The sequence below is a fragment of the Pseudomonas sp. GW821-FHT01A09 genome, from assembly GCF_058986725.1.
In genome coordinates this window covers 1-57671 of sequence record NZ_JBYSWB010000003.1, presented here as the reverse complement: position 1 = coordinate 57671, position 57671 = coordinate 1, and the positions used below count along the sequence as shown (strand labels likewise).

The following is a 57671-nucleotide window of genomic DNA, read 5'->3' as shown; positions in this document are numbered from 1 at the left end:
GCGATACCGCGTTTGCCAAGGCCCGGACCTTCTGGGCCAATCGACTGCTGTAGCAAGGGGGCTTGTCCGATAGGCAGTCAGTCATCCGAGGCAAGCTCCTCGCTGCAGGTTTTCATGGAAGATACCGATCATGACCGGGCACCTTTTGCGCCGTTCCATCGAACCATTACCTTTAGACTGATCTCCAACACACACACGCTATGTTGAAGGGAGACGGTCATGGGCCTGCTGATCGAAGGGCGCTGGCACGACCAGTGGTACGAAAGCAGCAAGGACGGCGCTTTTCAGCGCGAAGCCGCGCAACGGCGCAATTGGGTAACCCGCGATGGGCGTCCAGGCCCCTCCGGCGAGGGCGGCTTTGCGGCCGAAGCCGGGCGCTATCACCTGTATGTCTCCCTGGCCTGCCCCTGGGCTCACCGGACGCTGATCATGCGGAGCCTCAAAGGCTTGGATTCGCTGATCGACGTTTCAGTGGTCAGCTGGTTGATGGGGGAGAACGGCTGGACCTTCGATACCGATAAAGGCTCCACGGGCGATGCTCTGGACAGCCTGACGTTCATGTATCAGCGCTACACCTCGGAAACCCCGAACTACACCGGCCGCGTGACCGTGCCGGTGCTGTGGGACAAGCAGCTCAAGCGCATCGTCAGCAACGAATCGGCGGAGATCATCCGCATGTTCAACAGCGCGTTCGATGACATCACAGGCAATCGCCTGGACTTCTATCCCGAGCCACATCGACCGACCATCGATGCCCTTAACGAGCGTATCTACCCTGCTGTCAACAACGGCGTCTATCGCGCCGGCTTCGCGACCTCCCAAGGAGCTTATGAAAAAGCGTTCGATGAGCTGTTCGCCGAGCTGGATCAGCTCGAAGCGTTACTGAGTGACAAGCGCTATCTGATCGGCGAATACCTGACGGAAGCGGACATCCGCCTGTTCACCACGATGATTCGCTTCGACGCCGTGTACTTCGGGCATTTCAAATGCAATCTGCGCCGGATTGCCGATTATCCGAACCTGTCTAACTGGCTGCGGGAGATGTATCAATGGCCTGGGGTTGCGCAGACGGTGGAGATCTACCATATCCAACATCATTACTACGCCAGTCACAAGACGATTAATCCGACCGGGATCGTACCGAAAGGGCCGAAACAGGACTTCACACTGGAACATGACCGTGAACGGCTGGCAGGCCGCGGGATATGGCACAAGTCTGGGGAATGAGGCAACAGGGGCGACAACGCCCCGCTACCTGAACCAAGCCGATCAAACGCTGGCCTGAGCCCCTTCAAACCACTTCAGCTTGTCCCGCAGGGTCACCACCTCACCCACGATCACCAGCGTCGGCGCATGAACTTCATGCTCCGCCACCAGCCGCGGCAAGTCCGCCAAGGTGCCGGTAAACACGCGCTGGTTGACCGTAGTGCCCTGTTGGATCAAGGCCGCCGGGGTATCCGCGCTGCGCCCATGCTTGATCATCTGCTCGCAGATGATCGGCAACCCGATCAGGCCCATGTAGAACACGACCGTCTGCGCCGGCGCTACCAGATCCTGCCAGGGCAGGTCGCTGGTGTTGTTCTTCAAGTGGCCGGTCACGAAGCGCACCGACTGCGCGTAATCGCGATGGGTCAGCGGAATCCCGGCATAGGCCGAGCAACCACTTGCCGCCGTGATCCCCGGCACCACCTGAAAAGGAATGCCATTGGCGGCCAGCTCTTCGATCTCTTCACCACCCCGACCAAAGATGAACGGATCGCCGCCCTTCAAACGCAACACTCGTTTGCCTTGCTTGGCCAGATCGACCAATTGCTTGTTGATCTGCTCCTGAGGCAAGGCATGATCGGCGCGGCGCTTGCCCACATAGACCCGCTCGGCATCCCGGCGGCACAGCTCGAGGATCGCCGGAGCGACCAGCCGATCGTAAAGCACCACATCGGCCTGCTGCATCAGGCGCAGCGCCTTGAAGGTCAGCAGGTCCGGATCACCCGGCCCTGCGCCCACCAGGTACACCTCGCCGGGCGCGTGGGGCGGCGCACCGTTGACCTTGGCCTCCAGCAGCCGTGCAGCCTCGGCGCCCTGTCCGGCCAGTTGACGATCGGCGATCGGGCCCTGAAAGACCTCCTCCCAGAACGCCCGACGCTGAGTCACGTCCGGATACAACTGCTTGACCCGATGGCGAAAGCGCGCGGCCAGGCCGGCCAACTCGCCATAGGTGGAAGGGAGCCAGGTTTCCAGCTTGGCGCGGATCAAACGCGCCAGCACCGGCGCATCGCCGCCGCTGGACACCGCGACCACCAGCGGCGAACGATCGACGATGGCAGGGAAGATCACACTGCACAGCGCCGGCGCGTCGACCACATTGACCGGCACGCAACGGCGTTTGGCATCGGCCGAAACCTGGGCGTTGAGCGCCTGATCGTCGGTAGCGGCGATGATCAGCTGGCAACCTTCAAGGTCCGTCTCGGCGTAACCGCGCAGCCGCACTTCCCCGCCACTGCCATCGACCAAGGCCTGCAGCTGGCTTTCGACCGCGGGTGCAACTACACGGATCAGCGCCCCGGCATCCACCAGCAGACGCGATTTGCGCAAGGCGATTTCGCCGCCGCCGACCACCAGTACATGGCTGCCCTGCAGCTTGTGAAACAGCGGCAGAAACTCCATTTAGCCGATGACCTCAAGGCCTGCCATGTAAGGCTTGAGCACTTGTGGAATTCGGATGGTACCGTCGGCCTGCTGGTAGTTTTCCAGCACCGCGACCAGCGTGCGGCCTACTGCCAGACCCGAACCGTTAAGGGTATGCACCAGTTCCGGCTTGCCGGTTTCCGGGTTGCGCCAGCGCGCCTGCATGCGCCGCGCCTGGAAATCACCGGTATTGGAGCACGAGGAGATCTCGCGGTATTTGTCCTGGCTCGGCACCCAGACTTCGAGATCATAGGTTTTCACCGCACTGAAACCCATGTCGCCGGTGCACAGCGCCAGCACGCGGTACGGCAGTTCCAGCGCCTGCAGGATACGCTCGGCGTTGGCGGTCAGGCTTTCCAGGGCCTCCATGGATTTCGACGGCTCGACCACCTGGACCATCTCGACCTTGTCGAACTGGTGCTGGCGGATCAGGCCGCGAGTGTCACGGCCCGAGGCGCCGGCTTCGCTGCGAAAGCACGGTGTGTGCGCCACGAGCTTGAGCGGCAGCTGGCTGGCGTCGAGAATCTCGCCGGCCACGATGTTGGTCAGCGACACTTCAGCGGTCGGGATCAGGTACAGATCGGCTTCGCCTTCGCGGCTGATCTTGAACAGGTCTTCTTCGAATTTCGGCAACTGACCGGTGCCCTGCAGCGCTGGCGCCTGCACCAGATACGGGGTGTAAGCCTCTTCGTAGCCGTGCTCGGCAACGTGCAGGTTGATCATGAACTGCGCCAGCGCGCGGTGCAGACGGGCGATCGGGCCGCGCAGCAGAGCGAAACGGGCGCCGGACAGCTTGGCGGCGGTCTCGAAATCCAGCCAGCCGAACTTCTCGCCCAAGGCGACGTGATCCTGGATCGGGAAGTCGAACGCGGTCGGCGAACCCCAGCGACGCACCTCGACGTTGCCGTCCTCGTCCGCGCCCACCGGGACGGACTCGTGCGGCAAGTTGGGCAGGCCCAGCAGGATGTCATCCAGCTCGACCTGCAGGCCATCGAGTTCGAGCTTGGCGCTGGTCAGCTCGCTGCCCATGCGCTCGACGTCGGCCATCAAGGGCGCGATGTCTTCACCGCGGGCCTTGGCCTGGCCGATGGACTTGGAACGGGCATTACGCTCGGCCTGCAATTGTTCGGTGCGGGTCTGCACCACCTTGCGCTGGTTTTCCAGGGCTTCGAGGCGGGCCACATCGAGGGTGTAGCCACGGGAAGCCAGGCGGTCCGCTACGTCCTGAAGTTGGCTACGTAACAGTTTGGAATCGAGCATGTCGTTCTCTCGTTTATCAGTATTGGTTCAGATTTTGGTCAGGGCCAGGCCAGCCCAGGTGGCGAACAGGCCGCCGAATACGCTGATGCCGCAGTAGCCGATGGCGGTCAGGGCCTGACCGCTCTCGAGCAGGCGCACGGTGTCCAGGGAAAACGACGAAAACGTGGTCAGACCGCCGATGAAGCCGACGATCAAGCCCGAGCGCACTTCCACCGGAATCTCCGGACGAATCAGGAACAGCCCGTACAGGTAGCCGATCAACAGGCATCCGACGATATTGACCGCCAGCGTACCGGCATAGAAGTAACGCGGCCAGTGAGCACTGACAACCGTGCCGGTGGCGAAGCGCAACAGTGTGCCAACGATACCGCCAAAAGTAACCGCAATGATCGTTGGAATCACTCTTTTCTTCGCCTCCGGGGGCTGTTCTGGTCAAGTTGCGCCAGGTGGCGCAGTTTTTCGCCGATCTTGAGCTCCAGACCGCGTGGCACGGGCTGGTAGTAGGGCCGCGGTTCCAGGGCTTCGGGAAAGTAGTCTTCGCCGGCCGCATAGGCATCGGGTTCGTCATGGGCGTAGCGGTATTCCTCACCGTAACCCAGTTGTTTCATCAGCTTGGTCGGCGCGTTGCGCAGATGCAGCGGCACTTCCAGCGAGCCGAACTCGGCGGCCTCGCGCATGGCGGTCTTGAAGCCCATGTACACCGCGTTGCTCTTCGGTGCGCTGGCCAGGTAGATGATCGCCTGGGCCACCGCCAGTTCGCCCTCGGGACTGCCGAGGCGCTCCTGCACATCCCAGGCCGCCAGGCACAGCGGCAAGGCGCGCGGATCGGCGTTGCCGATGTCTTCGCTGGCCATGCGCACCACACGGCGGGCGATGTACAACGGGTCGCAGCCGCCGTCGATCATCCGTGCGAACCAGTACAGTGCGCCGTCGGGGTTGGAGCCGCGCACGGATTTGTGCAGCGCCGAGATCTGGTCGTAGAAGGCCTCGCCGCCCTTGTCGAAGCGCCGCCGCGTATCGCCCAGCAGGCTTTGCAGCAGCTCGACGCCGATCTCGCTGTCGTCGTCGGCCAGGTCCGAAGCGTTTTCAAGCAGATTGAGCAGACGCCGGCCGTCCCCGTCGGCCGCTGCCATGAGGATGCGAAAGGCTTCATCGCCCAGGGTGAAATGATGCTTGCCCAGGCCGCGCTCCTCGGTGAGGGCACGATCGACCAGCTTGCGCATGGCCGCTTCGTCGAGACTCTTGAGCACATACACCCGCGCCCGCGAGAGCAAGGCGTTATTGAGTTCGAACGAAGGGTTCTCGGTAGTGGCGCCGATAAAGATCAGCGTGCCGTCCTCGACGTAAGGCAGGAAGGCGTCCTGTTGCGACTTGTTGAACCGATGCACCTCGTCGACGAACAGAATGGTGCGCTTGCCGTACTGGCCAGCCTGCTGCTTCGCCACCTCGACGGCCTGGCGAATTTCCTTGACCCCCGCCAGCACCGCCGAAACCGTTTCGAAGTGCGCATCCGAGACCTTGGCCAGCAGCCGCGCCAGCGTGGTCTTGCCCACCCCGGGCGGGCCCCAGAAGATCATCGAATGCAGCGCGCCCTGCTCCAGCGCCTCGCGCAGGGGCTTGCCCCGCGCCAGCACGTGTTCCTGCCCGACGTATTCGTCGAGGTTACTGGCGCGCAAGCGTGCGGCCAGCGGCTGGGCGATGGGATCGCTACGAAACAGGTCCATGGTCGAACCCTTTACTCCTGGATGACGTCGGCACCCTTGGGAGCGACGAAGGTGAATTTGCTCGCATCCACCTGCTCGTTGGCCTTGACCCCGGTGAAGAGGATGTTGGTGCGCTGGCCGACGCTGTCGATCAGTTGCATGTCGTTGATCAGGCCGCTGCGAAACGACAGGCGCAGCGAGTCGAACAGCGTGTCCTTGGTCTTCGGCTTGAGGGTGAAGTCAATGATGTTGCCGGCCTCTTTGGAGGTGATATCGAAACTCTGGTTGATCTTCGAGATGTCGCCGGAGAGCAGCAAGGCTGGCGTCTGGGTCAGGCGTTGATCGAGGGTCTTGATGGTGACCTGCTGCAGGTCAGGGTCCCACAACGAGACTTTCTTGCCATCCGAGACCATCAGTTGCTCGTTGGGCGCATCGGTGTGCCAGTAGAACAGACCGGGGCGCTTCAGGATCATCTCGCCGGCGGTTTCCTGCAGCTGCGTACCACCGCCATCGAGCGTCAGCTGCGAAAAGTGCGCTTGCAAGGTCTGGGACGTTTCGAGCAATTTCGTCAGGCTCGCCACCGACTTGTCATCGGCGTGGGCCGGCAAGGTGGACAGAGCCAGTGCAGATACCAACAGCATGCGAATCAGGCGCATGGGAATCCTCGTTAGACATGACGCTAAAAAATCAAAGCCGGCGCGCCCTTCGACATGCCGGCGACTACGCTATCAATCGCGCATCGGCCCCGGCGCGATCACTTCGCGCGAGCCGTTGGTGTTCATCGGCGTGACCACCCCGGCGTTTTCCATGGTTTCAATCATGCGCGCGGCACGGTTGTAACCGATCTTGAGCTTGCGCTGCACCGCAGAGATGGACGCACGGCGACTCTCGAGCACGAAGTTAACGGCTTCGTCGTACAGGGCGTCGTTCTCTTCGTCGCCATCGCCACCGCCGCTGCTGCCACCGTCGAAGCCGCTGCCAGGCTCTTCGACGCCGGCGAGAATATCCTCGTTGTAGTCCGGGACGCCGCGCAGCTTCCACGCTTCGACCACACGGTGCACCTCTTCGTCGGAGACGAACGCGCCGTGGACACGAATCGGCAGGCTGGTGCCAGGTGGCATGTAGAGCATGTCACCGTGGCCCAGCAGTTGCTCGGCGCCGCCTTGGTCGATGATGGTCCGCGAGTCGATCTTGCTCGACACCTGGAACGCCATACGGGTCGGAATGTTGGCCTTGATCAGACCGGTGATGACGTCCACCGACGGCCGCTGGGTCGCCAGAATAAGGTGGATACCGGCCGCCCGGGCCTTCTGCGCGATACGGGCGATGAGCTCTTCGACTTTCTTGCCGACGATCATCATCATGTCGGCGAATTCGTCGACCACCACCACGATGGTCGGCAGGGTCTTGAGCAGCGGCGCCACGTCGTCCATGCTTTCGCGCTTGTAGAACGGATCGGACAGCGGCGCGCCCTCCTCCTCGGCATCCTTGACCTTGCGGTTGAAGCCGGCAAGGTTACGCACGCCCATGTTGGCCATCAGCTTGTAGCGCCGCTCCATCTCGGCGACGCTCCAGCGCAAGGCGTTGGCGGCGTCCTTCATGTCGGTGACCACTGGGCACAGCAGGTGCGGAATGCCTTCGTAGATCGACAGCTCGAGCATCTTCGGGTCGATCATGATCAGCTTGGCGTCTTCCGGGCCAGACTTGAACAGAATCGACAGGATCATGGCGTTGACCCCCACCGACTTACCGGAACCCGTGGTACCGGCGACCAGCAGGTGCGGCATCTTGGCCAGGTCAGTGATCACCGGCTTGCCACCGATGTCGTGCCCCAGGGCCATGGTGACCGGCGACTTGGCTTCGTCATATTGCGGCGATGACAGCACTTCGGAGAACCGCACGATCTGCCGGTCTTCGTTGGGGATCTCGATACCGACGGTGGTCTTGCCGGGGATCACTTCGACCACACGCACGCTCATCACCGCCAGCGAACGCGCCAGGTCCTTGGCCAGGTTGGCGATACGGCTGACCTTGACGCCCGCAGCCGGCTGGATTTCATAACGGGTGATCACTGGCCCCGGATGGATCGAATCCACAGTGACCTCGACCCCGAATTCCTTGAGCTTGAGCTCCAGCAACTGGCCGACGCCCGCCAGCGACTCAGCGGAATAGTTGACCTTCTTCTTTTCGGCCGGATCGAGGATGGAAATCGGCGGCAGGGTCCCGGCCACGGCGCTGTCGACGAACAACGGCACCTGTTTTTCCTTCTGCACGCGCTTGCTTTGCTCCGGCGGCCGATTCATGGCTTCGGACGGCATGATCACCGGTGCGCTGTGGTTGTTTTCGCTCAAGGGACGAATCGGCACGGCCGGACGCACGGTACGCTCGGTGACGATCGGCTCCTCGACGGCGACCGGCGCGGACTTGAAGCGCGATGGCTTGGGCTCGGCAACCGGCCGCGGCTCCATGCGCGGCTCGGCAGCGCGTGGCACGACGCCGGGCGCAGGTGCATCGACCTCGCGCAGCTTGGCTACGAGTTGCTTGCGCTCGCTGCGCGCGGCCCACCAACGGCTGGTGGCGCCGGTGAACAGTTCGAACAGGTCGAGAGTGATCTTGCCGGTAACGTCCATCACCTTGAACCACGACAGGTCGGTGAATACCGTCAGGCCGAACAGGAACAGGGCGATGAACAACAGCGTGCTGCCCTGGATGTTCAGGGCGTTGCGGGCCAGGTCGCCGAGGCTTTCGCCCAGCGCGCCACCGGCGGAACCCGCCAGGCTCGGCGCCGTATGAAAATGGATATGCGCCAAGGCCGCGCCGGACAGCACCAGGAACACCAGGCCGATCAGCCGCCAGGAGAACAGCCAGCCGCTCCACTGCCACGGCTGGTGGCGCTCGCGGAATATCTGCCAGGTCTTGACCGCCAGCAGCAAGGGGAAAATGTAGGCAAAGTAGCCCAGCACCATGAACAGGATGTCGGCGGCGTAGGCGCCAGCGCGGCCGGCGGCATTGGCCACCTGCGAGACATTGCTGGTGTGGGTCCAGCCCGGATCGTCCTTATCGTAGGTCAGCAAGGCCATCCACAGGTACAGGCACAAGGCGCCCATGGCGATCAGTGCGCCCTCTTTGAGCCGGTAGTGAATCTGCTGGCGCCAGAGGGGAACGGGATTGGGAGTAGCGGTGGATTTCTTCAAAACGCGTCTTTTCCTGCGCGATGGGCGCGCCCAACGATAGATGACTTGACGAAACCGGCTGAGCCAGCCGGTCGAAAAAGGTGACGCCTGCTCAGTGTACTGCCTGCAAAGGCCATATTGTACGGGTTTGACGCCCTGTTGCCACGCCGATGGAGAGCGGGCGACGATCATCGGCGATGACTGTGCCGACGAATCCAATTTGACCATGCATTCCGTTGTGTGACAAAGGCTTATGTCGGGGTTTCATGAAACAGCCTCAAACCAGATCCGTCCTGCAAACCCGTCGGAAAATATCTACACGACAAATCGCGCAGCCGTAGGACCATGCAAGGCCCCGGGAAGTTCTCGACGTGCACCGACCTTGCTAAGATACTGAGCACGACACTGGGTCCACTCATCGGTGCAGCGACTCGGCACCGCCCTCCCCTCTTCACGTTGTAGACGGCATGCTGACCTGGCTCAAACGCGACGAATTGACCTTTCCGCCCCTGGACAAAGCCCTGCGCGATCCCAATGGCCTGCTGGCGGCCGGTGGCGACCTGAGCGCCGATCGGCTGATCCAGGCCTACCGCCATGGCTGCTTTCCCTGGTATCAGGATGGCCAGCCGATTCTGTGGTGGTCGCCCGACCCGCGCACAGTACTGTTCCCGACCGAGCTGCATGTGTCCCGCAGCCTGCGCAAGCTGATCCGCCAGGGTCGCTACCAGGTCACCTTCGATCAGGATTTCGCCGGGGTCATTCAGGCCTGTGCCGGGCCGCGCGCCTATGCCGATGGCACCTGGATCACCGACAACATGCAGGCCGCTTATCTTGAACTGCACCGTCGCGGCTTCGCCCACTCGGTGGAAGTCTGGGACCAGGGCCGCCTGGTCGGCGGCCTGTATGGTCTTGCCATGGGCCAGCTGTTTTTTGGCGAGTCGATGTTCAGCCGCGCCGACAACGCCTCCAAGGTCGGCTTTGCCAGCCTTGTGGAACGCCTGCAGGCTGGAGGCGTGGTGCTGATCGACTGCCAGATGCCGACCGAGCACCTGATCAGCCTCGGCGCCCGCTCCATCGGGCGTAACGAGTTCGCAGGCTTTCTGACTCGCCATCTGGACCTGCCCGGCACAACCGATTGGCATTCTTGAGGCCAGCTTTGCTAGGCGAGTTGTTCGACGCTGGCTTACACTTGTAAAAAGGTTTTACTCCGAGGGTTGATCATGACCGAGCTGGCGCGCTTGAAGTTCTATGCCACTCAGCCCCATTCCTGCAGCTACCTGCCCGACGAGCAGGCGACCACGCTGTTCCTCGACCCTAGCCAGCCGATGGACGTTCAGGTGTACGCCGACCTTTCGGAGATGGGTTTCCGGCGCAGCGGCGATCACCTGTACCGCCCCCACTGCCAACGCTGCAGCGCCTGCGTACCGGCGCGCATTCCTGCGACCGGCTTCCTGGCCAACCGCCAGCAAAAACGCATTCTCAAGCGCAATGCCGACATCGAAGTGTTCTGCACCACACCGCGCTATACCGAAGAATACTTCGACCTCTACCAGCGCTACATCGAACAACGCCACGCCGATGGCGACATGTACCCGCCCAGCCGTGATCAGTTCTCCACCTTCCTGGTGCGTGACCTGCCCTTCTCGCGCTTTTACGAATTTCGCCTCGAAGGCCGCCTGCTGGCCATTGCCGTGACCGACCTGCTGCCCAACGGGCTGTCGGCGGTCTACACCTTCTACGACCCCGATGAAGAGCGGCGCAGCCTGGGGCGCTACGCCATCCTCTGGCAGATCGGCGAGGCATTGCGCCTGGAACTGGACGCCGTGTACTTGGGTTACTGGATCAAGAACTGCAAAAAGATGAACTACAAGACCCAATATCGCCCCATCGAATTGCTGATCAACCAGCGCTGGGTCACGCTTAACTAGCTATTCAAAAGAAGCCCCTTTGCTTGCCAACCCTTTTTCGGGCACAATGCACGCCGCTTTTGCCTGGCGCAGTTGCACCGGGCCATTAACTGGACACCGAGGGCTTTACTGCATGTCGAAAGAAGACAGCTTCGAAATGGAAGGCACTGTCGTCGACACCCTGCCCAACACCATGTTTCGCGTGGAGTTGGAAAATGGGCACGTCGTAACTGCGCACATCTCCGGAAAGATGCGCAAGAACTACATCCGAATCCTCACTGGCGACAAGGTTCGCGTCGAACTGACGCCCTATGACCTGAGCAAGGGGCGTATCACTTACCGCGCTCGCTAAGTGACCCCGATGAAAACGCCCGGCTGATGCCGGGCGTTTTTGTGTGGGCGCTGCATTTACCTCTGTAGCGAGGGGTGCTTGCCTCCGATAACCGTGTCAACGCCTCCTTAGCCGCTGAAACACCGCCATCGGGGGCAAGCCCCCTCGCTACAAAGTCACGCTAGCTCGGCAGTAGTCTCGTACTCGAACGTAATTTCGCCATCCTTCACGTCGATATGCACCACCCCGCCGTGATCGGCCAATTCGCCGAATAGGATTTCCTCGGCCAGCGGACGCTTGATCTTGTCCTGGATCAAGCGCGCCATCGGCCGCGCCCCCATCTGCACGTCGTAACCACCGGAGGCCAACCAGCCTCTGGCGGCTTCCGTCACCTCCAGCAGGACACGTTTGTCTTCCAGTTGTGCCTGCAGCTCTGTAAGGAACTTGTCCACCACGCTCTTGATGACTTCGTGGCTGAGGCGACCAAACTGGATGATGGTGTCCAGACGGTTGCGGAACTCCGGCGTGAAGCTCTTCTTGATGACTTCCATGGCGTCGGACGAGTGGTCCTGATGGGTAAACCCGATCGAGGCACGTGCTGCGGTTTCGGCACCGGCGTTGGTGGTCATGATCAGAATCACGTTGCGGAAATCCGCCTTGCGGCCGTTGTTGTCGGTCAGCGTGCCGTGGTCCATCACCTGCAACAGCAGATTGAAGACTTCCGGATGCGCCTTTTCGATTTCATCCAACAGCAACACGCAGTGCGGTTGCTTGGTGATCGCTTCGGTGAGCAGACCGCCCTGATCGAAGCCGACATAGCCCGGAGGCGCACCGATCAGGCGCGACACGGTATGACGCTCCATGTACTCGGACATGTCGAACCGTACCAGTTCGATCCCCATCGCCTTGGCCAACTGCCGAGCGGCTTCGGTCTTGCCCACACCGGTAGGACCGGCGAAGAGGAAGGAACCGACGGGCTTGTCAGGCGACTTGAGGCCGGCACGGGACAGCTTGATCGCAGTCGACAGCGAGTCGATCGCCGCGTCCTGACCAAACACCGTGAGCTTGAGATCCCGCTCCAGGTTGCGCAGCAGCTCCTTATCGGAACTGGTGACGTGCTTCGGAGGAATACGCGCGATTTTCGCCACGATGTCTTCCACTTGCGGCACCTCGATGCGCTTGACCCGATTCTCGACCGGTTGCAGGCGCTGGAATGCACCCGCTTCGTCGATGACGTCGATCGCCTTGTCGGGCATATGCCGGTCATTGATATAGCGCGATGCCAGCTCAGCGGCCGCGCGCAGCGCTTCATCGCTGTACTCGATGCTATGGTGCTGCTCGAAACGCCCTTTCAGGCCGCGCAGGATGCCGATGGTGTCTTCCACCGACGGTTCGCTGACATCGACTTTCTGGAAGCGCCGAGCCAGAGCCCGGTCCTTCTCGAAAATACCGCGGAATTCCTGGAAGGTGGTCGAGCCGATGCAGCGAATATCACCGGACGACAGCAGCGGCTTGAGCAGATTGGACGCATCCATGACCCCGCCCGACGCCGCACCGGCACCGATGATGGTGTGGATCTCGTCGATGAACAGGATCGCCTGCGGGCGCTTTTTCAGCTCGCCGAGCAGCGCCTTGAAGCGCTTCTCGAAATCGCCGCGGTACTTGGTACCCGCCAGTAATGCGCCCAGATCCAGGGAATAGACCACGCTGTTGGCGAGAAGATCAGGGACCTGGTTGTCGACGATACGCTTGGCCAGCCCTTCGGCGATGGCAGTCTTGCCGACACCAGCCTCACCCACCAGCAGCGGATTGTTCTTGCGCCGACGAGCGAGAATCTGCGCGACGCGCTCGACTTCATTCTCCCGCCCGACCAACGGATCGATACGACCCTGGCGAGCAAGTTCGTTGAGGTTGCTGGCATAGGCGTCCAGCGGGTTGCTGGACGCAGAAGACTCACCACCCTCTTCGTCTTGCATCTCTTGCTCCGAATCACTGTTGTCGCCGTGCCCCGGAACCTTGGAGATACCATGGGCAATGTAGTTGACCACATCGATACGGGCCACGCTTTGCTGCTTGAGCAGAAAGACGGCCTGGCTTTCCTGTTCGCTGAAAATCGCTACCAGCACATTGGCGCCGGTGACTTCACGCTTGCCCGAGCTCTGCACGTGGAACACCGCGCGCTGCAGCACCCGCTGGAAGCCCAGGGTCGGCTGCGTTTCGCGATCTTCATCGTGGACGGGAATAAGAGGAGTTGTGGAATCGATGAACTCCTGCAGATCATGCTTGAGTTTGTCGAGGTTCGCGCCACAGGCGCGCAATACAGTGGAGGCTGCCTCGTTATCCAACAACGCCAGCAGGAGATGCTCGACGGTCATGAACTCATGACGCTTCGAGCGCGCCTCCTTGAAGGCTAGATTGAGGGTGACTTCGAGCTCGCGGTTTAACATAGCTTCACCTCATACCCAAGTGGTCGGCGATTAACCGTCCTTCTCGATTTCACAGAGTAGCGGATGCTGGCTTTCCCTGGCGTACTGATTCACCTGCATTGCCTTGGTTTCGGCGATGTCGCGGGTGAAAAGACCACAGACGGCACGTCCCTCTGTATGGACGGCCAGCATGACCTTGGTTGCCAACTCACGATTCAGGTTGAAAAACACCTCTAGCACTTCGACCACGAAATCCATCGGAGTGTAATCATCATTGAACAAAACCACCTTGTACATCGGTGGGGCCTGCAGTGCAGGCTTGGATTCCTGTACAGCCACGCCCGAAGCGTCGTCCTCCTGCGTGGACGGGCGGTCCTGATTGAAGGTTAGTCGAATCTGGTTGACTGAATGCATGGAATGAAGGTTCATCATCGTTGTGCGAATAGGGTTGTGGGGTTGACGTTGTGTCCGATCTGATACTCGGCTGTCGCATGACCTTGACTATCGGCAAAACGGTGTTACAACCAATAGAACCCACATTGGGGAATAAAGGTCCGCACAGTCAATTAAAATTTTTCGGCGGTGCGGTGTACGGGGATGATACTCCAGACCTGGGGTCCTTTGCAGAGGGATATGAGCATGGCAAGTGGTAAAGTCAAGTGGTTCAACAATGCCAAGGGCTATGGCTTCATCAATGAAGACGGCAAAACGGAAGACCTCTTCGCTCATTATTCAGCCATCGAGATGGATGGCTACAAGACACTGAAGGCAGGGCAGCCGGTTAAATTCGAGATCATTCAGGGGCCTAAAGGCTTGCACGCGGTGAAAATCACCAACGTGACTCAAGACGTAGCCGCACCTGTGGTCTCCCTGGAGCACTCTGCCGTTTCCGCTTGATCCGTCGGCATTCCGGACCAACGGTCGACCGCTCGTCGGCAGCTCAATTGTATCGATTGAGCTGCCGACGAGCTTTCGTTCGCCCGCATTTAAATGCTGGCGGCGTCACGACAACATCGCAAGAGCTTAGACGAAAGGACTGTAAGCAAGCTTCGCATTTCTGCCACTGACCAGTGGTATAATGCCGCAGTGACCAGCGAGTCACTGAGGTCGCGGGCCTGGCAACGCTGCTTTGAAAGCAGCTCCAAAGGCCCCACCAGGCCGGACTGTCAAATACAGCTCGACCGCTTGACGCTCAACTGATGCAAAAAACATCAACGCGATGAATCCTCGACTTTCGGCTCATTGTTGCCCGTGGACCGAAAGCGCCTACCCTGCGCATCTCGAGGTTCTGTGCATGCTCAGCAAAGAAGAGAGTTAATCCGAATATGCCCACCCGTTCGAAGATCATCTACACCTTCACCGACGAAGCTCCCGCACTCGCCACCTACTCCCTGCTGCCGATCATCGAGGCTTACACTGCGTTCGCTGACATCGAAGTCGAGACCCGCGACATTTCCCTGGCCGGCCGCATCCTCGCCAGCTTCCCGGAAAAGCTGACCGCCGAGCAGCGCGTGGGCGACCATCTCGCCGAACTGGGCGAACTGGCCAACACCCCCGAAGCCAACATCATCAAGCTGCCGAACATCAGCGCTTCGGTGCCCCAGCTCAAGGGCGCGATCAAGGAACTGCAAGACCAGGGCTTCGACATCCCCGACTACCCCGAGGTGCCGACTACCGACGCCGACAAGGACGCCAAAGCCCGTTACGACAAGATAAAGGGCAGCGCCGTGAACCCGGTACTGCGCGAAGGCAACTCCGATCGTCGTGCGCCGCTGTCGGTCAAGAACTACGCGCGCAAGCACCCGCACAAGATGGGCGCCTGGAGCAGCGATTCGAAATCCCACGTGGCTCACATGAGCAGCGGTGACTTCTACGGCAGCGAGCAATCGGTGCTGATCAAGGACGCTGGCAGCGTCAAGATCGAACTGGTCGCCCAAGACGGCTCGACCACCGTGCTGAAGGAAAAGACCGCAGTCAAGGCCGGCGAGATCATCGACAGCTCGACCATCAGCAAAAAGGCGCTGCGCGCTTTCGTTGCCGCCGAGATCGAAGATGCCAAGAAGCTGGGCGTGCTGCTGTCGGTCCACCTGAAAGCGACCATGATGAAGGTCTCCGACCCGATTCTGTTCGGCCAGGTCGTAGCCGAATACTACAAGGACGCCCTCGCCAAGCACGAAGCCGTGCTCAAGCAGATCGGCTTCAACCTGAACAACGGCATCGGCGACCTGTACTCGCGCATCAAGGCGCTGCCGCAAGCCCAACAGGACGAAATCGAAGCCGACATCAAGGCCGTCTACGCCACGCGTCCGCCGCTGGCGATGGTCAACTCCGACAAAGGCATCACCAACCTGCACGTGCCCAGCGACGTTATCGTCGACGCCTCGATGCCGGCCATGATCCGTGACTCGGGCAAGATGTGGAACGCCGAAGGCCAGTTGCAGGACACCAAGGCGCTGATCCCGGACCGTTGCTACGCCACCATCTATCAAGCGGTCATAGAAGACTGCAAGAAGCACGGCGCCTTCGACCCTACCACCATGGGTACGGTCCCGAACGTCGGCCTGATGGCGCAAAAAGCCGAAGAATACGGTTCGCACGACAAGACCTTCCAGATCGAAACCACCGGCACCGTGCGCGTGACCGACACCAGCGGCGCTGTGCTGATGGAGCAGAAGGTCGAAGCAGGCGACATCTGGCGCATGTGCCAGGTCAAGGACGCGCCGATCCAGGATTGGGTCAAGCTGGCCGTCAACCGCGCTCGTGCCTCCAACACCCCGGCGGTGTTCTGGCTCGACCCGGCTCGCGCCCATGACGCTCAGGTCATCAAGAAAGTCGAAACCTACCTCAAGGACCACGACACCTCCGGCCTGGACATCCGTATCCTGGCTCCGGTCGATGCCATGGCCTTGTCGCTGGAGCGCATCCGCGCTGGCAAGGACACCATCTCGGTGACCGGCAACGTGCTGCGCGACTACCTGACCGACCTGTTCCCGATCATGGAACTGGGCACCTCGGCCAAGATGCTGTCGATCGTGCCGCTGATGAACGGTGGCGGCCTGTTCGAAACCGGCGCTGGCGGCTCGGCGCCCAAGCACGTTCAGCAACTGGTCGAAGAGAACTTCCTGCGCTGGGATTCCCTGGGTGAGTTCCTCGCCCTGGCAGCGTCCCTGGAGCACTTGGGGACTACCTACAACAACAGCAAGGCGCTGGTGTTGGCCAAGACGCTGGATCAGGCCACCGGCAAGTTCCTCGACAACAACAAGTCGCCATCGCGCAAGGTCGGCAACATCGACAACCGCGGCAGCCACTTCTATCTGGCGTTGTACTGGGCTGAAGCCCTGGCGGCCCAGACCGACGACGCCGAGTTGCAAAAGCAGTTCAGCGCCGTGGCCAAGACCTTGTCCGACAACGAGGCGAAAATCGTCACCGAGTTGAACAGCGTGCAGGGCAAGCCAGTGGATATCCAAGGCTACTACCGCACCAACCCAGAGCTGACTCGCCAGGCCATGCGCCCGAGCGCCACGCTCAACGCCGCGATCGATTCGCTGGCGTCGTAATGCTTTAGGCAATATCCAGAACCCCGGCCACCGTGCCGGGGTTTTGTGTTTTGGCTGTCGGCCTATTCGCGGGCAAGCCCTGCTCCCACAGGCATACACTTGTGGGAGCAGGGCTTGCCCGCGGATAGGCCGGTCGCGCCAGCTCGAATCCCCCATGACACTACACCTTTGGCCATGCCGCCCCCACCCTGCTAGAATCGCCCCCTTTTCGCAGACACACAGCTCATACCTATGCGCGACTCAGCCCCAGCAACCCAGCGCGTGATCGTCGGCATGTCCGGCGGCGTGGACTCTTCCGTTTCTGCCGTTCTGCTCATGGAGCAGGGCTATCAGGTCGAAGGCCTGTTCATGAAGAACTGGGAAGAAGACGATGGCACCGAATACTGCACCGCCCGCGAAGACCTCGCCGACGCGCAGGCCGTGTGCGACCGCATCGGCATCAAGCTGCACACCGCCAACTTCGCCGCCGAGTACTGGGACCATGTCTTCGAACACTTCCTGGAAGAGTACAAGGCCGGTCGCACGCCCAATCCGGACATCCTCTGCAACCGGGAAATCAAGTTCAAGGCGTTCCTCGACTACGCCCTGACGCTGGGCGCCGATCTGATCGCCACCGGCCACTATGTGCGCCGCCGCGATCTCGATGGTCGCACCGAGCTGCTCAAGGGCCTGGACCCGAACAAGGACCAGAGCTACTTCCTGCACGCCGTCGGCGGCGAGCAGATTGCCCGCACTCTGTTCCCGGTCGGCGAGCTGGAAAAGCCTGAAGTACGTGCCATCGCCGAGAAACACGGGCTGGCCACCGCGAAGAAAAAGGACTCCACCGGTATCTGCTTTATCGGCGAGCGGCGCTTTACCGACTTCCTCAAGCAGTACCTGCCTGCGCAACCGGGCGAGATCAAGACCACCCGTGGCGAAGTGATCGGCCGCCATGCCGGCCTGATGTATCACACCATCGGCCAGCGTCAGGGCCTGGGCATCGGCGGCTTGAAGGATGCCGGCGACGACCCGTGGTACGTGCTGGTCAAGGACCTGGAACACAACGAACTGATCGTCGGCCAGGGCAACGAACACCCGTGGCTGTTCTCCCGCGCGTTGCTGGCGTCGGAAATCTTCTGGGTCAACCCGATCGATCTGGCCCAACCGCGCCGCCTGACCGCCAAGGTCCGCTATCGCCAGGGTGACCAGGCGTGCACCCTGGAACGGACCAGTAGCGGTTATCGCGCGGTGTTCGATGAGCCACAGCGCGCCGTCACCCCAGGCCAGTCAGTGGTGTTCTACGACGGCGAGGTATGCCTGGGCGGTGGTGTCATCGAAGTGGCTGAGCCATGGTATGCTAGGGAAGGTGATGCCCAGGAAGCCCGCTCATGACCCAGGCCCAGGAACAACTCACGGCCCTGGGCGCCGTGTTCCAGGCGGCGGTGCTGGTCGATCGCATCGCCAAGACCGGCCAGGTGGCAGAAGGCGACCTGCGCTGCATGCTCGGTAGCCTGATGGTGGTCGATCCCAAGGACACCCTCGACGTCTTTGGCGGCAACGACCTGTACTTGCGCGACGGCTATCGGGCCTTGGCCAGTGCCCTGGAGCGCGACCCCAACAGCCTGCAGCGCGAACCACTGCGCTACGCCCTGTCGATGCTCGGCCTGGAGCGCCAACTGGGCAAGCGCGAGGACATGCTGGCCGTCATCGGCAAACGCCTACCGCAGATCCAGAATCAGGTGGAGCATTTCGGCCTGGTCCACGAGAACGTCATCGCCGCCAGTGGCGCGCTGTATCAGGACACCCTCAGCACGCTGCGCCAGCGCATTCAGGTACAGGGCGACATGCGCCACCTGCAACAGCCGAGCAACGCCTCGAAGATCCGCGCCCTGCTGCTGGCCGGCATCCGCTGCGCACGCCTGTGGCGACAGCTCGGCGGCCATCGCTGGCAACTGGTGATCAGCCGGCGCAAGCTGTTGCGCGAGCTGTACCCGATGCTGCGCGGCTAAAACACATCGTTACCCCGTGTAGCGAGGGGGCTTGCCCCCGACGTCTTGTCAGCCACATCGATGTGACTGGAAGGTCTATCGGGGGCAAGCCCCCTCGCTACAGGGAATGTACCCTTAGTCGCGCGGGCGGCACGGCACTGCCGCCTCATATGGTTTTTTCATGTATAATTCGCGCCCCATTTCGTGCCCGACTGTCCGAGAACGCCCCATGCTGCTTTCATCGCTCACTGCGGTTTCCCCTGTAGACGGCCGCTACGCTGGCAAGACTCAAGCACTGCGCCCAATTTTCAGCGAATACGGCCTGATCCGTTTTCGCGCCCTGGTCGAAGTCCGCTGGCTCCAGCGCCTCGCCGCTCACCCGCAAATCGCTGAAGTGCCGGCGTTCTCCGCCGAAGCCAACGCCCTGCTCGACGCTCTGGCCAGCGACTTCGCCCTCGAACACGCCGAGCGCGTGAAAGAGATCGAGCGCACCACCAACCACGACGTCAAGGCCATCGAGTACCTGCTCAAGGAGCAAGCGGCCAAGCTGCCGGAATTGGCCAAGGTCAGCGAGTTCATTCACTTCGCCTGCACCAGCGAGGACATCAACAACCTGTCCCACGCCCTGATGCTGCGCGAAGGCCGCGACACCGTGATGCTGCCGCTGATGCGCCAGATCGCCGAGTCGATCCGCGAGCTCGCGCATCGCTTCGCCGACGTGCCGATGCTGTCGCGCACCCACGGTCAGCCCGCTTCGCCGACCACGCTGGGCAAAGAGCTGGCCAACGTCGTCTACCGCCTCGAGCGGCAGATCGCGCAAGTGGCCGCCGTGCCGCTGCTCGGCAAGATCAACGGTGCCGTAGGCAACTACAACGCCCACCTGTCGGCCTATCCTGCCATCGACTGGGAAGCCAACGCCCGCGCCTTCATCGAAGACGAACTGGGCCTGGGCTTCAACCCGTACACCACGCAGATCGAACCGCACGACTACATCGCCGAGCTGTTCGACGCCATCGCCCGCTTCAATACCATCCTGATCGACTTCGATCGCGATATCTGGGGCTACATCTCCCTGGGCTACTTCAAGCAGCGCACCATCGCAGGCGAAATCGGCTCCTCGACCATGCCGCACAAGGTCAACCCGATCGACTTCGAAAACTCCGAAGGCAACCTCGGCATCGCCAACGCCCTGTTCCAGCACCTGGCCAGCAAACTGCCGGTTTCCCGCTGGCAGCGCGATCTGACCGACTCCACCGTGCTGCGCAACCTCGGTGTCGGCTTCGCCCACAGCGTGATTGCCTATGAAGCCAGCCTCAAGGGCATCAGCAAGCTGGAAATCAACGAAGTCAAGATCGCCGCCGATCTGGACGCCTGCTGGGAAGTCCTGGCCGAGCCGATCCAGACCGTCATGCGTCGCTTCGACATCGAGAACCCGTACGAGAAGCTCAAAGAACTGACCCGCGGCAAGGGCATCGGCCCAGAAGCACTGCAAACCTTCATCGACGGGCTCGACATGCCCGCCGACGCCAAGGCCGAGCTGAAAAAGCTCACCCCGGCCAACTACATCGGCAACGCTGCCGCCCAGGCCAAGCGCGTCTGACACGCCAGCCCCTGGTTGACACGCCCGGCAGTGCCGGGCGTTTTTATTGGCGCCACAAAAAAGCTTATTTTCAATAGGTTACACATGAAATCGGATATTCCACTGCAACTCCTGGGCGGCCTCACGGCACAAGAATTCCTGCGTGACTACTGGCAGAAAAAACCCCTGCTGATCCGCCAGGCCTTTACCGACTTCGAGAACCCCATCAGCCCCGATGAACTTGCCGGCCTGAGCCTGGAAGAAGAAGTCGAGTCGCGCATCGTCCTCGAAAACGGTGAGCGCCCCTGGGAAATGCGTCGCGGACCGTTCGCCGAAGACACCTATGGCGATCTCCCGGAAACCGAATGGACCTTGCTGGTGCAGGCAGTCGATCAATTCGTACCGGAAGTCGCCGCACTGCTGGAGCCATTTCGCTTCCTGCCAAGCTGGCGCATCGATGATGTGATGATCAGCTACGCCACTCCCGGCGGTGGCGTCGGACCGCATTTCGACAACTACGACGTGTTCCTGCTACAGGGCCACGGCAAGCGCAATTGGAAAATCGGCCAGATGTGCAACGCCGACAGCCCGCTCATCGAACACAGCGACCTGCGCATCCTCGCTGACTTCGAACAAGCCGAAGAATGGGTACTGGAGCCGGGCGACATGCTGTATCTGCCGCCGCGTATCGCCCACTGTGGCGTTGCCGTGGATGAGTGCATGACCTACTCCGTCGGCTTCCGGGCACCGAGCGCGGCTGAAGTCCTGACGCACTTCACCGACTTCCTCAGCCAGTTCCTGCCGGACGAAGATCGCTACAGCGATGCCGACGCCAAGCCGGTGAGCGACCCGCACCAGATTCAGCACGACGCCCTCGATCGCTTGAAAGGCCTGCTGGCCGAGCACATGAGCGACGAGCGCCTGCTGCTGACCTGGTTCGGCCAGTTCATGACCGAGCCGCGCTACCCCGAACTGGTAGCGGGCACGGAAGTCGAAGAGGAAGACCTGCTGGGTGGCCTGGAAGACGGCGCCATACTGATCCGCAACCCGAGCGCGCGCCTGGCCTGGTCGGAAGTCGACGACGACCTGCTGCTGTTTGCCAGCGGTCAGAGCCGACTGCTCCCGGGTCACTTGCGCGATCTGCTGAAAATGATCTGTGCAGCGGATGCTTTGCACATCGACAACCTCGGCCCATGGCTGCAGGACGAAAACGGTCGCCTGCTGCTCTGCGAGCTGATCAAACAAGGAAGTCTGGGATTCGCCGATGAATAAAATCGAAGTAAGAGTCGCCGATTGGCACAGAGACAACGCCGATCTTCGGCGCATTCGCGAGGCGGTTTTCATCGCCGAACAAGCGGTCACTCCCGAGCTGGAATGGGACAATGACGACGCCGACGCGGTGCACTTTCTGGCCGAGGAAGGCGATTTCGCCATCGGTACCGCACGTCTGCTGCCCGACGGCCACATTGGCCGCGTCTCGGTGCTCAAGGATTGGCGCGGGATGAAAGTCGGCGACGCCTTGATGCGCGCCGCCATCGACGAAGCCGAACGTCGGGGGCTCAAGCAGCAAGCCCTCAGCGCTCAGGTGCATGCCACGGCGTTCTACGAGCGCTTGGGCTTCAAGGTGGTCAGCGAGGAATTCCTCGAAGCGGGTATTCCGCACGTGGACATGCTCCGGGCCAGCCAATAGCCCGACCTGTAGCGAGGGGGCTTGCCCCCGATGGATTCTCCAGCCCCATCGGTGTGACTGGAAGCCCGTCGGGGGCAAGCCCCCTCCACAAGTGCACGCCGCTAGTCTCTGGAATGCGCCATAATCACTATCCCCTTCGCGGAGATATCGGACATGTCGCTTCGTCCCTTGCTGTCCTGCCTGTTGCTTACCCTCAGCGCCTCGGCCATGGCCGATACTCAGGTGCTGCAGCTCAATAACCGTACCAGCGATGAATTGCTGCCAGTGGCCCGTAACTTCCTTGGCCAGGATGGCAAGGTCAGCGCCTATGGCAATCAACTCATCGTCAATGCTGCCCCCGACAAGATCGATGCGCTGCGCGGCCTGCTGGGCCAGCTCGATGTCGCCGCCAAGCGCCTGCTGATCAGCGTCGATACCTCCGACAGCAACAATGCCGGGGGCAATGGCTACAGCGTCAATGGGCAAGGTCATGGCCGGGTGATCAACTACAGCACCGCCAACCGCACCGGCGGCGTGCAGCAGGTGCAAGCCAGCGAGGGTGTGCCGGCGCTGATCCAGACGGGCGAAAGCGTGCCCCTCACCACCACCCAGCCTGACGCATACGGCCGGCCGCAGATGCAGACCCAATACCGCAATGTCACCCAGGGCTTCTACGTGACCGCCAGTGTTACCGGGGACATCGTGCACCTGAGCATTAGCACCAACAATGACCGCGTGAGCGAGCGCAGCCCTGATGTAGTGAAAATCCAGAGCACCGACACACAGGTCAGCGGTCGCCTCGGCGAATGGATCACTTTAGGCGGCACCAATGAGCAAAGCCAACTCAACCAGCAGGGCTATACCCGCAATTACGCCACCCAAGGCCGAAATGACACGACATTGCGGGTCAAGGTCGATTCCCTCGACTGACCCGGTGGTCATTTCACGGTCAAAAGGTCGCCACTCACTCGCCTTAAAATGACCGGCCAGTCGCATAAAGCGAAAATGTAGTGCCTTTAAAAAATCACTACAAATTGCTTGACGGGCAAAAAATCCAAAGACATGATGGCCTCGCTCTCGCTGTTCCGGCCCCGTCAAGGGCTTCGTCTTCGCGTCGCAGGCCACCCGATTCGGGTGCGGCCAGACGTGGCCAGGTGGTCAAGGCACGGCATCGAGCATGGATTTTTCACCCAGACCTATGCGACGAGGTTTCCCCCATGGCACAGACACGCGAACAACAAATAGCGGCTATCGAGAAAGACTGGGCGCAAAACCCACGCTGGAAAGGCGTGACCCGCACCTACAACGCTGCTGACGTCGTCCGCCTTCGCGGCTCCATCCAGCCAGAGCACACCCTGGCCCGACTGGGCGCCGACAAACTGTGGAACCTGGTGACCCAGGGCGCCAAGCCGTCCTTCCGCCCCGACAAAGACTTCGTCAACTGCATGGGTGCCCTCACCGGCGGCCAGGCGGTACAGCAAGTGAAGGCCGGGATTCAGGCCATCTACCTGTCGGGCTGGCAGGTAGCAGCGGACAACAACTCGGCCGAGTCCATGTACCCCGACCAGTCGCTGTATCCGGTGGACTCGGTACCGACCGTGGTCAAGCGCATCAACAACTCGTTCCGCCGTGCCGACCAGATCCAGTGGAAAGCCGGCAAGAACCCCGGCGATGACGGCTATATCGACTACTTCGCGCCAATCGTCGCCGATGCTGAAGCGGGCTTCGGGGGCGTTCTCAACGCCTACGAACTGATGAAGAGCATGATCGAAGCCGGCGCTGCGGGCGTGCACTTCGAAGACCAGCTGGCATCGGTGAAAAAATGCGGGCACATGGGTGGCAAGGTGCTGGTGCCGACCCAGGAAGCCGTGCAAAAGCTGATCGCCGCGCGCCTGGCCGCCGATGTCGCCGGGGTGCCGACCATCATCCTCGCGCGTACCGATGCCAACGCCGCCGACCTGCTGACGTCGGATTGCGACCCCTATGATCAGCCGTTCGTGACCGGGCAACGTACGCCCGAAGGCTTCTACAAAGTACGCGCCGGCCTCGATCAGGCCATTGCTCGCGGCCTGGCCTATGCGCCCTACGCCGATCTGATCTGGTGCGAGACCGCCAAACCGGACCTGGCCGAAGCCCGCCGTTTCGCTGAAGCGATCAAGAAGGAATACCCGGACCAGTTGCTGTCGTACAACTGCTCGCCGTCGTTCAACTGGAAGAAGAACCTCGACGACGCCACCATCGCCAAATTCCAGCGCGAGCTGTCGGCCATGGGCTACAAGCATCAGTTCATTACCCTGGCCGGCATCCACAACATGTGGCACAGCATGTTCAACCTGGCTCATGACTACGCCCGCAACGACATGACGGCCTACGTGAAACTGCAGGAACAGGAGTTCGCCGACGCCGCCAAGGGCTACACCTTCGTGGCGCACCAGCAGGAGGTGGGGACAGGCTACTTCGACGACATGACCACGGTGATCCAAGGGGGTGTGTCTTCGGTGACGGCGCTGACCGGCTCGACCGAAGAAGAACAGTTCCACTAAACAATACCGAGTAGCAACGAAAACCGCCCCCACGCAGGGCGGTTTTCCGTTTCGCCAATGGCGTGATCACTCCTTCACAGGTACAGAATCTCCAGGGTCGAAGACCCGTCCAGCGATACGGGTTCACTGACGTCCAGCTCACCGATGGGCGCAATGAACGGGGCAACGGATATCGTAGCGCTCAGGTGCTGCAGATCCTCCGGCCCGCTGACAGCCCCCTGGCTTGTGCTGAAACCCAGCCAGGCTTGGGTGGACAAGTCGACACCCAGCGCCTGCGCCGCGCTCCAGCTTGCACCTGCAGACCAACTGCGCGTGGCATAGACCGCCGGCCAGCCATTGATCCGCGCCTCTTCAAGCCGTAGCGCATAACGACCGATCCGCCTGCCGCGAGCGAGGCCCAGACCGAAACTACCCTCGGTGCCGAGGGTAGCCGTGCCGGCGCGGTTATCCAGCACGCGCAAGGCGATCATTGCCGGCCGATCACAGGTCACCGTGAGTTCGACCGTCTGAGCAGGCAGGGCGGTTTCCAGCGACCGGCTCAATTCACTGGCTGATCGCCTGCCGAAGTCCACCCGCCCGTTACCACTGAGCACCGGCTCGCAGGAAACCGGCAGAAGGGTCGAGCTCAGGCTGAGTTCCCGACGCACGTCAGCTTCAGGCACGTCGAGCATGGCCACGGCATGCAAAAGCGTCTCGTCGCGCACCCGCAGCGCTTCGCGAGGAGCCGTCGCGGTGATATCCAACTGTGCCTGCAAGGCCTTGCCCTGCACAGCCCGTCCCTCGCGCATGGGCACCAGGCCACGGCCAGGTCGCCAGTCGGCATCGGCTTTCGCGCGCCCGACGGCCTGCGCCTCAGGTCCCTCCTCGCCCAGGTCCACCGGCGCTCCATCCAGCAGCACATCGCGCAGCCGCACTTGATAGACCCCGTTATCACCTAGCCTGAAACTTTCGCTGTCCGCCGCGGGCGCACGTAGATGCAAGGTCAAGGTCCGCGGGCTGGTGCAGTTCAGGCCAAGACGCAGGCTGCGCTCGCCCAAGGTAACTTGTGCATCCTGCATCCCCAGCGCATAGCGTTGCAAAACGCCGAAATCGACGCGGGTGTCATTGAGCGTAAGGGCACATTCGGCCCATACCGAAGACGACCCGAACAGGGCAGCAGCCACTGATCCGAGAACTCTCCGGGAAATCGGGTGAGCGGTACGTTGCATAGCGGTAGTGAACTCAGGAAGCACGGCACACGGCCGATGCGGTTTCGTAATAAGCCTCGACATCCGGCTGCTCGGGCAATTCGAAATGCAATTCGCAGCGAGCCAGCCCTGGCCCGCTGATCCACAGCCGACCAAGGTTGATCGCATTCGCCAGGAACACCGTGCCCTGTGCGTCCACTATCCCTACCGGAGCGTCCTGTGCATCCACCACCGCTGCGCCGGCGGGCAGTCGAACGCCCGTGGCGTCGCTGACCTGCAGCAGGATTCGGCGGGTGACCAGCACATTGAAGCCGATGCGTTCAACGGCGCCGCGCCCCGCTGTGACCTGGCGCACGCCGTCGCCGATATCGACGTTGCGCGGCAGAGAGCCCGGCGCCACTTCGACATTGCTGCGCGCATAGGCGTTGAGGCGTGGCACCACCGCTGCGCCCGAACCATTGGTCCAGACCGGGCCGCTGCTGGTATCGAGCTTGACCCCCGGCACCGCCCCGACGGTGACCAGGGCGAAGGTATCGCCGAGCGGGTATGCGGAAGTCATGACGCCTTCACCGGACACCACCAGGGCGCCCCGCAACGCTGCGCTGATACTGTGCTCTCGGTCGCCGTCGCCGGCGTAGCCGAGGTCGACCTGCGCGTAACGCGGCAACATCGACACGCCTGTGGAAAACCCGTCGCGGCCACTGGTGAGATTGCGCTCAGCCCCCAGCCGATAGCTGAAAGTATCACTGGGCGCGGCGGTTACACTGGTAGATAGCCGTCGGCGCTGATTGCTGTCGCTATAGCTGGTACGCAGGCGGGTAGCGCCACCCAAGGGCATACTGACCGTGGCGTACAACGCCGTGCCGGTGGTCGCGACCCGGTCGTCTTGCGCGCCGCCTCGGCGTCCGAGGTCTCGCTCGGCGGTCACCGATAGCGTGGCGCCCTTGTAGGTTTTCGCCCATGACGCGCTGGCCCGACTGCTGGTGCTGCCATCGAAGGAGGTTGATTGCGCGTAGCTGGTATTCCAGCTGCCGATCGCTTCGTGGGCCCAGCCCAAACCTGCGCTCCACTGGTTCCGGGGCGACGAGAGAGCGTCCTGGTCCGAGGATCGGAACCGGGTATCGAGGAACTCGCGATAACCCTGCGTCTGCTGCGTCACCGCCCCACTCAGGAACCAGCGGCGGCCGAGACTTTGACTCAGCGAAAGTCGGGACTGCAGGCCCCTGACCCCTTCGCCCGCAGCGTTGGTTGCCACCAGGTCGGCGCGAGCCTGCGCTCCGGTGCCGAGCCGGTACCCCACGCCAGCCCCCGCCGAGAAGTACTCAGCCGATGCCAAGGTCCCAACACTGACGCTCGCGTCCCGCCCCACACGCCCCTTCCAGCCGGCATTGGCGACCGTCGGCGAGCTGCCGTCAGTGACATTTCGCACCTGGCCAACGCCGACCGCGTACCCACTGCTGAAGTCATCCATGCCTGCCTGCGTCGCCGACACAGTGAACTGGCGACGCGAACCATCGGCTTCGATCACTGTGACTTCCAGCGCCGCGCGTTGATTGACGCGTGGCACATCACGCAGCACAAAGGTGCCACCTGGGACGATGGTGGTGTAAATCAGGCTGCTCATCTGCCGAACCTCGACACGCGCCGGTCCCAAAGCGATACCTTCGACCTGCGCGCTGCCACCCTGCTGGGCCAAGGCTTGCTCATTGAGCAACTGCAGCCCCATTACCTGAGCGCCTCCCAGGACCGGATTGGTCAGCTGAATCTGCCCTACCTGCACTATCGCGCCCAATCCTGCGAAGGTACGCTGCGCATAGGCATTGACGTGCTGGAAGCGCCCCACGCCATCGGCGGCGCTATAGAGCTGATGGCTGCGTACGATCCAGTCCCCGGCATTGAAACCCATTTCGGTCTTGACTGACGTATTGCGGCTCAGCCCGCCCGCGAAGCGGTTGGCCATGCTCAGCCACTCATAGTTGAGCAGCCCTGCCGTGCCGCCGCTGCTGAAACCGCTGAGATCGCGCGCGACTTCGCTGAGTGCGTCCGCGGGCACCACCAACTCGACCTCCCCGATATCGGGCCGCAGCTGCACCTGAGTCAATGCGTGACGCTTGATGAAGGCCGAACAGTCACCTGGGGCATCGCTGTCCGACATTCGCAAACCCGCCGCTGCCCGGAATCCAGGGTCATAGCAAAGCTCACCCTGGGGGTCGAAGCGCACGATGGCAACGCCCCGAGCCTGGCCGTTTACCGTCAACCGGACCTTGTGCTCGCCGGGGGTGAAACGGGGAGCCGCACTGAAATATTCGGCGAGGCGTGGATCGATACCCCGCTGGCGCAGCAGTTCGATATCGAAGCCACTGCCGTCCGACTCAGCCCTGAGCTCGCTCCAGGCAAGGCTGACGGCGACGGCAAAACCGGCCTTGAAGGCGGCTCGGCGGACCAGTCCGGCCAATGGCACTGCACGCATATCGTGACGGCGGGACGTCGCTGTGCTCATTAATTCAAGGGCGACTCGTAGGCGTCCACTGCATAGCCATAAACCGTCGCCGGGTACAGGCGAATGCGCTGAGCGCCGGATGCGGCCGCCGGCAGATCAATGCTCAGATGCTCACGCGCCAGCAGATAAGTGCGCGGTAGCTGGGCGCCGACTCCCATGGGCAGCAGCGTCAACTGCTGTGAAAGGCGGACCACGTAATCGGTATCATTGCGCACCGTCAGCTTGCCGTCGCTCTGACTCCACTGCAGCCCCTTCCAAGGCTCGCGATTGGCCGCCAGGCCCTTCGGGTGAATGATGACCGGTAGATTCTGCCGTACCCCTACGCCGATGCGCGCAACGCCTTTTTGGGCAGGGTCGCTCTGGGCGATCCCTTCGAAGGTGACGCGCTTGAGACGCTGCGTCCGCAATGGCCCGCCATCGGTGCGCAGAATGAAGCGTACCAGTTGGGATTTGCCCGCTTCGACCCGAGAAACAGGCGGAGTGATCAATAAAAGCGGTTGGTCGTCCTCCGGGATATTTTCCAGATTTACATGCAGCAAGGCTGGCCGGGCATCCGTGTTGGTCACTTTTATGGTGGCTTCGGCCTCGGCTTCGTTGACGATGACCACCGACGTCTCCGGAACCATGCCTGCCGCTACAGCCACGCTGGGCGCAAGCCCCACCGAAGCAAGCAACGCAACCCAGGCCAGACGCGGAAAGGTGTCGAGAGGGGAAGATAATTTCATACTGATGATCTCGGCCCATCGGGCGCGTCGAAGCCCCATCCACAGCGCTGTACGCAAGCGCGGATGACCATGAATGGGTTGTTGATCCAAATGACGTGCGCCGAACTTCGGCGCACGTGAAATCAGCCGCGATACAGGAGGCTGATATCGAAGGGGCGAATAGTAGCGAGCAAGATCAGACGCCCATATAAGGCAAGCTCTGAAAAACCCGCTCCACCTTAAAGATAAGTAAGCTCGAACGTTGCACTGCCATCCAGCTGAATATCATCGTTGAAGGTCAGGCCCTGATCATGGGCAATACCGGGCAACAGTGATGTCGTGAATTCAAGATGGCTGATCTTTCGCGGCGCCAGTGGCAACTGATTCTCGGTGGCAGCGGAAATCAGACGATTATGGGTAAACTTGAAAAAAGCCTCCTTGGACCAGCCAAACAAGGCATTGGAATAAATGGGCGTGACGATTTGTCCGACATCGGTCATTCCCCAAAAAGCGGCTTCATAGCCGCCGATCTTTTTGCCATCCGCCGAAAACCCTAGTCCGTAAACAACACTTTCATCGAAACCTAGGCTCGGCACTGCGCTAGCCTTGCGCCCATCGACCAGCTTCAACCCCACCGCTGCTGGCGAGCCGCAGGCTACGGTGACCAGAAAATCCTTGCGATCCAGAAAGGTAGGCTGGTCTTTGTTCAAGCCGCCTGACGCCAGGATGCCGAAACTCAGCGATCCGTCTGCCAGCCCTAGTGTTACATCGCAGGAAGACGGCGTCAGGTAACCACTGACGCCCAGCGTTGCGTCCGACGCCGCCTGAGCGCCGCCGCAGAGCAGGCCGAGCGACAAACCGGCCACGATACTTTTCGAAAACTTCATTACAGATACCTTGTTGAATGTGCAGGATGGACGGGACGACTCGTCCGTTTTCATAGTCTGGAGCCGATGGAATCTGTATCGCGTTACAGGTAAGACACTTCAAGCGTGGCCGACCCAGCGAAGCTGATTTCATCGTTAGAATTTATGTTCGGTGCAATGAAAGTACGCACTTCAAGCACACCGGCAAAATGCTCGATAGCCTTTATCGACAGGGTGCCTGGCTCGGCAAAAGCGACGTAGGACACCCCTTTGGCAATGGACGGCCCAATGACCGCGCCACCCTCCTGCGAGCTTGACCCAACTGCTGACCAACTGGCCTTGTCGGTGGACCTCACCGCAGTGATCGGGCGACGGTCGGCCTTCAGGCTGGCGGCATCGAAACGCATGCTGAAATAACCAATGCTTGCGCCGGAGTCGGATCGACCCAGGCCGAACGAGGTCGACGAGGGGTCAGACGCCGTGCCAATGGCATTGTCGACAGCGCTCAATGCGAACCTGACCGGGGCGTCGCAGTTGATCCGAATATCGACCTTCTGTTGCTCGAGTTCATTGCTCCCATGGCCGGAAGCCAGGCCGGCCAGCGTGACCCTGCCCAGCGTCAAGGTGCTTTCGGACAGCGCGATAGCACAGGCCGCGGGAGCGATGGAGCCATTGACGGAGAGATCTACTGCCAGCGCCGCCGATGTGCAGAGCAACGCTTCCAGACTGACGCCTATTACCGCCATGCGAATCGATTTGGCGAAAGGCATGATTACAGGTAGTTCAGTTCGATCGTCGCCGAGCCTGCGAAACTGACATCGCTGCTGAGGGTCAGCTCATCCGCAGGCGCGATAAAAGTGCGTACTTCCAGGGTCCCATCGAACAGGGCCAGGTTCTTGACGGCGGTAGCACCGGAGTCGGTGAACGCAAGGTAGTTCGAGCCATGGGCAATCGCCGGACCGGCTACGGTGCTGCCGGCGCCGGGGGTAGTCAGCGCTGGGGTCCAACTGACTTTATCGGTAGAAGCCAAGCCTATCACCGGTTGCGCATTGCCCATCAGCCGGGTGGCGTCGAAACGCATATTGAAGTAGCCGATTTTTTCATTGGCCGGCGTCTTGCCCAGACCGAATGAAGTATCAGTCAAGTCATATGCACTGCCCGTCGCGTTATCGACCGCGCTCAAGGCAAACTTTGCAGCCGATTCGCAGATCACCTGCACGGCGACATTCTGTTTGGCGAGTTCGGTGGTTTGTCCGGCAGGGCTGAGTTGCGAAGTGGAGATCCGACCCAACTCCAGATTGGCCTTGGAAAGTGTGATATCACATGCCGTAGGAGTGATAGTCCCGGTAATGGAAAAATCTGCGGTCGTGGCTGCCGATGCAGAACTTGCGAACGCACCCAGGCCCATACCCAGCACGATTGCCGCTGGCAGTTTTTGCAAAAACATGTTTACACCCCATCCAATGAACGTGCTTGCAATACAAGACGTGTGAAGCCCAATACGGGCGATCCGGCAGCCACTACGGACGGCAGCTGCGCCGGGGGCAAGATAGGGCAAGGCACTACACTGTTATATAAGAAGAGTCTTAAAGCTCTGCCCATGAGCGAAAAGTGCAACTTTGTTTGTCATCAAGGGAGCGGCGACAGTAAGAGCGCCCGCATGCAAACGATTCTCGTTCAACCATGGGCTCGTCCAGTGCGTTGATCTGTGGCAATACCAGGCGGCCGAGATTGAGATAAAAAGCGCCACCCAGGTAATCCGAGGCGATTGGTCATAATGAGAGTAATTATCATTACTATCCCGAGACTATTGCAGCGAATGAAAAACACATTCGACAAAACCTTCTACAATCCCCTGTAGCCAGTGCTTTGCGACCGATTGAGGATGGCTATGTGCGTAATGCTACGAATTAATTTGCCATACTAAATTTACTTGCAGTCGGTTTACCCATAAAATCAGCGCGATAGCAGAAGTGCGACATATCGTCACTGCGACACTACATTCAAGCACAGGGGTCTGCCGCCCCTGTTAAGGATCCAGAGCATGCCCGATTCGACAGGACTCATTGCCCACAACTGGGGCTTTGCCATCTTCCTTCTGGGCGTCGCCGGCCTGTGCGCTTTCATGCTCGGGCTCTCGAGTCTGCTGGGCAGCAAGGCCTGGGGCCGCAGCAAGAACGAACCGTTCGAGTCCGGCATGCTCCCCACCGGCAGCGCGCGCCTGCGCCTGTCGGCAAAATTCTATCTGGTCGCGATGCTCTTCGTGATCTTCGATATCGAAGCTCTCTTTCTGTTTGCCTGGTCTGTGTCCGTCCGCGAAAGCGGCTGGACCGGATTCGCCGAAGCTTTCATTTTCATAGCAATTCTGTTGGCAGGTCTTGTCTACCTTTGGCGCGTGGGAGCCCTTGACTGGGCGCCGGAAGCACGCCGTAAGCGGCAGGCGAAGCTGAAACAATGAGGCTTTGGCATGCAATACAATCTCACCAGGATCGACCCGGATGCTCCTAACGAGGAGTATCCAATCGGCAAACGGGAAACCGTAGCCGACCCCCTTGAAGACCAGGTTCACAAGAACATCTTCATGGGCAAACTCGAAGACGTGCTGAGCGGTGCGGTGAACTGGGGGCGCAAGAACTCCCTGTGGCCGTACAACTTCGGCCTGTCGTGCTGCTACGTGGAAATGACCACGGCGTTCACGGCACCCCACGACATCGCGCGTTTCGGCGCCGAAGTCATCCGGGCGTCACCTCGCCAGGCCGATTTCATGGTCATCGCGGGCACCTGCTTCATCAAGATGGCGCCGATCATCCAGCGTCTCTATGAGCAGATGCTCGAACCCAAGTGGGTGATTTCCATGGGCTCGTGCGCCAACTCCGGCGGCATGTATGACATCTACTCGGTCGTTCAGGGCGTGGATAAATTCCTCCCCGTCGACGTCTACGTGCCCGGCTGCCCTCCTCGTCCAGAGGCATTCCTGCAAGGCCTGATGCTGCTGCAGGAATCCATTGGCCAGGAGCGTCGCCCGTTGTCCTGGGTGGTCGGTGATCAAGGCGTGTATCGCGCCGAGATGCCGTCGCAAAAGGAACAACGTCGCGAACAGCGAATTGCCGTGACCAACCTGCGCAGCCCCGACGAAGTCTGATCCAGCGGCGTTCTGATCGTGTGACCAAGCACACCAGGATTCCTGGCTTCATTCTGCAGTTGACCGAAAGCGACCGAGACCATGACAACAGCGGACACCGCTCTGTATATCCCGCCTTACAAGGCTGACGACCAAGACGTGGTCGTCGAACTGAACAATCGCTTTGGCCCCGAGGCGTTCAGCGCCCAGGAAACCCGCACCGGCATGCCGGTGCTGTGGGTCGAACGTGCCAAGCTGATCGAGATCCTCACCTTCCTGCGCAATGTGCCCAAGCCGTACTCGATGCTGTACGACCTGCACGGCGTCGACGAACGCCTGCGCACTCATCGCCGCGGCCTGCCGGGCGCGGACTTCACGGTGTTCTACCACCTGCTGTCGGTGGAACGTAACAGCGACGTGATGCTCAAGGTGGCGCTCAAGGAAGGCGACCTCAACATCCCTACCACCACGCATATCTGGCCGAACGCCAACTGGTACGAGCGTGAAGTCTGGGACATGTTCGGCATCACCTTCCAGGGCCATCCGCACCTGTCGCGCATCCTGATGCCGCCGACCTGGGAAGGTCACCCGCTGCGCAAGGACTACCCTGCCCGCGCCACCGAATTCGATCCGTTCAGCCTGACCCTGGCCAAGCAGCAGCTCGAAGAAGAAGCCGCGCGCTTCCGCCCTGAAGACTGGGGCATGAAGCGTTCGGGCAACAACGAGGACTACATGTTCCTCAACCTCGGCCCGAACCACCCTTCGGCCCACGGTGCCTTCCGTATCGTCCTGCAGCTCGATGGCGAAGAGATCGTCGACTGTGTTCCCGACATCGGCTACCACCACCGTGGCGCCGAAAAAATGGCCGAGCGCCAGTCGTGGCACAGCTTCATTCCCTATACCGATCGCATCGACTACCTCGGCGGGGTGATGAACAACCTGCCCTACGTGCTCGCGGTCGAGAAGCTGGCCGGCATCAAGGTGCCGCAGAAGGTCGACACCATCCGCATCATGATGGCCGAGTTCTTCCGCATCACCAGCCACCTGCTGTTCCTGGGTACCTATATCCAGGACGTCGGCGCCATGACCCCGGTGTTCTTCACCTTCACCGACCGCCAGAAGGCCTACACGGTGATCGAAGCCATCACCGGTTTCCGTCTGCATCCGGCCTGGTACCGCATCGGCGGCGTCGCCCACGACCTGCCGCGCGGCTGGGACAAACTGGTGAAGGACTTCGTCGAATGGCTGCCCAAGCGCCTGGACGAGTACACCAAGGCCGCCCTGCAAAACAGCATCCTCAAGGGCCGTACCATCGGCGTCGCCGCCTACAACACCAAAGAAGCCCTGGAATGGGGTGTCACCGGTGCCGGGCTGCGTTCCACCGGCTGCGACTTCGACCTGCGCAAGGCGCGTCCGTATTCAGGCTACGAAAACTTCGAATTCGAAGTGCCACTGGCCCACAACGGCGATGCCTATGACCGCTGCATGGTCCGCGTCGAAGAGATGCGCCAGAGCATCAAGATCATCGACCAATGCCTGCGCAACATGCCCGAAGGCCCGTACAAGGCGGATCACCCGCTGACCACGCCGCCGCCCAAAGAGCGCACGTTGCAGCACATCGAAACCTTGATCACGCACTTCCTGCAAGTCTCGTGGGGCCCGGTGATGCCGGCCAACGAGTCCTTCCAGATGATCGAAGCGACCAAGGGCATCAACAGTTATTACCTGACGAGCGATGGCGGCACCATGAGCTACCGCACCCGGATTCGCACGCCCAGCTACCCGCACTTGCAGCAGATCCCTTCGGTGATCAAGGGCGAGATGGTCGCGGACCTGATCGCGTACCTGGGCAGCATCGATTTCGTTATGGCCGACGTGGACCGTTAAGCATGAACAGCACGCTTATTCAGACTGACCGTTTCGCCCTCAGCGAAACCGAGCGTTCGGCCATCGAGCACGAACTCCATCACTACGAGGACCCGCGCGCGGCGTCCATCGAAGCCCTCAAGATCGTCCAGAAGGAACGGGGCTGGGTGCCCGACGGCGCCCTCTACGCCATCGGCGAGATCCTTGGCATTCCGGCCAGCGACGTCGAAGGCGTGGCCACTTTTTATAGCCAGATCTTCCGCCAGCCGGTCGGCCGTCACATCATTCGCGTGTGCGACAGCATGGTCTGCTTCATCGGCGGCCACGAATCGGTGGTCAGCAAGATCCAGAGCGAACTCGGCATCGGCCTCGGCCAGACCACTGCGGACGGCCGTTTCACGCTGCTGCCGGTGTGCTGCCTGGGCAACTGCGACAAGGCGCCGGCGTTGATGATCGACGACGACACATTCGGTGACGTGCAGCCTGCTGGCGTGACCCAACTGCTGGAGGGCTACGTATGACCCTTACCTCCTTCGGGCCTGCCAACCGCATCGCCCGCAGTGCCGAAACTCACCCGCTGACCTGGCGTCTGCGCGATGACGCCGAGCCCATCTGGTACGACGAATACGTCAGCAAGAACGGCTACGCCGCCGCGCGCAAAGCGTTTGCCGACATGGCCGCCGACGACATCGTCCAGGCGGTCAAGGACTCCGGCCTCAAGGGCCGTGGCGGCGCGGGCTTCCCGACGGGCGTCAAATGGGGCCTGATGCCCAAAGACGAGTCCATGAATATCCGCTACCTGCTGTGCAACGCGGATGAAATGGAGCCCAACACCTGGAAGGACCGCATGCTGATGGAGCAACAGCCCCATCTGCTGATCGAAGGCATGCTCATCAGTGCCCGCGCGCTGAAGGCGTACCGCGGCTACATCTTCCTGCGTGGCGAATACGTCACCGCTGCCAAGCACCTTAACCGTGCCGTGCAGGAAGCCAAAGCCGCTGGCCTGCTGGGCAAGAACATCCTCGGCAGCGGTTTCGACTTCGAACTGTTCGTGCACACCGGCGCCGGGCGCTACATCTGCGGTGAAGAAACCGCGCTGATCAACTCGCTGGAAGGCCGCCGAGCCAACCCACGCTCCAAGCCGCCCTTCCCTGCCGCCGTCGGCGTGTGGGGCAAGCCGACCTGCGTGAACAACGTCGAGACTCTCTGCAACGTGCCGGCCATCGTCGGCAACGGCAACGACTGGTACAAGTCGCTGGCCAAAGAGGGCAGCGAAGATCACGGCACCAAGCTCATGGGTTTCTCCGGCAAGGTCAAGAACCCCGGCCTGTGGGAACTGCCGTTCGGCGTGACGGCCCGCGAGCTGTTCGAAGACTACGCCGGCGGCATGCGCGATGGCTTCAAGCTCAAGTGCTGGCAGCCAGGCGGCGCCGGTACCGGCTTCCTGTTGCCCGAGCACCTCGACGCGCAGATGTATGCCGGCGGCATCGCCAAGGTCGGCACGCGGATGGGTACCGGTCTGGCCATGGCGGTGGACGACAGCGTCAACATGGTCTCCCTGCTGCGCAACATGGAAGAGTTCTTCGCCCGTGAGTCCTGTGGTTTCTGCACCCCATGCCGCGACGGCCTGCCATGGAGCGTCAAGCTGCTGCGCGCCATCGAGACCGGCAACGGCCAGCCAGGGGACATCGAAACCCTGTTGGGCCTGGTCGGCTTCCTCGGCCCTGGCAAGACCTTCTGCGCCCACGCCCCCGGCGCCATCGAGCCGCTGGGCAGCGCGATCAAATATTTCCGTCCGGAGTTCGAAGCAGGCATCAAGGCCAGCACGCCCGGCAGCCTGACCCAGGTGGTCACCCCCACCATGGCAGGCGCGTAACGCACCGTGACCCCGACGGCCCTGGCCGTCGGCTGACTGCCCGCTGACGCGCCCCCGATGGCTGCGCCGGGCGGATAACAAGATTTCCATTAGCCACGCCCGCTGACAACGGGCCAACGAAGAACTTGAACCATGGCCACTATCCACGTAGACGGCAAAGACCTTGAGGTCGATGGTGCAGACAACCTGCTACAGGCTTGTCTGTCCCTCGGGCTCGATATCCCTTATTTCTGCTGGCACCCGGCGCTGGGAAGCGTCGGCGCCTGCCGCCAGTGCGCGGTCAAGCAGTTCACCGACGAGAACGACAAGCGCGGTCGCCTGGTCATGTCGTGCATGACCCCCGCCACCGACAACACCTGGATCTCCATCGAAGACGAAGAAGCGAAAGTGTTTCGCGCCAGCGTCGTCGAATGGCTGATGACCAACCACCCGCACGATTGCCCGGTGTGCGAGGAAGGCGGCCATTGCCATCTCCAGGACATGACGGTGATGACCGGCCACAACGAGCGCCGCTATCGCTTCACCAAGCGCACCCACCAGAACCAGGAACTCGGCCCGTTCATTGCCCATGAGATGAACCGCTGCATTGCCTGCTATCGCTGCGTGCGTTTCTACAAGGACTACGCCGGCGGCACCGACCTGGGGGTGTATGGCGCCCACGACAACGTCTACTTCGGCCGTGTCGAAGACGGCACCCTGGAAAGCGAGTTTTCCGGCAACCTCACCGAGGTCTGCCCGACCGGTGTGTTCACCGACAAGACCCACTCCGAGCGCTACAACCGCAAGTGGGACATGCAGTTCGCCCCGAGCATCTGCCATGGTTGCTCCAGCGGTTGCAACATCAGCCCCGGCGAGCGTTACGGCGAACTGCGACGCATCGAGAACCGCTACAACGGTTCGGTCAATCAGTACTTCCTCTGCGACCGTGGCCGTTTCGGCTACGGCTACGTCAACCGCAAGGATCGCCCGCGCCAGCCACTGCTGCTCGAAAGCCAGGCCAAGCTGAGCCTCGACGGCGCGCTGGACAAGGCCGCCGATCTGCTGCGCGGCCGCAACATCGTCGGCATCGGCTCGCCTCGCGCCAGCCTCGAAAGCAACTACGCCCTGCGCGAACTGGTCGGCGCCGAGCACTTCTACAGCGGCATCGAAGCCGGTGAACTGGAGCGCATTCGCCTGGTGCTCAAGGTGCTCAACGACAGCCCGTTGCCGATCCCGAACCTGCGCGAAGTGGAAGACCACGACGCGGTCTTCGTCCTCGGTGAAGACCTGACCCAGACCGCCGCGCGCCTGGCCCTGTCCCTGCGTCAGTCGGTCAAGGGCAAGGCCGAAGCCATGGCCGATGCCATGCGCGTGCAGCCATGGCTCGACGCGGCCGTGAAGAACATCGGCCAGCATGAGATGTATCCGCTGTTCATCGCCAGCATCACGGCCACCAAGCTCGACGACGTGGCCGAAGAATGCGCCCACGCCGCCCCGGACGACCTCGCCCGCCTGGGCTTCGCCGTGGCCCATGCCATCGACGCCAGCGCCCCGGCGGTCGCGGGCCTGGAGCCCGAAGCACAGGAACTGGCCAGCCGCATCGCCGACGCGTTGGTGAATGCCAAGCGCCCGCTGATCGTGTCCGGTACCTCGCTGGGCAGCAACGCCCTGATCGAAGCCGCCGCCAACATCGCCAAGGCCTTGCATGCTCGCGAAAAGGCCGGTTCCCTGAGCCTGATCGTGCCGGAGGCCAACAGCTTGGGCCTGGCCATGCTCGGTGGTGAATCCCTGGATGCCGCCCTCGCTGCGGTCACCAGTGGCGCCGCCGATGCCCTGGTGGTGCTCGAAAACGACCTGTACACCCGAGTCGATGCCGCCAAGGTCAACGCTGCGCTCGACGCCGCCAAGGTGCTGATCGTCGCCGACCACCAGCGCACTGCCACCAGCGAACGCGCCCACCTGCTGCTGCCGGCTGCGAGCTTTGCGGAAGGCGACGGCACCCTGGTCAGCCAGGAAGGCCGCGCCCAGCGCTTCTTCCAGGTGTTCGACCCGGCCTACCTGGACTCCAGCAACCTGATCCACGAAGGCTGGCGTTGGCTGCACGCGTTGCGCGCGACCTTGCTCGAGCGCCCAGTGGACTGGACCCAGCTCGATCACGTCACTGCTGCCGTGGCCAATGTCGCCCCGCAACTGCATGGCATCCTCGATGCCGCGCCATCGGCGTCGTTCCGCATCAAGGGCCTGAAACTGGCCCGCGAACCGCTGCGCTACAGTGGCCGCACTGCCATGCGCGCCAATGTCAGCGTGCACGAACCGCGCACCTCGCAAGACATCGATACGGCGTTCTCCTTCTCCATGGAAGGCTATTCGGGCTCGGTCGAGCCGCGTCAGCAAGTACCTTTCGCCTGGTCGCCAGGCTGGAACTCGCCGCAAGCCTGGAACAAGTTCCAGGACGAAGTCGGCGGCAGCATCCGTGCCGGTGACCCGGGCAAGCGCCTGATCGAACCGCAAGGCGACAAGCTGGCCTGGTTCAGCAACGTACCGGCCGCCTTCTCGCCGGCCCGTGGTACCTGGCAAGCGGTGCCGCTTTATCACCTGTTCGGCAGTGAAGAAAACTCTTCGCGCGCCGCCCCGGTGCAAGAGCGCATCCCGGCCGCCTACGTGGCCCTGGCCAAATCGGAAGCCGATCGCCTGGGCGTCAACGACGGCGCGTTGCTGAGCCTGACCGTCAACGGCCAGGCCCTGCGCCTGCCGCTGCGTATCGATGAAGAACTGGGTGCCGGCCTGATCGGCCTGCCGTCCGGCCTCGCCGGAATTCCGCCGGCATTCGCCGGGTTCAGCGTCGAAGGCCTGCAGGAGGCAGCACAATGACCTGGTTTACCCCTGAGGTGATCGATTCGATCATTGCAGTCGTCAAGGCCCTGGTGATCATGCTCGCGGTGGTGGTGTGCGGCGCCTTGCTCAGCTTCGTCGAACGACGCTTGCTGGGCTGGTGGCAAGACCGTTACGGGCCGAACCGGGTCGGGCCGTTCGGCATGTTCCAGATCGCCGCCGACATGCTGAAGATGTTCTTCAAGGAAGACTGGAATCCACCCTTCGTCGACAAGGTGATCTTCACCCTGGCGCCGGTGGTGGCCATGAGCGCCTTGTTGATCGCCTTCGCGATCATCCCCCTGACCCCGACCTGGGGCGTGGCGGACCTGAACATCGGCCTGCTGTTCTTCTTCGCCATGGCCGGTCTGTCGGTGTATGCGGTGCTGTTCGCCGGTTGGTCGTCGAACAACAAGTACGCCCTGCTCGGCAGCCTGCGGGCGTCGGCGCAGACCGTCTCGTACGAAGTGTTCATGGGCCTGGCGGTGATGGGCATCGTGATCCAGGCGGGATCGTTCAACATCCGCGACATCGTCGAGTACCAGTCCCAACACCTGTGGTTCATCATTCCGCAGTTCTTCGGCTTCTGTACCTTCTTCATCGCGGGCGTGGCCGTGACTCACCGTCACCCCTTCGACCAGCCGGAAGCCGAACAGGAACTGGCCGACGGTTACCACATCGAATATGCCGGCATGAAATGGGGCATGTTCTTCGTTGGTGAATACATCGGCATCATCCTGATCTCGGCCTTGCTGGTGACCTTGTTCTTCGGTGGCTACCACGGCCCGTTCAACATTCTGCCGCAAGTGCCGTTCCTGTGGTTCGCGCTCAAGACCTGCTTCTTCATCATGCTGTTCATTTTGCTGCGCGCCTCCATCCCGCGCCCGCGCTATGACCAGGTGATGGATTTCAGCTGGAAATTCTGCCTGCCGCTGACCCTGATCAATTTGCTGGTGACCGCTGCGCTCGTGTTGCTCAACACGCCAGCTGTTGCGGCCCAGTGAGGATTTGACCCATGTTCAAATATATTGGCGACATCGTTAAGGGCACCGGAACCCAGCTACGCAGCCTGGTGATGGTGTTCGGTCACGGGTTCCGCAAACGTGACACCCTGCAATACCCGGAAGAAGCCGTGTACCTGCCGCCGCGCTACCGTGGCCGCATCGTCCTGACCCGCGACCCCGATGGCGAGGAGCGCTGCGTGGCCTGCAACCTGTGCGCCGTGGCGTGCCCGGTGGGTTGCATCTCGCTGCAGAAAGCCGAGACCGAAGACGGCCGCTGGTACCCGGACTTCTTCCGCATCAACTTCTCACGCTGCATCTTCTGCGGCCTGTGCGAGGAAGCATGCCCGACGACGGCGATTCAGCTGACGCCGGACTTCGAAATGGCCGAGTTCAAACGTCAGGACCTGGTGTACGAGAAAGAAGATCTGTTGATCTCCGGCCCCGGCAAGAACCCTGACTACAACTTCTACCGCGTTGCGGGCATGGCCGTCGCCGGCAAGCCGAAAGGCGCCGCGCAGAATGAAGCCGAGCCGATCAACGTCAAGAGCCTGCTCCCTTAAGGAAGAAAGATGGAATTCGCTTTCTATTTCGCATCCGGCGTTGCAGTGGTGTCTACCCTCAGGGTGATCACCAACACCAACCCCGTGCACGCCCTGCTCTACCTGATCATCTCGCTCATCAGTGTCGCCATGACCTTCTTCGCCCTCGGTGCTCCGTTCGCCGGGGTGCTGGAAGTGATCGCCTACGCGGGTGCCATCATGGTGCTGTTCGTCTTCGTGGTGATGATGCTCAACCTCGGCCCCGCGTCGGTGCAGCAAGAGCGTGACTGGCTCAAGCCCGGCATCTGGGCCGGTCCGGTGTTCCTTGCCGTGCTGCTGTTGCTCGAACTGGGCTACACCCTGTTCGTCAACACCAGCACCGTCGGCATCGGCCAGACCACGGTCGACGCCAAGGCGGTCGGCATCAGCCTGTTCGGCCCTTACCTGCTGGTGGTCGAGCTGGCATCGATGCTGTTGCTCGCCGCGGCGGTGACGGCTTTCCATCTTGGCCGCAACGAGGCGAAGGAGTAACCCCATGGCAGCTATCCCTCTGGAACATGGCCTGGCCGTCGCCGGTATCCTGTTCACCCTCGGACTGGTCGGGCTGATGGTCCGCCGTAACATCCTCTTCGTATTGATGAGCCTGGAAATCATGATGAACGCCTCTGCCCTGGCGTTCATCGTGGCGGGCGCGCGTTGGGCGCAGCCGGATGGACAGATCATGTTCATCCTGGTCATCAGCCTGGCAGCCGCGGAGGCCAGCATCGGCCTGGCGATCCTGCTGCAGCTGTATCGCCGCTTCCACACGCTTGATATCGACGCTGCCAGTGAGATGCGCGGATGAACCTGATCTTTCTGACCTTCGTTTTCCCGCTGATCGGCTTCCTGTTGTTGTCGTTCTCGCGCGGGCGTTTTTCCGAAAACCTGTCGGCGCTGATTGGCGTCGGCTCCATCGGCCTGTCGGCGATCGTCGCCGCCTACGTCATCTGGCAATTCAACGTGGCACCGCCCGAAGGTGGCGTGTACACGCAACTGCTGTGGCGCTGGATGTCGGTGGACGGCTTCGAGCCGAACTTCACCCTGTATCTCGATGGCCTGTCGATCACCATGCTTGGCGTGGTCGTTGGCGTGGGCTTCCTGATTCACCTGTTCGCATCCTGGTACATGCGCGGTGAAGAAGGCTACTCGCGCTTCTTCGCGTACACCAACCTGTTCATCGCCAGCATGCTGTTCCTGGTGCTCGCCGACAACCTGCTGTTCATCTACTTCGGCTGGGAAGGCGTGGGCCTGTGCTCGTACCTGCTGATCGGCTTCTATTACAGCAACCGTGACAACGGCAATGCCGCCCTCAAGGCGTTCATCGTCACCCGCATCGGCGACGTGTTCATGGCCATCGGCCTGTTCATCCTGTTCCAGCAGCTCGGTACCTTGAACATTCAGGAGCTGCTGGTGCGGGCGCCACAGCACTTCAAGGCCGGCGATTTCTGGATCGTGCTGGCGACCTTGATGCTATTGGGCGGTGCGGTGGGTAAATCGGCGCAGCTGCCGTTGCAGACCTGGCTGGCGGACGCGATGGCCGGCCCTACCCCGGTGTCGGCATTGATCCACGCCGCGACCATGGTCACCGCCGGTGTCTACCTGATCGCTCGCACCCACGGCTTGTTCGCCCTGGCGCCGGATATCCTGCACCTGGTCGGCATCGTCGGCGGTGTGACCCTGGTGCTCGCCGGTTTTGCCGCGCTGGTGCAGACCGATATCAAGCGGATCCTCGCGTACTCGACCATGAGCCAGATCGGCTACATGTTCCTGGCATTGGGCGTAGGTGCCTGGGACGCGGCGATCTTCCACTTGATGATCCACGCGTTCTTCAAGGCGCTGCTGTTCCTCGCCTCGGGTTCGGTGATCCTTGCCTGCCACCACGAGCAGAACATCTTCAAGATGGGCGGCCTGTGGAAGAAGATCCCCCTGGCCTACGCCAGCTTCATCGTCGGCGGCGCGGCCCTGGCAGCGTTGCCGATCATCACCGCAGGCTTCTACTCCAAGGACGAGATCCTCTGGGAAGCCTTCGCCAGCGGCCATACCGGTTTGCTCTACGCCGGTCTGCTGGGTGCGTTCATGACCTCGCTGTACACCTTCCGTCTGATCTTCATCACCTTCCACGGTGAACCGAAGACTGATGCCCATGCCGGTCACGGGGTGGCGCACTGGTTGCCGCTGAGCGTCCTGATCGTGCTGTCGACCTTCATCGGCGCCTGGATTCATCCACCGCTGGCCGGTGTGTTGCCACAGAGCGTCGGCCACGCCGGTGGCGAAGCCAAGGAGAGCCTGGAGCTCACCTCGGGTCTGATCGCCATCGCCGGTATCCTGCTCGCGGCGCTGCTGTTCCTCGGCAAGCGCACCTTGGCCACCGCGATCGCCAACAGCGGCCCGGGCCGCCTGTTGTCGGCCTGGTGGTACGCGGCCTGGGGCTTCGACTGGCTCTACGACAAGCTGTTCGTCAAACCCTATCTGGCAATCAGCCACCTGCTGCGCAAGGACCCGATCGACCAGACCATCGGCCTCATCCCGCAGCTGGTCAAAGGCGGCAACGGCGGCATGAGCCGCACCGAAACCGGCCTGCTGCGCTGGTACGCGCTGTCGATGGCGGCCGGTGCGGTACTGGTGCTCGGCGCTGTGTTGGTGGCGGTATGACCCTGAATCTTGCGACTTTGCGAAAGGAATTGAGCCCGTCATGATTTTGCCCTGGCTGATCCTGATCCCCTTTATCGGTGGCCTGCTGTGCTGGCTGGCGGAGCGCTCGAGCGCGACGCTGCCACGCTGGATTGCGCTGCTGACCATGTCCCTGGAACTCGCCCTCGGCCTCTGGCTGTGGGCCCACGGTGACTTCACCCTGGCCCCTGCCCCTGGCGAACCTGCCTGGGCGGTGGAATTCAAGCTGAACTGGATTCAACGCTTCGGCATCAGCGTGCACCTGGCGCTCGACGGCTTGTCGCTGTTGATGATCCTGCTGACCGGTCTGCTCGGCATCCTCTCGGTGCTGTGCTCGTGGAAAGAGATCCAGCGTCACGTCGGCTTCTTCCACCTCAACCTGATGTGGATCCTCGGCGGCGTGGTCGGGGTATTCCTGGCCCTGGACCTGTTCCTGTTCTTCTTCTTCTGGGAAATGATGCTGGTGCCGATGTTCTTCCTCATCGCGCTCTGGGGTCACAGCTCGGCAGACGGCAAGAAGACACGGATCTACGCGGCGACCAAGTTCTTCATCTTCACCCAGGCCAGTGGCTTGATCATGCTGGTGTCGATTCTCGGCCTGGTGCTGGTCAACTATGGCAACACCGGGGTGATCACCTTCGACTACAGCACGTTGCTGAAGACCAAGCTGTCACTGCACACCGAATACATCCTGATGCTGGGCTTCTTCATTGCCTTCGCGGTCAAGCTGCCGGTGGTGCCGTTCCACTCCTGGCTGCCGGATGCCCACGCCCAGGCGCCCACTGCGGGCTCCGTGGACCTGGCCGGTATCCTCTTGAAGACGGCGGCCTACGGCCTGCTGCGCTTCGCCCTGCCGCTGTTCCCCAACGCCTCGGCCGAGTTCGCGCCGATCGCCATGACCCTCGGCCTGATCGGCATCTTCTACGGCGCCTTCCTGGCGTTCGCGCAGACCGACATCAAGCGCCTGATCGCGTTCTCCAGCGTCTCGCACATGGGCTTCGTGCTGATCGGCATCTACTCCGGCAGCCAGCAAGCGCTGCAAGGCGTGGTGATTCAGATGCTCGCTCATGGCCTTTCGGCCGCGGCGCTGTTCATCCTCAGCGGCCAGCTGTACGAGCGTCTGCATACCCGTGACATGCGCGAGATGGGCGGTATCTGGCCGCGAATCGCCTACCTGCCGGCGATCAGCCTGTTCTTCGCCGCAGCGTCGCTGGGCTTGCCGGGCACCGGTAACTTCGTCGGCGAGTTCCTGATCCTGCTGGGCAGCTTCACCATTGCCCCGTGGGTCACGGCCATCGCCACCTCGGGCCTGGTGTTCGGTTCGGTCTATTCGCTGATCATGATTCACCGTGCCTACTTCGGCCCGTCCAAATCCGACGCTGTACTGGCCGGCATGGACAACCGCGAACTGATCATGGTGCTGGGCCTCGCTGCCCTGCTGGTGCTGCTGGGTGTCTATCCACAGCCCTTCCTCGACACCTCTGCTGCCACCATGACCGGTGTGCACCATTGGCTCGGCACCGCCTTCACTCAACTCGCTTCGGCCCGGTAAGAGCGCTATGGACCTGACGATTCAACACTTTATCGCGCTTGCGCCGCTGCTGATCACCAGCCTCACCGTTGTCGTGGTGATGCTGGCGATTGCCTGGCGGCGCAATCACGCGCAAACCTTCCTGATCACCTGTGCGGGCCTGAACCTGGCGCTGCTGTCGATCCTGCCCGTGCTCAAGCTCACCCCGCTGGCGGTCACGCCGCTGTTGCAGGTGGACAACTTCGCGGCGCTGTACATGGCGCTGATCCTGATCGCCACCCTGGCCTGCGTGACCTTGGCCCATGCCTACCTGGGCGATGCCGGTGCGGGCTACCCGGGCAACCGCGAAGAACTCTACCTGCTGATCCTGATGTCGGCGCTGGGTGGTCTGGTGCTGGTCTGTGCGCAGCACCTCGCGGGCCTGTTCATCGGCCTGGAGCTGCTGTCGGTGCCGGTCTACGGCCTGGTGGCCTATGCGTTCTTCAACAAGCGTTCGCTGGAAGCCGGCATCAAGTACATGGTGCTGTCGGCCGCCGGTTCCGCCTTCCTGCTGTTCGGTATGGCGCTGTTGTACGCCGACTCCGGCAGCCTGAGCTTCAGCGGCATTGGTACCGCCCTGGCGGCCACCGGTTCGCCCAGCAGCCTGGCGCAATTGGGCCTGGCGATGATGCTGGTGGGCCTGGGCTTCAAACTGTCGCTGGTGCCCTTCCATCTGTGGACGCCTGACGTCTACGAAGGTGCTCCGGCACCAGTGGCGGCGTTCCTGGCCACGGCCAGCAAGGTCGCGGTGTTCGCGGTGGTGGTGCGGCTGTTCCAGATTTCCCCTGCGGCCAACACCGGTGTGCTCAACGATGTGCTGTCGATCATCGCGGTGCTGTCGATCCTGATCGGTAACCTGCTGGCGGTCACCCAGAGCAACCTCAAGCGTCTGCTGGGTTATTCCTCCATCGCCCACTTCGGCTACATGCTCATCGCCCTGGTGGCGAGCAAGGGCCTGGCGCTGGAAGCCATCGGCGTGTATCTGGTCACCTACGTGCTCACCAGCCTGGGTGCCTTTGGCGTGATCACGTTGATGTCGTCGCCCTACCATGGCCGTGACGCCGATGCGCTGTACGAGTACCGCGGCCTGTTCTGGCGTCGCCCGTACCTGACCGCGGTGCTGACCGTGATGATGCTGTCGCTGGCGGGCATTCCGCTTACCGCGGGCTTCATCGGCAAGTTCTACATGATTGCCACCGGCGTCGAGTCGCGTCAGTGGTGGTTGGTCGGTGCCTTGGTCGTGGGCAGTGCGATCGGCGTGTTCTATTACCTGCGCGTGATGGTGACGCTGTACCTGATGGAGAAATCCATCCGCCGTACCGATGCCCCGATGAAGTGGGAACAGCGCGCCGGTGGCGTGATGCTGCTGGCGATCGCCGTACTGGTGTTCGTGCTGGGTATCTATCCACAGCCGCTGCTGGAACTGGTGCAGCACGCTGGGCTGCTGTTGGCGGGATGATCCCCTGCCCTGCTCGCTGGAATAAAAAATCCCGCCTCGATGGCGGGATTTTTTTGCCTGCGTGTATCAGCCGAACAGCTTGATCGCGGTCTTGGCCACCAGTTCGCCCTGGAAGCGCGCGCCGGCCAGGTCGATTTCACCCGGCTGCCGAGAGCCGTCACCGCCAGCGATGGTGCTGGCGCCATAAGGCGCGCCACCGACGATCTGGGTCGCGTCGGTCTGGCCCTGGAAGCTGTACGGCAGGCCGACGATGGTCATGCCGAAGTGAAACAGATTGGTGATGATCGAGAACAGCGTGGTTTCCTGACCGCCATGCTGGGAACCGGTGGAGGTGAATGCCGCGCCGACCTTGCCGTTCAAGGCGCCGCGCGCCCACAGACCACCGGCCTGGTCGAGGAACGCCGCCACCTGGCTGGCGATACGACCGAAGCGCGTCGGTGAGCCGAGGATGATGGCGTCGTAATGCTCCAGATCGGCCACAGTGGCCACGGGAGCCGCCTGGTCCAGCTTGAAGTGGGCGTTGCGGGCGATCTCTTCGGGTACCGTTTCGGGGATGCGTTTGATATCGACTTCGGCGCCGCCAGCGCGGGCGCCTTCGGCCACGGCCTGGGCCATGGCTTCGATGTGACCGTAGGTCGAATAGTAGAGAACCAGCACTTTAGCCATGAGTATTGCTCCTGTGCAGTCTCGCCCGGGGGTGGGCGGGAGGGGTGTTAACCGTTGCACAGGTTGTGACGGGTTAAAAACGGATTAATTCGATGGATTGGATCGAAATGCCCAACGCCACTGTGTGTAGCGAGGGGGCTTGCCCCCGATTCGCCTAGGCTGACGCATCGTATCGGGGCAAGCCCCCACGCTACAAGTTGGGGCAGTGTCACAGGCCGATGAAGGGCTGCATCAAACGCGGAATCAAGCCGCTGAAGCGCAACGGCGCATCGGTGGCGGCCACGCAGATGCAATGCGCATCGCCCCAGGCTACGGGTTGGTGCTCGATGGTTTCGTCCAGGTCGGCGACATCCCCCGGCCCAAAATGCCCCAAGGCATCGCGGTACGCGCCTTTGAGCACCAAGGTGATTTCACTGCGGCCGTGGCTGTGCACAGGCATGGCGGTGCCGGGGGCGATGTTGAACATCACCAGGCTGCCGCTACCCTGGGCTTTGGCCCGCACCATGCGCACCCCAGGGATCAGCCGACGCCATGGCAACTGGCTGTAGCGCTGGCCAAAATGCGGATGCAGGCTGGCCGGCAGCAAGTCGGCATCGTCCGGCACGCCGAGCTCGACGGTGACCGAGGCCGGTGCTGGCTCGTCCAGGCGTGCCAGCATGGCCAGGCGACCGCTCGCCATCGGCTCGGCCACCGGCACCTGAGCGTGCATCAGCAGGCCACCAATCCGCTCGGCCTGCCGCAGCTGGGTACGGCAGGCTGGGCATAATTGCAAATGCGCACCAGCAACCACGGCGAGGCCTTGAGGCAAGGAGCCCGTGCAGTAGCTGACCAGGGTCGCTTCGTCCAGATGATGTGAGTCTTTCATTGTGGTGCCTCGACGCCGGCGCGCAGTTTCCGGAAAGCCAGGCGCAAGCTCGACTTCACGGTACCCAGCGGCAACTGCAATTGGTCAGCGATCTGCCGGTGGCTCATGGCTTCGAAATACGCCATGCGAATGACCCGCGCCTGATCGGGCGGCAAGGCCTGCAGCGCGGTGGCCAGCTTTTGCTCCTGACGGGGGCTGAAATCCAGACTGCCGTCATCCGGCGCTTCGAGCCGTTCCAGCGCCGCCAGGGAATCCTGAGCGGGCAACCAGCCACGGTCCTGGCGGACGTGATCGATATACAGGTTGCGGGCGATGCGGTACAGCCAAGTGGCCAGGCTGGCCTTGGCTGGATCGAACTGCTCGGCTTTGTGCCAGAGCTTGAGCAGGGCTTCCTGGGTTAGCTCTTCGGCGCGCCCTTCACACCCGCTCAGCCCGGCCAGATAACGCTGCAGCCGCGGCGCGAAGTGATCGTAGATGCGCATGAAGGCGTCTCGGTCACGCAGCCGCGCGATAGCCTCGACGTCGTCGCTCCAAGGCGGGGTGCCGGTGGAATCGCTATCCAGGCTGCTCACGGGACGGGCATTGCTCCGATAGGGTGCTGCTTGCCTGAATACTAACCGCAGACTCATGCTGGTGGTTCCCATGATTGCCAATGACCGCCCAATGGCAGCGCATCATGGGTATACGCGCAAAGTCCCCAGGTGGATCACCGTCAGGACTTAAACATGGGGGTCACCCGGCGCCTTCGCCGGCGCAGCGTATTCAGGCTTGAGATGGCCGTCCTGGTCCAATAGCCAGGCGTCCATGATTTCCCGGACCACGGGGCCGGCGACTCGACCGCCGGCCTCGCCGTTCTCGATCATCACCGCAATTACGATGCGCGGATGCTCGGCCGGCGCGAAGCCGACGAACAAGGCGTTGTCGCGGTTGCGCTCCAAGGTCTTGAGGCGGTTATAGCGCTCGCCCTGCTTGATCGCCACCACCTGCGCGGTACCACTCTTGCCAGCGATGCGGTACTGCACCCCGACCGCTGCAGCCCGGGCGATACCCCGTGGCGCGTGCATCACCGCCTGCATGCCCTGGTTGACCTCTTCCCAGGCCCGCGGGTCCTTGAGCAGAATGTTCGGCATCGGGTTTTCGTCCACCGGTTTCACCCCACCGATGGTTTCCGCCAGCCGCGGACGGTTCCACACACCTTTGTTGGCGATCAGCGTAGTGGCCTGGGCCAGTTGCAACGGCGTGACCTGCATGTAGCCCTGGCCGATCCCGAGGATCAGCGTTTCACCCGGAAACCAGGCCTGGCGCCGGGTCGCGCGCTTCCATTGCTGGGACGGCATCAGACCCGGGGCCTCTTCGAACATGTCCAGCGAGACTTTCTGGCCGAGGCCGAATTCGGTCATGTAGTCGTGCAGTCGGTCGATACCGAGCCGGTGCGCGGTCTCGTAGAAGTAGGTGTCGTTGGAGCGCATGATCGCATCGTTGAGGTCGACCCAGCCGTCACCGGTGCGGTTCCAGTTGCGGTATTTGTGGTCGTAGTTGGGCAGCTCGTAATAGCCCGGGTCGAACACCCGTGTGGCCGGGGTGATCACGCCGCTGTCGAGGCCGGCGATGGCCACTTCCGGCTTGATGGTCGAGCCCGGCGCGTAGAGACCGCGCAGCACACGGTTGAACAGCGGCCGGTCGATGGAGTCACGCAAGGCCGCGTACTGCTTGAAGCTGATGCCGGTGACGAACAGGTTGGGATCGAAACTCGGCTTGCTGACCATGGCCAGCACATCGCCGGTCTGCGGATCGATGGCCACGACCGCGCCCCGGCGATCGCCCAGCGCCTTTTCGGCTGCTGCTTGCAGCTTGATGTCCAGGGTCAGGGTGATGTTCTTGCCCGGCACCGGATCGGTGTGATCGAGCACGCGCATCACGCGGCCTTGGGCGTTGGTCTCGACCTCTTCGAAACCGACGTGACCATGCAGTTGCGGCTCGTAGAAGCGCTCGATGCCGGTCTTGCCCACCGATTGGGTCCCGCGGTACTCGACCTGATCGAGCTCCTTGGATTCTTTTTCGTTGATCCGCCCGACGTAGCCAACCGAGTGCGCGAAATGCTCGGCATAGGGATACTCGCGCACGAACTGCGCCTCGACATCGAGCCCCGGCAGCTGAAACTGGTTCACCGCGATCAGGGCGATCTGCTCCTCAGTCAGCTCGTACATCAAGGTGACCGGCTCGAACGGATGGCGCACGCGCTTGAGGTCGCGATCGAACTGCGCGCGGTCTTCGTCGCTCAAGTGCAGCACCGAGGTGAGCTCGTCCAGCACCTTGGTGGTGTCGCCCGCACGTTCGCGCGTCAGCGTCAGGTTGAAGCTGGGACGGTTGTCGGCGACCACCACACCGTTGCGGTCATAGATGACCCCACGCTCGGGCGGGATCGGCAACAGGTGCACGCGGTTGTTTTCGGAAATGGTCGAGTGATAGGCGAACTGGATCACTTGCAGAAAATAGAGGCGGCCGACCAGAGCGAAACTCAGGGCCAGCACCAGCAAGGCACAGAACAGCAGGCGGCGATTGACCAGGCCTTTTTCGGTTTCGTGGTCTTTCAGGGGAATCGGTTGTGGCATTGGAACCGCTCTTGGACAAGCAACCTCCGGCGGATGGCGTCCTGCCGCCAGAGGGTCACTGTGTTACTAATGATTTCAAGATTGGCGGCGATGATACCACTTCACGGCAAATCGGCTGGCAATTGTACGCGCTTGCGATTACCGGCAAAGATGCTCCAAGTCGACAGGAACAGCGCCGCGATCAACGGCCCGATGACGAAGCCGTTAAGGCCGAACACCGCCAGTCCGCCCAGGGTCGAGACCAGGATCAGGTAGTCGGGCATGCGCGTGTCCTTGCCCACCAGGATCGGGCGCAGCACGTTGTCGACCATGCCGATCACCAGAATGCCGAACAGCGTCAGCACCACCCCCTGCCAGATCGCGCCACTGAGCAGAAAATACGCCGCCACCGGCGCCCAGACGATGCCGGCACCGACTGCGGGCAGCAGCGACAGAAAAGCCATCAAGACCGCCCAGAGCAAGGCGCTGGGGATGTCCAGCACCCAGAAGATGAACCCGCCCAGCGCGCCTTGAGTCACCGCTACCAGCAGGTTGCCCTTGACCGTGGCGCGCACCACGCGGTTGAACTTGAGCTGCAGGCGGCGCTTCTGTTGCTCGGCCATGGGCACTGCTTCACGCACCCGGCGCACCAGATCGCCACCATCGCGCAGGAAGAAGAACAGCAGGTAGATCATGATGCCGAAGCTGACGATGAAATCCAGGGTGCCCTGTCCGAAGCTGAAGGCCTGACTGGCGAAATACTGGCTGCCGACCATGGCGCCCTTTGAGAGCTTGTCCTGCAGGCCGGCGAAATTGCCGACGCCCAGGCGTTCGAGAAAATGCTGGGCGAACATCGGCAGCGCTTCCTTGAACTGGGTGACGTAGGCAGGAATGTCCAGCTGGCCGCTCTCGATGTTCTTGTAGAGCATCGCGCCCTCTTGCACCAGCAGGGCGCTGATGATGATCACCGGCAAGATGGCAATGAGCATGGCGGTACCGAGCGTGATCAGGGACGTCACGTTGCGTGGCCATTTGAAGCGCTGGTTCAGGCGACGCTGCAGGGGCGCGAAGACGATGCCGAGGATGATCGCCCAGAAGACCGCGCCGTAGTACGGCAGCAGGATCCAGATGAAAGCGATGCTGACCAGAATCAGCAGTACAAGCAGCGTTTTGTTATGCAGATGGGTGTGGTTCATGTGCGTTCCGTGTCAAAGGCCTCAAGGCGCCTGATGAGCGCCATGAGGGTTAGTCCCTTGACCGAGGTGGAACGTTCGCCATTGGCTCGATCAGATCTTGAACTGACGCACCATCTGCCCGAGGCGCTCGCCGAGGGCGGCGAGTTGGCGAGTGGTCTGCGCACCCTGTTGGGTTTCATCGGCGACCGTATCTACCGCCGTGGCGATCTGGTGCACGCTGCGGTTGATCTCTTCAGCCACGGCGGTCTGCTCTTCGGCAGCTGCCGCAATCTGGGCGTTCATGGCGTTGATGGTGGCGATCAGCGCGGCGATGGCATCCAGCGACTGGCCGGCCTCATTGGCTTTCACCGAGCTGCCCTCGCCTGCTTCGCTTGAACGGCGCATGGCATCCACGGCCGATGTCGTGCCCTTTTGCAGGCGGTCGATCATGCCCTGGATTTCCTGGGTGCTCTGCTGGGTGCGGCTGGCCAGCGCGCGCACCTCGTCAGCCACCACGGCAAAACCACGACCGGCTTCACCGGCCCGGGCCGCTTCGATGGCGGCGTTGAGCGCCAGGAGGTTGGTCTGCTCGGCGATCGAGCGGATCACGCCGAGGACGCTGACGATGGATTGCACGTCCTGCTGCAGGCTGTCCAGCGAAGTACCACTGGTACGAATGTCGCCCACCAACGCATGAATCTGCGCAATGCTGCCATCGACCACGCGCTTGGCCTGCTGGCCTTCTTCGTCGGTCTTCTGCGCGGCCACAGCGGCGCCCTGGGCACTCTTGGCGACTTCCTGCGCCGCCGAGGACATCTCGTTGATGGCGGTCGCCACCTGATCGGTCTCGTGGCGCTGACGCTCCATGGCGTGCTCGGAGCGCTGCGCCTGGGACGCCACTTCACCCACCAGACCGGTGAGCTGGGTGGTCATCTCGGCGATCTGCCGCACCAGGCTGTGGATCTTGTCGACGAAGCGGTTGAACGAGCCCGCCAGATCGCCGATCTCGTCGTGGCTGGTAATGGCCAGACGCCGGGTGAGGTCGCCTTCACCGGCAGCGATGTCATCCAGATTGGCTTTCATCAACCTGATCGGCCGCACCAGCGCACCGGACATCACCAAGCCAATGAGGACAATCACTACCAGCACCACCACGGCGATGCCGACGATGCTCAGGAGCATGTCCTCGACGCGCTCGTCGACACCAGCCTTGACGACCGCCACCTGGGCTTCGATACCGTCGAGATTGACCGCCGTGCCGATGACCATGTCCCACTTGGACAAGTACTCGGTGTAGGACAGCTTGGGCACCAGCACTTTCGGGTCGTTGGGCAGCGAGGAGCTGTATTGGGTGTAATGGCTGCCGTCCTTGGCCGCCTCGACCAGCCCTTTGTTCACATACACGCCGTTGGGGTCGCGGGCGTCGATGAAACTCTTGCCGATGCCATCCGGGCTGCTGCCCTTGAACAGGCGCACGGCCTTGGAATCATAGCCGAAGAAGTAGCCGTCCTTGCCGTAGCTGATGGCCGACAGCATCTTGATGACCTGCTGACGCGCGGCCTGATCGTCGGGGCCGGCGGCATCGTAGATCGGTTTGACGATGCCCAAGGCCACGGCCACGTAATTCTGCAGGGTCGACTTGGCGTCGTTGAGCAGGCGCTGGCGGGTCTGATCGACCTCCTTGACCGCCTGGTCACGCAGAATCCATACGGTACTCAGGCTGATGACCAGCGCGAACAGCAGGACTGGCAGCACGGCCAGTGATAGAACTTTGCCCTTCAGGCTCAGGCGCATGGTTTGGGTCTCACGTGATACAGGGGGAATTGAACCTGTATCGGCGCAAGGGAAAAAAAGTTGAGGCAAAGCCGTCATGCCATGCCCCTGAGTGGTGCAATGTATCGCTGGCAAGGCCGATACAGAGCGATCAGGTGCTGCTCAGCGCCGCCGTGGCAAGGTGACGCTGACTCGCAGCCCACCCAGCGGGCTGTCGCGCAACTGCAAATCACCGCCCCAAGCGTCGACGATATCTCGCACGATGCCCAACCCCAGGCCGTGACCGGCGATCTGCTCATCCAGACGCGAGCCACGCTGCAGTACGTCATCACGCTCGGCCTTGGCGATACCCGGGCCGTCATCGTCGACCAGCAGTTCGTAGCTCTCGCGGTTGACGTCGATGCTCAAACACACCTCGCTGTCGGCGAATTTGCAGGCGTTGTCCAACAGGTTGCCCAGCAGTTCGAGGAGGTCTTCCCGGTCCCAGGGCAACATCAGCCCGGCGGGTACTTCGTGGCGCAGTTGCAGATAGCCGCCATGGATGGCTTTGAGGGTATCGAGCAGGCCCGGCAACTCGGTGTCGCAATCGAATGCCGTGCCCGGCAAGGCATCACCCGCGAGCCGCGCTCGATTGAGCTCACGCTCCAGGCGCCGTTCGATCTGTCTGGCTTGCTCGCGCAGTTCTTCACGCAGTTGCGGCTGGCTGTCCAGACGCTGGCTGGAGGCCAGGCTGAGCAGCACGGCAAGCGGCGTCTTCAGGGCATGGCCGAGGTTACCCAAGGCGTTGCGCGAGCGTTTCAGGCTGTCCTCGGTGTGGGCCAACAACTGGTTGATCTGCTCGACCAACGGCTCGAGCTCGACCGGCACGTCGCGCTCGAGTTGCGAGCGCTGGCCTTGCTGCAGCTGGTGGATCTGCTGCCGGGCGCGCTCCAGCGGCCTGAGCGCGCGCTTGACGGTCAGGCGTTGCAGCCAGAGGATCAACAGCAGCGCGCCGAGGCCCATACCCAGGCCGATATGGCGCATGCGCCGGAAGCTTTCCCACACTGGGGTGTAATCCTGCGCCACGGTGATGGTGAAGATCTGCCCGAAGCGTCGATATTGCGAGCGCAACTGCAGCAGGCGCTGGCCATCGGGCGCGAGTTTCACATCGGCACGCACGCCGGGACCGTCGGGAATGGGCATTTCCAGGTCCCACAATGAGCGCGAGCGCCAGTGCTCTTCAGAAAAGTCGATTCGAAAATAGTGCCCCGACAAGGGCCGGCCATAAGCCGGAGAAATGTGCGACTCGTCCAGTTGCAGGCCGTTGCTGCCACGCACCAGGGCGGTCAGGAGGATTTCACTTTCGTTGCGCAGGCCGGATTCCAGATAACGCTGCAGGCCGACTTCGAACAGCCAGAGGCTGAACTGCGCCACCACCAGCCCGACGATCACCAGCACGCTGATCAGGCCCAGGCTGAGGCGGCCCTGTATGGATTTCACCGGGCGACACCGGTAAACAGATAGCCTTGGCCACGACGGGTTTCGATCACTTCACGCCCGAGTTTGCGCCGCAGATGGTTGACGTGCACTTCGAGGACGTTGGAGTCGCGCTCGGTTTCGCCGTCATACAGGTGCTCGGACAGGTGGCTTTTGGAAAGCACCTGGCCCGGGTGCAGCATGAAGTAGCGCAACAGACGAAACTCCGCGGCGGTCAGCTGGATCTGCAGCTCGCCGCTGGCCACCGACTGGCGGCCTTCATCCAGTTGCAGCCCGGCTGCCTCCAGGGTTGGCTGGTTGGCCAGGCCCCGTGAGCGGCGCAGCAGGGACTGCACCCGCAGTTGCAGTTCCTCAGGATGGAAGGGTTTGGTCAGGTAGTCGTCGGCGCCGGCCTTGAGGCCTTCGATGCGCTCGGCCCAGGAACCTCGGGCAGTCAGCACCAGCACGGGCACGCTCAGGCCGCCGGCGCGCCATTGCTGCAGCACCTCCAGCCCTGGCAGGCCGGGCAGTCCCAGGTCGAGGATAATCAGATCATAGGGCTCGCTGCTGCCTTGATAGACGGCGTCGCGACCATCGGCCAGCCAGTCCACGGCGTAACCCTGGCGGCTGAGCCCGGCGATCAGTTCGTCCGCGAGGGATACAGTGTCTTCGACCAGCAACAAGCGCATCAGTCGTCTTCCTTGTCTTTGAGCAGGGCACCGTTGGCGGCATCCAGCTTGATCTCGCGGACTACGCCATCGGTGGTGAGCAATTCGACTTCATAGATGTAATGGTCGTCATGCTCTTCAAGCTCGGCCTCGAGCAGGCGTGCATTCGGATAACGATCCAGTGCCTGATGCATGAGTTGTTCGAGGGGCAGGATGGCGCCCTTTTGCCGCAGCCTCAAGGCCTCATCCTGATCCAGATCACGGGCCATCGCCAGCGAGCAGACGGTTGCCAGCAATAGAATGATGACGTGGGGGAGATGGGCCTTGGATCTCATCAACTGTCTACGCGATCTTTCAGCACGGCGCCGGTGCTGGCGTCCAGATCAATTTCCCATTCGCCCCCCTTGTTGTCACGCAGTTCGACTTGATAGATGTACTTGCCGTATTCCTGTTCGAGCTCGGTTTGATGGACCTTGGTGCCGGGGTGTTTGTCCAGCGCGATTGCGTTCAGCTTCTCGAACGACATGATGGTGCCGGCATCGCGCAAGCGCAGGGCTTCGTCTGGTCCGAGGTCGCGTGCCTGGGCCAAACCAGTGACGCAGACGAGAGTGATGACGCTGGACAGGGCAGCAATGGTTTTCATGATGAATCTCCGTTAATTGGTATGTGTCTTGACTACGGAATCCATGATATCGAACGCAACTTAATTGAAACTGAAAGTCGCTTAGGTAGTAATTGAGCAATGGGCCACAGACGGTGGGCCTTGATTATGCCGCAGTTGGGGCCTAGCTGATAAACTGAGCGCTGTTTTGACTTCAGAGCCTCCCCTATCGTGGAAATATTCAAAGAGTTCACCTTCGAGTCCGCGCACCGCCTGCCCCATGTGCCTGAGGGTCACAAGTGCGGTCGGCTGCACGGGCATTCCTTCAAGGTCGCCATTCATTTGAGCGGTCCGGTCGATCCTCATACCGGCTGGATTCGCGACTTCTCCGAGATCAAGGCGATCTTCAAGCCGCTGTACGAGCGACTGGATCACAACTATCTCAATGACATTCCGGGTCTGGAGAATCCAACCAGCGAAGTGTTGGCCAAATGGATCTGGGAGGAGCTCAAGCCGTTGCTGCCGGAGCTGTCGAAAATCCGCATTCACGAGACCTGCACCAGCGGTTGTGAATATTACGGCGATTGAAATACGCGCCCCACTGTAGCGAGGGGGCTTGCCCCCGATAGCGTTGCAGCAGTCCAGCGCAGGTAACGGCATCAACCTTTTCGGGGGCAAGCCCCCTCGCTACAGGGAGGTAGAAAAGACAAAACCCCCACCTGCCTGCGCAGATGGGGGTTTCGGAATTCAATCTTGACGATGACCTACTCTCACATGGGGAAGCCCCACACTACCATCGGCGATGCATCGTTTCACTGCTGAGTTC

The 57671-nt window shown here is 61.8% G+C and carries 52 protein-coding genes and 1 rRNA gene (1 of these 53 running past the window's edge); 28 read left to right on the top strand and 25 right to left on the bottom strand.

Annotation, left to right across the window (positions count from 1 at the left end):
* A protein-coding gene (locus tag AC3WJP_RS04635) for a glycosyl transferase family protein (protein ID WP_493720055.1) crosses the window boundary here: on the top strand, positions 1–53 show its end. It extends 943 nt beyond the left edge of the window; the window shows 53 of its 996 coding nt (coding positions 944–996); the start codon falls outside the window, past its left edge; its stop codon occupies positions 51–53.
* Between the two features lie 166 nt (positions 54–219).
* Entirely contained in the window at positions 220–1227 is a 1008-nt protein-coding gene (locus AC3WJP_RS04630) for a glutathione S-transferase family protein (RefSeq protein WP_493720054.1), read from the top strand.
* 42 nt (positions 1228–1269) lie between these two features.
* Here AC3WJP_RS04630 and cysG read toward each other — a convergent pair whose 3' ends face one another.
* The 6 genes from cysG to AC3WJP_RS04600 form a co-directional block, all read right to left on the bottom strand.
* Positions 1270–2664 carry a siroheme synthase CysG gene (gene cysG, locus AC3WJP_RS04625; protein ID WP_493720053.1) on the bottom strand — a complete coding sequence of 465 codons (1395 nt, stop codon included), beginning with the start codon at positions 2662–2664 and terminating at the stop codon, positions 1270–1272.
* Positions 2665–3945 carry a serine--tRNA ligase gene (gene serS / locus AC3WJP_RS04620; RefSeq protein WP_226506024.1) on the bottom strand — a complete coding sequence of 427 codons (1281 nt, stop codon included), beginning with the start codon at positions 3943–3945 and terminating at the stop codon, positions 2665–2667.
* Between the two features lie 27 nt (positions 3946–3972).
* Entirely contained in the window at positions 3973–4347 is a 375-nt protein-coding gene (gene crcB / locus AC3WJP_RS04615; protein ID WP_493720052.1) for a fluoride efflux transporter CrcB, read from the bottom strand.
* Positions 4344–5669, bottom strand: coding sequence for a replication-associated recombination protein A (locus AC3WJP_RS04610; RefSeq protein WP_493720051.1), 1326 nt, complete (start codon positions 5667–5669; stop codon positions 4344–4346). Before AC3WJP_RS04610 ends, crcB begins: the two co-directional genes overlap by 4 nt.
* A gap of 11 nt (positions 5670–5680) precedes the next feature.
* Positions 5681–6304, bottom strand: coding sequence for an outer membrane lipoprotein periplasmic chaperone LolA (gene lolA / locus AC3WJP_RS04605; RefSeq protein WP_493720050.1), 624 nt, complete (start codon positions 6302–6304; stop codon positions 5681–5683).
* A gap of 72 nt (positions 6305–6376) precedes the next feature.
* Entirely contained in the window at positions 6377–8884 is a 2508-nt protein-coding gene (locus AC3WJP_RS04600; RefSeq protein WP_493720345.1) for a DNA translocase FtsK, read from the bottom strand.
* Between the two features lie 404 nt (positions 8885–9288).
* Between AC3WJP_RS04600 and aat the strand changes: the two genes are divergently transcribed.
* The 3 genes from aat (at position 9289) to infA (ending at position 11080) form a co-directional block, all read left to right on the top strand.
* On the top strand, positions 9289–9969 hold the full coding sequence (aat, locus tag AC3WJP_RS04595; RefSeq protein ID WP_493720049.1) for a leucyl/phenylalanyl-tRNA--protein transferase: 681 nt from the start codon (positions 9289–9291) through the stop codon (positions 9967–9969).
* Between the two features lie 72 nt (positions 9970–10041).
* Positions 10042–10749 carry an arginyltransferase gene (locus AC3WJP_RS04590; RefSeq protein WP_493720048.1) on the top strand — a complete coding sequence of 236 codons (708 nt, stop codon included), beginning with the start codon at positions 10042–10044 and terminating at the stop codon, positions 10747–10749.
* A 112-nt stretch (positions 10750–10861) separates the two neighbouring features.
* On the top strand, positions 10862–11080 hold the full coding sequence (infA, locus tag AC3WJP_RS04585) for a translation initiation factor IF-1 (protein ID WP_002553999.1): 219 nt from the start codon (positions 10862–10864) through the stop codon (positions 11078–11080).
* Positions 11081–11235: 155 nt separating this feature from the next.
* Here infA and clpA read toward each other — a convergent pair whose 3' ends face one another.
* Complete coding sequence (gene clpA / locus AC3WJP_RS04580) at positions 11236–13506, bottom strand: ATP-dependent Clp protease ATP-binding subunit ClpA (protein WP_493720047.1); 2271 nt, start codon at positions 13504–13506, stop codon at positions 11236–11238.
* Between the two features lie 30 nt (positions 13507–13536).
* Positions 13537–13899: an ATP-dependent Clp protease adapter ClpS gene (gene clpS / locus AC3WJP_RS04575; protein ID WP_493720046.1), complete on the bottom strand. Its 363-nt coding sequence runs from the start codon at positions 13897–13899 to the stop codon at positions 13537–13539.
* A 225-nt stretch (positions 13900–14124) separates the two neighbouring features.
* Here clpS and cspD point away from each other — a divergent pair, with 225 nt between their 5' ends.
* The 9 genes from cspD (at position 14125) to aceA (ending at position 24800) form a co-directional block, all read left to right on the top strand.
* Positions 14125–14382 (top strand): cold shock domain-containing protein CspD, encoded by a 258-nt coding sequence (gene cspD, locus AC3WJP_RS04570; RefSeq protein WP_493720045.1) that lies wholly within the window; start codon positions 14125–14127, stop codon positions 14380–14382.
* A 428-nt stretch (positions 14383–14810) separates the two neighbouring features.
* The gene (locus tag AC3WJP_RS04565; protein WP_493720044.1) at positions 14811–17042 is read left to right on the top strand and encodes an NADP-dependent isocitrate dehydrogenase; all 2232 of its coding nucleotides are present in this window, start codon (positions 14811–14813) and stop codon (positions 17040–17042) included.
* Positions 17043–17273: 231 nt separating this feature from the next.
* The gene (mnmA, locus tag AC3WJP_RS04560) at positions 17274–18413 is read left to right on the top strand and encodes a tRNA 2-thiouridine(34) synthase MnmA (protein WP_493720043.1); all 1140 of its coding nucleotides are present in this window, start codon (positions 17274–17276) and stop codon (positions 18411–18413) included.
* A complete protein-coding gene (gene hflD / locus AC3WJP_RS04555) occupies positions 18410–19030 on the top strand; it encodes a high frequency lysogenization protein HflD (RefSeq protein ID WP_493720042.1) in 621 nt (206 codons plus the stop codon). Before mnmA ends, hflD begins: the two co-directional genes overlap by 4 nt.
* A 208-nt stretch (positions 19031–19238) precedes the next feature.
* A complete protein-coding gene (purB, locus tag AC3WJP_RS04550) occupies positions 19239–20609 on the top strand; it encodes an adenylosuccinate lyase (protein ID WP_493720041.1) in 1371 nt (456 codons plus the stop codon).
* A gap of 84 nt (positions 20610–20693) precedes the next feature.
* On the top strand, positions 20694–21860 hold the full coding sequence (locus tag AC3WJP_RS04545; protein ID WP_493720040.1) for a ribosomal protein uL16 3-hydroxylase: 1167 nt from the start codon (positions 20694–20696) through the stop codon (positions 21858–21860).
* A complete protein-coding gene (locus AC3WJP_RS04540) occupies positions 21853–22278 on the top strand; it encodes a GNAT family N-acetyltransferase (protein WP_493720039.1) in 426 nt (141 codons plus the stop codon). The genes AC3WJP_RS04545 and AC3WJP_RS04540 overlap by 8 nt, the downstream gene beginning before the upstream one ends.
* Before the next feature lie 153 nt (positions 22279–22431).
* Positions 22432–23187 (top strand): secretin N-terminal domain-containing protein, encoded by a 756-nt coding sequence (locus tag AC3WJP_RS04535; RefSeq protein WP_493720038.1) that lies wholly within the window; start codon positions 22432–22434, stop codon positions 23185–23187.
* A gap of 287 nt (positions 23188–23474) precedes the next feature.
* Positions 23475–24800 carry an isocitrate lyase gene (gene aceA / locus AC3WJP_RS04530; protein ID WP_493720037.1) on the top strand — a complete coding sequence of 442 codons (1326 nt, stop codon included), beginning with the start codon at positions 23475–23477 and terminating at the stop codon, positions 24798–24800.
* 74 nt (positions 24801–24874) lie between these two features.
* Here the strand turns inward: aceA and AC3WJP_RS04525 are convergent, their stop codons facing one another.
* From AC3WJP_RS04525 to AC3WJP_RS04500, 6 genes are all read right to left on the bottom strand, one after another.
* Positions 24875–25963: a DUF1120 domain-containing protein gene (locus AC3WJP_RS04525; RefSeq protein WP_493720036.1), complete on the bottom strand. Its 1089-nt coding sequence runs from the start codon at positions 25961–25963 to the stop codon at positions 24875–24877.
* A gap of 58 nt (positions 25964–26021) precedes the next feature.
* Complete coding sequence (locus AC3WJP_RS04520) at positions 26022–28448, bottom strand: fimbria/pilus outer membrane usher protein (protein ID WP_493720035.1); 2427 nt, start codon at positions 28446–28448, stop codon at positions 26022–26024.
* Between the two features lie 38 nt (positions 28449–28486).
* Positions 28487–29212, bottom strand: a complete 726-nt coding sequence (locus tag AC3WJP_RS04515; protein ID WP_493720034.1) for a fimbria/pilus chaperone family protein — start codon at positions 29210–29212, stop codon at positions 28487–28489.
* A gap of 218 nt (positions 29213–29430) precedes the next feature.
* Complete coding sequence (locus AC3WJP_RS04510; protein ID WP_493720033.1) at positions 29431–30078, bottom strand: DUF1120 domain-containing protein; 648 nt, start codon at positions 30076–30078, stop codon at positions 29431–29433.
* Positions 30079–30161: 83 nt separating this feature from the next.
* Positions 30162–30827, bottom strand: a complete 666-nt coding sequence (locus AC3WJP_RS04505) for a DUF1120 domain-containing protein (RefSeq protein WP_493720032.1) — start codon at positions 30825–30827, stop codon at positions 30162–30164.
* A 2-nt stretch (positions 30828–30829) separates the two neighbouring features.
* Entirely contained in the window at positions 30830–31504 is a 675-nt protein-coding gene (locus AC3WJP_RS04500) for a DUF1120 domain-containing protein (protein ID WP_493720031.1), read from the bottom strand.
* Between the two features lie 597 nt (positions 31505–32101).
* Between AC3WJP_RS04500 and AC3WJP_RS04495 the strand changes: the two genes are divergently transcribed.
* The 13 genes from AC3WJP_RS04495 to nuoN all read left to right on the top strand — a co-directional run bounded on the left by AC3WJP_RS04495 (position 32102) and on the right by nuoN (position 47051).
* Positions 32102–32515 carry an NADH-quinone oxidoreductase subunit A gene (locus AC3WJP_RS04495; protein ID WP_493720030.1) on the top strand — a complete coding sequence of 138 codons (414 nt, stop codon included), beginning with the start codon at positions 32102–32104 and terminating at the stop codon, positions 32513–32515.
* Positions 32516–32524: 9 nt separating this feature from the next.
* Positions 32525–33199 carry a NuoB/complex I 20 kDa subunit family protein gene (locus tag AC3WJP_RS04490; RefSeq protein ID WP_493720029.1) on the top strand — a complete coding sequence of 225 codons (675 nt, stop codon included), beginning with the start codon at positions 32525–32527 and terminating at the stop codon, positions 33197–33199.
* An 81-nt stretch (positions 33200–33280) separates the two neighbouring features.
* On the top strand, positions 33281–35065 hold the full coding sequence (gene nuoC / locus AC3WJP_RS04485; RefSeq protein WP_493720028.1) for an NADH-quinone oxidoreductase subunit C/D: 1785 nt from the start codon (positions 33281–33283) through the stop codon (positions 35063–35065).
* 2 nt (positions 35066–35067) lie between these two features.
* Positions 35068–35565 carry an NADH-quinone oxidoreductase subunit NuoE gene (gene nuoE / locus AC3WJP_RS04480; protein WP_226505999.1) on the top strand — a complete coding sequence of 166 codons (498 nt, stop codon included), beginning with the start codon at positions 35068–35070 and terminating at the stop codon, positions 35563–35565.
* Entirely contained in the window at positions 35562–36920 is a 1359-nt protein-coding gene (gene nuoF, locus AC3WJP_RS04475; protein ID WP_493720027.1) for an NADH-quinone oxidoreductase subunit NuoF, read from the top strand. Before nuoE ends, nuoF begins: the two co-directional genes overlap by 4 nt.
* Before the next feature lie 132 nt (positions 36921–37052).
* Positions 37053–39770 carry an NADH-quinone oxidoreductase subunit NuoG gene (gene nuoG, locus AC3WJP_RS04470; protein ID WP_493720026.1) on the top strand — a complete coding sequence of 906 codons (2718 nt, stop codon included), beginning with the start codon at positions 37053–37055 and terminating at the stop codon, positions 39768–39770.
* Entirely contained in the window at positions 39767–40774 is a 1008-nt protein-coding gene (gene nuoH, locus AC3WJP_RS04465; protein ID WP_493720025.1) for an NADH-quinone oxidoreductase subunit NuoH, read from the top strand. The genes nuoG and nuoH overlap by 4 nt, the downstream gene beginning before the upstream one ends.
* An 11-nt stretch (positions 40775–40785) precedes the next feature.
* Positions 40786–41334 carry an NADH-quinone oxidoreductase subunit NuoI gene (gene nuoI / locus AC3WJP_RS04460; RefSeq protein WP_003174725.1) on the top strand — a complete coding sequence of 183 codons (549 nt, stop codon included), beginning with the start codon at positions 40786–40788 and terminating at the stop codon, positions 41332–41334.
* Between the two features lie 9 nt (positions 41335–41343).
* Positions 41344–41844 carry an NADH-quinone oxidoreductase subunit J gene (gene nuoJ / locus AC3WJP_RS04455; protein ID WP_493720024.1) on the top strand — a complete coding sequence of 167 codons (501 nt, stop codon included), beginning with the start codon at positions 41344–41346 and terminating at the stop codon, positions 41842–41844.
* Between the two features lie 4 nt (positions 41845–41848).
* A complete protein-coding gene (nuoK, locus tag AC3WJP_RS04450) occupies positions 41849–42157 on the top strand; it encodes an NADH-quinone oxidoreductase subunit NuoK (RefSeq protein WP_493720023.1) in 309 nt (102 codons plus the stop codon).
* Positions 42154–44004 (top strand): NADH-quinone oxidoreductase subunit L, encoded by a 1851-nt coding sequence (nuoL, locus tag AC3WJP_RS04445; RefSeq protein WP_493720022.1) that lies wholly within the window; start codon positions 42154–42156, stop codon positions 44002–44004. The genes nuoK and nuoL overlap by 4 nt, the downstream gene beginning before the upstream one ends.
* Before the next feature lie 40 nt (positions 44005–44044).
* Positions 44045–45574 (top strand): NADH-quinone oxidoreductase subunit M, encoded by a 1530-nt coding sequence (gene nuoM / locus AC3WJP_RS04440; protein ID WP_493720021.1) that lies wholly within the window; start codon positions 44045–44047, stop codon positions 45572–45574.
* 7 nt (positions 45575–45581) lie between these two features.
* Positions 45582–47051: an NADH-quinone oxidoreductase subunit NuoN gene (gene nuoN / locus AC3WJP_RS04435; protein ID WP_493720020.1), complete on the top strand. Its 1470-nt coding sequence runs from the start codon at positions 45582–45584 to the stop codon at positions 47049–47051.
* 66 nt (positions 47052–47117) lie between these two features.
* On the opposite strand, the gene wrbA is transcribed toward nuoN, so the two are convergent.
* From wrbA to AC3WJP_RS04385, 10 genes are all read right to left on the bottom strand, one after another.
* Entirely contained in the window at positions 47118–47717 is a 600-nt protein-coding gene (gene wrbA, locus AC3WJP_RS04430) for an NAD(P)H:quinone oxidoreductase (protein WP_493720019.1), read from the bottom strand.
* Between the two features lie 208 nt (positions 47718–47925).
* On the bottom strand, positions 47926–48582 hold the full coding sequence (locus AC3WJP_RS04425; protein ID WP_493720018.1) for a ChrR family anti-sigma-E factor: 657 nt from the start codon (positions 48580–48582) through the stop codon (positions 47926–47928).
* The gene (locus AC3WJP_RS04420) at positions 48579–49094 is read right to left on the bottom strand and encodes a sigma-70 family RNA polymerase sigma factor (RefSeq protein WP_493720344.1); all 516 of its coding nucleotides are present in this window, start codon (positions 49092–49094) and stop codon (positions 48579–48581) included. Before AC3WJP_RS04420 ends, AC3WJP_RS04425 begins: the two co-directional genes overlap by 4 nt.
* 207 nt (positions 49095–49301) lie before the next feature.
* A complete protein-coding gene (gene mrdA / locus AC3WJP_RS04415) occupies positions 49302–51194 on the bottom strand; it encodes a penicillin-binding protein 2 (protein WP_493720017.1) in 1893 nt (630 codons plus the stop codon).
* A 101-nt stretch (positions 51195–51295) separates the two neighbouring features.
* On the bottom strand, positions 51296–52369 hold the full coding sequence (locus AC3WJP_RS04410) for an AI-2E family transporter (RefSeq protein ID WP_493720016.1): 1074 nt from the start codon (positions 52367–52369) through the stop codon (positions 51296–51298).
* Between the two features lie 90 nt (positions 52370–52459).
* Positions 52460–54142 carry a methyl-accepting chemotaxis protein CtpM gene (gene ctpM / locus AC3WJP_RS04405; RefSeq protein WP_493720015.1) on the bottom strand — a complete coding sequence of 561 codons (1683 nt, stop codon included), beginning with the start codon at positions 54140–54142 and terminating at the stop codon, positions 52460–52462.
* Between the two features lie 141 nt (positions 54143–54283).
* The gene (locus AC3WJP_RS04400) at positions 54284–55600 is read right to left on the bottom strand and encodes a sensor histidine kinase (protein WP_493720014.1); all 1317 of its coding nucleotides are present in this window, start codon (positions 55598–55600) and stop codon (positions 54284–54286) included.
* Positions 55597–56265: a response regulator transcription factor gene (locus AC3WJP_RS04395; RefSeq protein ID WP_493720013.1), complete on the bottom strand. Its 669-nt coding sequence runs from the start codon at positions 56263–56265 to the stop codon at positions 55597–55599. The genes AC3WJP_RS04400 and AC3WJP_RS04395 overlap by 4 nt, the downstream gene beginning before the upstream one ends.
* Complete coding sequence (locus AC3WJP_RS04390; protein WP_493720012.1) at positions 56265–56579, bottom strand: PepSY domain-containing protein; 315 nt, start codon at positions 56577–56579, stop codon at positions 56265–56267. Before AC3WJP_RS04390 ends, AC3WJP_RS04395 begins: the two co-directional genes overlap by 1 nt.
* Entirely contained in the window at positions 56579–56887 is a 309-nt protein-coding gene (locus AC3WJP_RS04385) for a PepSY domain-containing protein (RefSeq protein ID WP_493720011.1), read from the bottom strand. Before AC3WJP_RS04385 ends, AC3WJP_RS04390 begins: the two co-directional genes overlap by 1 nt.
* Positions 56888–57076: 189 nt before the next feature.
* Between AC3WJP_RS04385 and queD the strand changes: the two genes are divergently transcribed.
* Positions 57077–57433 (top strand): 6-carboxytetrahydropterin synthase QueD, encoded by a 357-nt coding sequence (gene queD, locus AC3WJP_RS04380; RefSeq protein ID WP_493720010.1) that lies wholly within the window; start codon positions 57077–57079, stop codon positions 57431–57433.
* A 163-nt stretch (positions 57434–57596) separates the two neighbouring features.
* On the opposite strand, the gene rrf is transcribed toward queD, so the two are convergent.
* A 5S ribosomal RNA gene (gene rrf, locus AC3WJP_RS04375) occupies positions 57597–57671 on the bottom strand; the annotation flags it as partial.

Bases quoted from the DNA above. Each gene is read 5' to 3' on its own strand.
- aat (WP_493720049.1), top strand. From the start codon at position 9,289: ATGCTGACCTGGCTCAAACGCGACGAATTGACCTTTCCGCCCCTGGAC.
- mrdA (WP_493720017.1), bottom strand. From the start codon at position 51,194: ATGCCACAACCGATTCCCCTGAAAGACCACGAAACCGAAAAAGGCCTG.
- hflD (WP_493720042.1), top strand. From the start codon at position 18,410: ATGACCCAGGCCCAGGAACAACTCACGGCCCTGGGCGCCGTGTTCCAG.
- AC3WJP_RS04610 (WP_493720051.1), bottom strand. From the start codon at position 5,669: ATGGACCTGTTTCGTAGCGATCCCATCGCCCAGCCGCTGGCCGCACGC.
- AC3WJP_RS04505 (WP_493720032.1), bottom strand. From the start codon at position 30,827: ATGCCTTTCGCCAAATCGATTCGCATGGCGGTAATAGGCGTCAGTCTG.
- AC3WJP_RS04490 (WP_493720029.1), top strand. From the start codon at position 32,525: ATGCAATACAATCTCACCAGGATCGACCCGGATGCTCCTAACGAGGAG.
- nuoG (WP_493720026.1), top strand. From the start codon at position 37,053: ATGGCCACTATCCACGTAGACGGCAAAGACCTTGAGGTCGATGGTGCA.
- nuoJ (WP_493720024.1), top strand. From the start codon at position 41,344: ATGGAATTCGCTTTCTATTTCGCATCCGGCGTTGCAGTGGTGTCTACC.
- nuoI (WP_003174725.1), top strand. From the start codon at position 40,786: ATGTTCAAATATATTGGCGACATCGTTAAGGGCACCGGAACCCAGCTA.
- nuoM (WP_493720021.1), top strand. From the start codon at position 44,045: ATGATTTTGCCCTGGCTGATCCTGATCCCCTTTATCGGTGGCCTGCTG.
- cspD (WP_493720045.1), top strand. From the start codon at position 14,125: ATGGCAAGTGGTAAAGTCAAGTGGTTCAACAATGCCAAGGGCTATGGC.
- nuoE (WP_226505999.1), top strand. From the start codon at position 35,068: ATGAACAGCACGCTTATTCAGACTGACCGTTTCGCCCTCAGCGAAACC.
- AC3WJP_RS04425 (WP_493720018.1), bottom strand. From the start codon at position 48,582: ATGAAAGACTCACATCATCTGGACGAAGCGACCCTGGTCAGCTACTGC.
- serS (WP_226506024.1), bottom strand. From the start codon at position 3,945: ATGCTCGATTCCAAACTGTTACGTAGCCAACTTCAGGACGTAGCGGAC.
- nuoF (WP_493720027.1), top strand. From the start codon at position 35,562: ATGACCCTTACCTCCTTCGGGCCTGCCAACCGCATCGCCCGCAGTGCC.
- AC3WJP_RS04545 (WP_493720040.1), top strand. From the start codon at position 20,694: ATGAAATCGGATATTCCACTGCAACTCCTGGGCGGCCTCACGGCACAA.
- AC3WJP_RS04510 (WP_493720033.1), bottom strand. From the start codon at position 30,078: ATGAAGTTTTCGAAAAGTATCGTGGCCGGTTTGTCGCTCGGCCTGCTC.
- AC3WJP_RS04390 (WP_493720012.1), bottom strand. From the start codon at position 56,579: ATGAGATCCAAGGCCCATCTCCCCCACGTCATCATTCTATTGCTGGCA.
- AC3WJP_RS04410 (WP_493720016.1), bottom strand. From the start codon at position 52,369: ATGAACCACACCCATCTGCATAACAAAACGCTGCTTGTACTGCTGATT.
- nuoK (WP_493720023.1), top strand. From the start codon at position 41,849: ATGGCAGCTATCCCTCTGGAACATGGCCTGGCCGTCGCCGGTATCCTG.
- purB (WP_493720041.1), top strand. From the start codon at position 19,239: ATGCTGCTTTCATCGCTCACTGCGGTTTCCCCTGTAGACGGCCGCTAC.
- nuoC (WP_493720028.1), top strand. From the start codon at position 33,281: ATGACAACAGCGGACACCGCTCTGTATATCCCGCCTTACAAGGCTGAC.
- mnmA (WP_493720043.1), top strand. From the start codon at position 17,274: ATGCGCGACTCAGCCCCAGCAACCCAGCGCGTGATCGTCGGCATGTCC.
- AC3WJP_RS04590 (WP_493720048.1), top strand. From the start codon at position 10,042: ATGACCGAGCTGGCGCGCTTGAAGTTCTATGCCACTCAGCCCCATTCC.
- AC3WJP_RS04500 (WP_493720031.1), bottom strand. From the start codon at position 31,504: ATGTTTTTGCAAAAACTGCCAGCGGCAATCGTGCTGGGTATGGGCCTG.
- AC3WJP_RS04535 (WP_493720038.1), top strand. From the start codon at position 22,432: ATGTCGCTTCGTCCCTTGCTGTCCTGCCTGTTGCTTACCCTCAGCGCC.
- AC3WJP_RS04495 (WP_493720030.1), top strand. From the start codon at position 32,102: ATGCCCGATTCGACAGGACTCATTGCCCACAACTGGGGCTTTGCCATC.
- AC3WJP_RS04540 (WP_493720039.1), top strand. From the start codon at position 21,853: ATGAATAAAATCGAAGTAAGAGTCGCCGATTGGCACAGAGACAACGCC.
- wrbA (WP_493720019.1), bottom strand. From the start codon at position 47,717: ATGGCTAAAGTGCTGGTTCTCTACTATTCGACCTACGGTCACATCGAA.
- clpS (WP_493720046.1), bottom strand. From the start codon at position 13,899: ATGCATTCAGTCAACCAGATTCGACTAACCTTCAATCAGGACCGCCCG.
- AC3WJP_RS04385 (WP_493720011.1), bottom strand. From the start codon at position 56,887: ATGAAAACCATTGCTGCCCTGTCCAGCGTCATCACTCTCGTCTGCGTC.
- AC3WJP_RS04395 (WP_493720013.1), bottom strand. From the start codon at position 56,265: ATGCGCTTGTTGCTGGTCGAAGACACTGTATCCCTCGCGGACGAACTG.
- nuoN (WP_493720020.1), top strand. From the start codon at position 45,582: ATGGACCTGACGATTCAACACTTTATCGCGCTTGCGCCGCTGCTGATC.
- AC3WJP_RS04565 (WP_493720044.1), top strand. From the start codon at position 14,811: ATGCCCACCCGTTCGAAGATCATCTACACCTTCACCGACGAAGCTCCC.
- ctpM (WP_493720015.1), bottom strand. From the start codon at position 54,142: ATGCGCCTGAGCCTGAAGGGCAAAGTTCTATCACTGGCCGTGCTGCCA.
- nuoL (WP_493720022.1), top strand. From the start codon at position 42,154: ATGAACCTGATCTTTCTGACCTTCGTTTTCCCGCTGATCGGCTTCCTG.
- clpA (WP_493720047.1), bottom strand. From the start codon at position 13,506: ATGTTAAACCGCGAGCTCGAAGTCACCCTCAATCTAGCCTTCAAGGAG.
- cysG (WP_493720053.1), bottom strand. From the start codon at position 2,664: ATGGAGTTTCTGCCGCTGTTTCACAAGCTGCAGGGCAGCCATGTACTG.
- infA (WP_002553999.1), top strand. From the start codon at position 10,862: ATGTCGAAAGAAGACAGCTTCGAAATGGAAGGCACTGTCGTCGACACC.
- lolA (WP_493720050.1), bottom strand. From the start codon at position 6,304: ATGCGCCTGATTCGCATGCTGTTGGTATCTGCACTGGCTCTGTCCACC.
- AC3WJP_RS04630 (WP_493720054.1), top strand. From the start codon at position 220: ATGGGCCTGCTGATCGAAGGGCGCTGGCACGACCAGTGGTACGAAAGC.
- nuoH (WP_493720025.1), top strand. From the start codon at position 39,767: ATGACCTGGTTTACCCCTGAGGTGATCGATTCGATCATTGCAGTCGTC.
- AC3WJP_RS04515 (WP_493720034.1), bottom strand. From the start codon at position 29,212: ATGAAATTATCTTCCCCTCTCGACACCTTTCCGCGTCTGGCCTGGGTT.
- aceA (WP_493720037.1), top strand. From the start codon at position 23,475: ATGGCACAGACACGCGAACAACAAATAGCGGCTATCGAGAAAGACTGG.